At 57.0% G+C, this 57450-nt stretch carries 52 protein-coding genes and 1 riboswitch (1 of these 53 only partly in view); of the genes, 33 read left to right on the plus strand and 19 right to left on the minus strand.

Features of this window, described 5'->3' with window-relative positions; all coding sequences use genetic code 11:
- Positions 1-211: 211 nt before the first annotated feature.
- Entirely contained in the window at positions 212-421 is a 210-nt protein-coding gene (gene cspE / locus ABEA08_RS08105) for a transcription antiterminator/RNA stability regulator CspE (RefSeq protein WP_345334790.1), read from the minus strand.
- 485 nt (positions 422-906) lie between these two features.
- Between cspE and ABEA08_RS08110 the strand changes: the two genes are divergently transcribed.
- Positions 907-1776, plus strand: a complete 870-nt coding sequence (locus tag ABEA08_RS08110) for an amidohydrolase family protein (protein ID WP_345334791.1) — start codon at positions 907-909, stop codon at positions 1774-1776.
- Between the two features lie 90 nt (positions 1777-1866).
- The gene (locus ABEA08_RS08115) at positions 1867-2241 is read left to right on the plus strand and encodes a group II truncated hemoglobin (protein WP_345334792.1); all 375 of its coding nucleotides are present in this window, start codon (positions 1867-1869) and stop codon (positions 2239-2241) included.
- A gap of 5 nt (positions 2242-2246) precedes the next feature.
- Here the strand turns inward: ABEA08_RS08115 and ABEA08_RS08120 are convergent, their stop codons facing one another.
- Positions 2247-2933, minus strand: a complete 687-nt coding sequence (locus ABEA08_RS08120) for a Dph6-related ATP pyrophosphatase (protein ID WP_345334793.1) — start codon at positions 2931-2933, stop codon at positions 2247-2249.
- Positions 2934-3100: 167 nt separating this feature from the next.
- Between ABEA08_RS08120 and ABEA08_RS08125 the strand changes: the two genes are divergently transcribed.
- The gene (locus ABEA08_RS08125) at positions 3101-3640 is read left to right on the plus strand and encodes an isochorismatase family protein (RefSeq protein ID WP_345334794.1); all 540 of its coding nucleotides are present in this window, start codon (positions 3101-3103) and stop codon (positions 3638-3640) included.
- Entirely contained in the window at positions 3637-4131 is a 495-nt protein-coding gene (locus tag ABEA08_RS08130; RefSeq protein WP_345334795.1) for a GNAT family N-acetyltransferase, read from the plus strand. Before ABEA08_RS08125 ends, ABEA08_RS08130 begins: the two co-directional genes overlap by 4 nt.
- Before the next feature lie 30 nt (positions 4132-4161).
- Here ABEA08_RS08130 and ABEA08_RS08135 read toward each other — a convergent pair whose 3' ends face one another.
- Genes ABEA08_RS08135 through ABEA08_RS08145 form a run of 3 tightly spaced genes read right to left on the minus strand, consistent with a single transcriptional unit; the run spans position 4162 to position 6312 of the window.
- Positions 4162-4830, minus strand: coding sequence for a M15 family metallopeptidase (locus tag ABEA08_RS08135; RefSeq protein WP_345334796.1), 669 nt, complete (start codon positions 4828-4830; stop codon positions 4162-4164).
- The gene (gene dapE, locus ABEA08_RS08140) at positions 4824-5969 is read right to left on the minus strand and encodes a succinyl-diaminopimelate desuccinylase (RefSeq protein WP_345334797.1); all 1146 of its coding nucleotides are present in this window, start codon (positions 5967-5969) and stop codon (positions 4824-4826) included. The genes ABEA08_RS08135 and dapE overlap by 7 nt, the downstream gene beginning before the upstream one ends.
- Positions 5959-6312, minus strand: a complete 354-nt coding sequence (locus ABEA08_RS08145) for an ArsC family reductase (RefSeq protein WP_345334798.1) — start codon at positions 6310-6312, stop codon at positions 5959-5961. The genes dapE and ABEA08_RS08145 overlap by 11 nt, the downstream gene beginning before the upstream one ends.
- Before the next feature lie 230 nt (positions 6313-6542).
- Positions 6543-6716, plus strand: a riboswitch (FMN riboswitch).
- An 85-nt stretch (positions 6717-6801) separates the two neighbouring features.
- Between ABEA08_RS08145 and ABEA08_RS08150 the strand changes: the two genes are divergently transcribed.
- On the plus strand, positions 6802-7710 hold the full coding sequence (locus tag ABEA08_RS08150; RefSeq protein ID WP_345334799.1) for a DMT family transporter: 909 nt from the start codon (positions 6802-6804) through the stop codon (positions 7708-7710).
- A 6-nt stretch (positions 7711-7716) separates the two neighbouring features.
- Here ABEA08_RS08150 and crr read toward each other — a convergent pair whose 3' ends face one another.
- The 5 genes from crr to cysK all read right to left on the minus strand — a co-directional run bounded on the left by crr (position 7717) and on the right by cysK (position 12913).
- On the minus strand, positions 7717-8226 hold the full coding sequence (crr, locus tag ABEA08_RS08155; RefSeq protein WP_345334800.1) for a PTS glucose transporter subunit IIA: 510 nt from the start codon (positions 8224-8226) through the stop codon (positions 7717-7719).
- A gap of 20 nt (positions 8227-8246) precedes the next feature.
- Positions 8247-9941, minus strand: a complete 1695-nt coding sequence (locus ABEA08_RS08160; protein ID WP_345334801.1) for a phosphoenolpyruvate--protein phosphotransferase — start codon at positions 9939-9941, stop codon at positions 8247-8249.
- A gap of 32 nt (positions 9942-9973) precedes the next feature.
- Positions 9974-10231 carry an HPr family phosphocarrier protein gene (locus ABEA08_RS08165; RefSeq protein ID WP_345334802.1) on the minus strand — a complete coding sequence of 86 codons (258 nt, stop codon included), beginning with the start codon at positions 10229-10231 and terminating at the stop codon, positions 9974-9976.
- Positions 10232-10309: 78 nt separating this feature from the next.
- Positions 10310-11812: a methyl-accepting chemotaxis protein gene (locus ABEA08_RS08170; RefSeq protein WP_345334803.1), complete on the minus strand. Its 1503-nt coding sequence runs from the start codon at positions 11810-11812 to the stop codon at positions 10310-10312.
- A gap of 126 nt (positions 11813-11938) precedes the next feature.
- Entirely contained in the window at positions 11939-12913 is a 975-nt protein-coding gene (cysK, locus tag ABEA08_RS08175) for a cysteine synthase A (RefSeq protein ID WP_345334804.1), read from the minus strand.
- Positions 12914-13354: 441 nt separating this feature from the next.
- Between cysK and ABEA08_RS08180 the strand changes: the two genes are divergently transcribed.
- From ABEA08_RS08180 to ABEA08_RS08195, 4 genes are all read left to right on the plus strand, one after another.
- Positions 13355-14383 (plus strand): RDD family protein, encoded by a 1029-nt coding sequence (locus ABEA08_RS08180; RefSeq protein ID WP_345334805.1) that lies wholly within the window; start codon positions 13355-13357, stop codon positions 14381-14383.
- A gap of 383 nt (positions 14384-14766) precedes the next feature.
- A complete protein-coding gene (locus tag ABEA08_RS08185) occupies positions 14767-16485 on the plus strand; it encodes an acetolactate synthase 3 large subunit (RefSeq protein ID WP_345334806.1) in 1719 nt (572 codons plus the stop codon).
- Between the two features lies 1 nt (position 16486).
- Entirely contained in the window at positions 16487-16987 is a 501-nt protein-coding gene (gene ilvN / locus ABEA08_RS08190) for an acetolactate synthase small subunit (protein WP_345334807.1), read from the plus strand.
- 199 nt (positions 16988-17186) lie between these two features.
- Positions 17187-17609 (plus strand): VOC family protein, encoded by a 423-nt coding sequence (locus tag ABEA08_RS08195; RefSeq protein WP_345334808.1) that lies wholly within the window; start codon positions 17187-17189, stop codon positions 17607-17609.
- A gap of 205 nt (positions 17610-17814) precedes the next feature.
- On the opposite strand, the gene ABEA08_RS08200 is transcribed toward ABEA08_RS08195, so the two are convergent.
- Positions 17815-18381 carry a xanthine phosphoribosyltransferase gene (locus tag ABEA08_RS08200; RefSeq protein ID WP_345334809.1) on the minus strand — a complete coding sequence of 189 codons (567 nt, stop codon included), beginning with the start codon at positions 18379-18381 and terminating at the stop codon, positions 17815-17817.
- A 281-nt stretch (positions 18382-18662) separates the two neighbouring features.
- Here ABEA08_RS08200 and ABEA08_RS08205 point away from each other — a divergent pair, with 281 nt between their 5' ends.
- Positions 18663-18863: a cytoplasmic protein gene (locus ABEA08_RS08205; protein ID WP_345334810.1), complete on the plus strand. Its 201-nt coding sequence runs from the start codon at positions 18663-18665 to the stop codon at positions 18861-18863.
- Positions 18864-18895: 32 nt separating this feature from the next.
- Here ABEA08_RS08205 and ABEA08_RS08210 read toward each other — a convergent pair whose 3' ends face one another.
- A complete protein-coding gene (locus ABEA08_RS08210) occupies positions 18896-21220 on the minus strand; it encodes a carbohydrate binding family 9 domain-containing protein (protein ID WP_345334811.1) in 2325 nt (774 codons plus the stop codon).
- 107 nt (positions 21221-21327) lie between these two features.
- Complete coding sequence (cysZ, locus tag ABEA08_RS08215) at positions 21328-22092, minus strand: sulfate transporter CysZ (RefSeq protein WP_425557344.1); 765 nt, start codon at positions 22090-22092, stop codon at positions 21328-21330.
- Between the two features lie 144 nt (positions 22093-22236).
- Between cysZ and smc the strand changes: the two genes are divergently transcribed.
- From smc to ABEA08_RS08250, 7 genes are all read left to right on the plus strand, one after another.
- Complete coding sequence (gene smc / locus ABEA08_RS08220) at positions 22237-25695, plus strand: chromosome segregation protein SMC (protein ID WP_345334813.1); 3459 nt, start codon at positions 22237-22239, stop codon at positions 25693-25695.
- 28 nt (positions 25696-25723) lie between these two features.
- Entirely contained in the window at positions 25724-26800 is a 1077-nt protein-coding gene (gene zipA / locus ABEA08_RS08225) for a cell division protein ZipA (RefSeq protein ID WP_345334814.1), read from the plus strand.
- Between the two features lie 70 nt (positions 26801-26870).
- Complete coding sequence (gene ligA / locus ABEA08_RS08230; protein WP_345334815.1) at positions 26871-28904, plus strand: NAD-dependent DNA ligase LigA; 2034 nt, start codon at positions 26871-26873, stop codon at positions 28902-28904.
- Positions 28905-29070: 166 nt separating this feature from the next.
- Positions 29071-29907, plus strand: coding sequence for an NAD(P)H-binding protein (locus tag ABEA08_RS08235; RefSeq protein ID WP_345334816.1), 837 nt, complete (start codon positions 29071-29073; stop codon positions 29905-29907).
- A 537-nt stretch (positions 29908-30444) separates the two neighbouring features.
- Positions 30445-31125, plus strand: coding sequence for an SIMPL domain-containing protein (locus ABEA08_RS08240; protein ID WP_345334817.1), 681 nt, complete (start codon positions 30445-30447; stop codon positions 31123-31125).
- A 464-nt stretch (positions 31126-31589) separates the two neighbouring features.
- On the plus strand, positions 31590-31856 hold the full coding sequence (locus tag ABEA08_RS08245; protein ID WP_345334818.1) for a DUF4212 domain-containing protein: 267 nt from the start codon (positions 31590-31592) through the stop codon (positions 31854-31856).
- A 3-nt stretch (positions 31857-31859) separates the two neighbouring features.
- A complete protein-coding gene (locus ABEA08_RS08250) occupies positions 31860-33617 on the plus strand; it encodes a sodium:solute symporter family protein (protein ID WP_345334819.1) in 1758 nt (585 codons plus the stop codon).
- A gap of 54 nt (positions 33618-33671) precedes the next feature.
- On the opposite strand, the gene ABEA08_RS08255 is transcribed toward ABEA08_RS08250, so the two are convergent.
- Positions 33672-33902 carry a hypothetical protein gene (locus tag ABEA08_RS08255; protein WP_345334820.1) on the minus strand — a complete coding sequence of 77 codons (231 nt, stop codon included), beginning with the start codon at positions 33900-33902 and terminating at the stop codon, positions 33672-33674.
- Positions 33903-33949: 47 nt separating this feature from the next.
- Between ABEA08_RS08255 and ABEA08_RS08260 the strand changes: the two genes are divergently transcribed.
- From ABEA08_RS08260 to ABEA08_RS08270, 3 genes are read left to right on the plus strand one after another with little or no spacing between them, the layout of a single operon-like run.
- Complete coding sequence (locus tag ABEA08_RS08260) at positions 33950-35797, plus strand: DUF294 nucleotidyltransferase-like domain-containing protein (protein WP_345334821.1); 1848 nt, start codon at positions 33950-33952, stop codon at positions 35795-35797.
- Positions 35794-36462, plus strand: coding sequence for an exonuclease domain-containing protein (locus tag ABEA08_RS08265; RefSeq protein WP_345334822.1), 669 nt, complete (start codon positions 35794-35796; stop codon positions 36460-36462). Before ABEA08_RS08260 ends, ABEA08_RS08265 begins: the two co-directional genes overlap by 4 nt.
- 32 nt (positions 36463-36494) lie before the next feature.
- Complete coding sequence (locus tag ABEA08_RS08270) at positions 36495-36782, plus strand: DUF3081 family protein (protein ID WP_345334823.1); 288 nt, start codon at positions 36495-36497, stop codon at positions 36780-36782.
- Here the strand turns inward: ABEA08_RS08270 and ABEA08_RS08275 are convergent.
- On the minus strand, positions 36773-38710 hold the full coding sequence (locus ABEA08_RS08275) for a bifunctional diguanylate cyclase/phosphodiesterase (RefSeq protein WP_345334824.1): 1938 nt from the start codon (positions 38708-38710) through the stop codon (positions 36773-36775). The genes ABEA08_RS08270 and ABEA08_RS08275 overlap by 10 nt on opposite strands.
- A 672-nt stretch (positions 38711-39382) precedes the next feature.
- On the opposite strand from ABEA08_RS08275, the gene ABEA08_RS08280 reads away from it, so the two are divergent.
- Positions 39383-39934, plus strand: coding sequence for a DUF3332 family protein (locus ABEA08_RS08280; protein ID WP_345334825.1), 552 nt, complete (start codon positions 39383-39385; stop codon positions 39932-39934).
- Positions 39935-40124: 190 nt separating this feature from the next.
- Positions 40125-40370 carry a hypothetical protein gene (locus ABEA08_RS08285; protein ID WP_345334826.1) on the plus strand — a complete coding sequence of 82 codons (246 nt, stop codon included), beginning with the start codon at positions 40125-40127 and terminating at the stop codon, positions 40368-40370.
- 10 nt (positions 40371-40380) lie between these two features.
- On the opposite strand, the gene ABEA08_RS08290 is transcribed toward ABEA08_RS08285, so the two are convergent.
- Entirely contained in the window at positions 40381-41487 is a 1107-nt protein-coding gene (locus tag ABEA08_RS08290; RefSeq protein WP_345334827.1) for an endonuclease/exonuclease/phosphatase family protein, read from the minus strand.
- Positions 41488-42577: 1090 nt separating this feature from the next.
- Complete coding sequence (locus ABEA08_RS08295) at positions 42578-43069, minus strand: hypothetical protein (RefSeq protein WP_345334828.1); 492 nt, start codon at positions 43067-43069, stop codon at positions 42578-42580.
- A 915-nt stretch (positions 43070-43984) separates the two neighbouring features.
- On the opposite strand from ABEA08_RS08295, the gene ABEA08_RS08300 reads away from it, so the two are divergent.
- The 3 genes from ABEA08_RS08300 (at position 43985) to ABEA08_RS08310 (ending at position 46321) form a co-directional block, all read left to right on the plus strand.
- Positions 43985-44824, plus strand: coding sequence for a hypothetical protein (locus tag ABEA08_RS08300; protein ID WP_345334829.1), 840 nt, complete (start codon positions 43985-43987; stop codon positions 44822-44824).
- Positions 44715-45296: a mechanosensitive ion channel family protein gene (locus ABEA08_RS08305; protein WP_345334830.1), complete on the plus strand. Its 582-nt coding sequence runs from the start codon at positions 44715-44717 to the stop codon at positions 45294-45296. The genes ABEA08_RS08300 and ABEA08_RS08305 overlap by 110 nt, the downstream gene beginning before the upstream one ends.
- 167 nt (positions 45297-45463) lie before the next feature.
- Complete coding sequence (locus ABEA08_RS08310; protein ID WP_345334831.1) at positions 45464-46321, plus strand: universal stress protein; 858 nt, start codon at positions 45464-45466, stop codon at positions 46319-46321.
- Between the two features lie 29 nt (positions 46322-46350).
- Here the strand turns inward: ABEA08_RS08310 and ABEA08_RS08315 are convergent, their stop codons facing one another.
- Entirely contained in the window at positions 46351-47316 is a 966-nt protein-coding gene (locus ABEA08_RS08315) for a zinc transporter ZntB (RefSeq protein WP_345334832.1), read from the minus strand.
- Between the two features lie 269 nt (positions 47317-47585).
- Here ABEA08_RS08315 and ABEA08_RS08320 point away from each other — a divergent pair, with 269 nt between their 5' ends.
- The 8 genes from ABEA08_RS08320 (at position 47586) to add (ending at position 56340) form a co-directional block, all read left to right on the plus strand.
- Positions 47586-48956 carry a magnesium transporter gene (locus ABEA08_RS08320; protein ID WP_345334833.1) on the plus strand — a complete coding sequence of 457 codons (1371 nt, stop codon included), beginning with the start codon at positions 47586-47588 and terminating at the stop codon, positions 48954-48956.
- 42 nt (positions 48957-48998) lie between these two features.
- A complete protein-coding gene (locus ABEA08_RS08325) occupies positions 48999-49460 on the plus strand; it encodes an ATP-dependent zinc protease family protein (RefSeq protein ID WP_345334834.1) in 462 nt (153 codons plus the stop codon).
- Positions 49457-50362: a 30S ribosomal protein S6--L-glutamate ligase gene (gene rimK / locus ABEA08_RS08330; RefSeq protein ID WP_345334835.1), complete on the plus strand. Its 906-nt coding sequence runs from the start codon at positions 49457-49459 to the stop codon at positions 50360-50362. Before ABEA08_RS08325 ends, rimK begins: the two co-directional genes overlap by 4 nt.
- On the plus strand, positions 50349-51410 hold the full coding sequence (locus tag ABEA08_RS08335) for a succinylglutamate desuccinylase/aspartoacylase family protein (protein WP_345334836.1): 1062 nt from the start codon (positions 50349-50351) through the stop codon (positions 51408-51410). The genes rimK and ABEA08_RS08335 overlap by 14 nt, the downstream gene beginning before the upstream one ends.
- Positions 51411-51445: 35 nt before the next feature.
- Positions 51446-51982 (plus strand): mechanosensitive ion channel domain-containing protein, encoded by a 537-nt coding sequence (locus ABEA08_RS08340; RefSeq protein WP_345334837.1) that lies wholly within the window; start codon positions 51446-51448, stop codon positions 51980-51982.
- A 1139-nt stretch (positions 51983-53121) separates the two neighbouring features.
- Positions 53122-53322: a hypothetical protein gene (locus ABEA08_RS08345; RefSeq protein WP_345334838.1), complete on the plus strand. Its 201-nt coding sequence runs from the start codon at positions 53122-53124 to the stop codon at positions 53320-53322.
- Positions 53323-53445: 123 nt separating this feature from the next.
- Positions 53446-55209, plus strand: a complete 1764-nt coding sequence (locus ABEA08_RS08350) for an ABC transporter transmembrane domain-containing protein (protein WP_425557345.1) — start codon at positions 53446-53448, stop codon at positions 55207-55209.
- A 129-nt stretch (positions 55210-55338) separates the two neighbouring features.
- Positions 55339-56340 (plus strand): adenosine deaminase, encoded by a 1002-nt coding sequence (add, locus tag ABEA08_RS08355; protein ID WP_345334840.1) that lies wholly within the window; start codon positions 55339-55341, stop codon positions 56338-56340.
- Positions 56341-56430: 90 nt separating this feature from the next.
- Here the strand turns inward: add and ABEA08_RS08360 are convergent, their stop codons facing one another.
- Positions 56431-57450, minus strand: partial view of an efflux RND transporter permease subunit gene (locus tag ABEA08_RS08360; protein WP_345334841.1) — the end only. Its footprint extends 2031 nt past the window's final position; the window shows 1020 of its 3051 coding nt (coding positions 2032-3051); its start codon lies off the right edge, out of view; its stop codon occupies positions 56431-56433.

A 57450-nucleotide genomic window follows, 5' to 3' on the forward strand; every position in this document is an offset into this window, starting at 1 on the left:
GTTCTCATCCTCGAATCGCTGACTTTCTTGGCAAGTTGCTTGAAATCGCTGGAAGTATGCATCGTCGATGCTCGGGTCACTAATCAAAGCACTATTAGATCAAACTTTTAGTGCAATTGGTATTAGGTGTGGCGTTGGCGATGTAGTCGTGGAAAAACAGGTATAAAAAAAGCCAGCAGATGCTGGCTTTTTTTCGAAGATAAACTTCGAATTACAGAGCTGTTACGTTAGCAGCCTGTGGGCCTTTTTGGCCTTGCTCAGTTTCGAAAGAAACCTGCTGACCTTCAGACAGGGTCTTGAAACCGTCAGAAACGATAGCGCGGAAGTGTACGAATACATCAGCACCGCCGTTATCTGGAGTGATGAAACCGAAACCTTTCTCTTCGTTGAACCACTTAACGGTACCAGTAGACTTTGACATGAGTAAATCCTAATAAAAATAAGTAAAGCGAATACATTCTAACTGCGACCTGTCGTTGTGCAAGGAAAAACTTCATGACATTACCTAGTAAAGCAGATAGAGCAAAGAGTTCTAAAACGCATAAGATGTGTTTCGCACAAACGACATCGATCACAGAAGCCACAGCATACCAGAAACTTTCCTTAAGGGTAAAAATATTTGGTTTTTTTAATGATAATCGGCAGATAGACACTGAAATACCAAAGAAATCCGTACTGTCTGGACCTGTGTCGCATCATCATGCCAGTTGGAATGGCTGATTCCTGCTGGAAAAGTGGCTCAGACTTGTGTGGCGAGTCTGCCTCTGTCGCTCGCATGTAACCTCAGTCCGGTGGTGTCTTGTATCAGCTGGCCGGTTTTGGCTGTCTGAAAAGGCGCGTTATGTCATTGCTGTCGCTGATTGGTTCGGCGCAGGATCGGACGAATGTGCAGCGAGGAGGACGACAATGGTATTCCCCAAGGAGATAGGGGTGATCGATCTGATGATGCAGATCCCCGGTGCGGACAACAGTGGCTGGTACGAATTTATGAAGCCATTGCTGCTCGACAGTGAAAGCCGAGAGACGTTTAAGATGCCGGCTCAGTATATGTTTAAGGACATTCCGGACGCGGGCGAACAACCGGATTACATCGACTACACCTTGGCACTGATGGATCGCTTCAACATAGAGCGGGCGATGATCGGCATCGATGATGACAATGCGATCGCACAGCAAGCGCTGCGGCAGCACCCAGATCGCTTCTTCCCGTCCTACGAAGCCAACCCGAACAATGCGATGGCAGAGGTGCGCAAGATAGAGCGATTGCATCGAGAGTTTGGCTTGAAGGTGGTCACTGGCTTTCCTTCTGGTCTCTGCCCTCAGGTTCCGATCAACGATAAGAAGTGGTATCCGATCTACGCCAAGCTGGTGGAGTTGGGGTTGCCTTGTTGTGTCTGTGTCGGTGTGCCGGGGCCACGCTTGCCCATGGCGCCACAAAAGGTCGAGCTGTTGGATGAAGTCTGTTGGTTCTTCCCCGAGCTTAAGGTGGTGATGCGCCATGGGGCGGAGCCCTGGGACGAGCTGGCGTGCAAGTTGATGTTGAAATACCCCAACCTCCATTACTCAACCTCGGCGTTTTCTCCCAAGTATTATCCGCGCTCGGTGATCGACTTTGCCAATACGCGGGGGGCGGAACAGGTTCTGTACGCGGGCTATTTTCCGATGGGGATCTCGCTGGAGCGGATCTTTCGAGAGTTGCCCGAGGTGCCGCTGAAAGACGAGGTTTGGCCTAAATTCCTACGCGACAATGCGCGTCGGGTGTTTGCCTTGGATTGATTTATGCAGGCGGCTGTGACTGGGTTGGTTGAAAATGGGGTCGAGGCTGATATAAACGGGGCTCCGACAATGGCAAGGAGCGAGGCAGTTATGAACAGTCCTTATGAGGCGCTGGGAAGCGAGAGCGGTGTGCGGGCCCTGGTGGATCGATTTTATGATGTGATGGATGGGGATCCCAGTGTCGCGACGATCCGCGCCATGCACGGTGACAGCCTAGAGGGGATCCGCACCGGTTTGACCTTGTATCTGACCGAATGGCTGGGGGGACCAAAGGTGTTCTCCCAGCGTTCAGGGGGCATGTGCCTGACCGATGCCCACCGAGGTTTTGCGTTGAATGAGCAGGCTCGTGATGAATGGCTCTATTGTATGGAGCAGGCATTGGCCGACACAGCCCTAGGCACGGCTGAGCGCGACCAACTGAAAGCGGCGTTTTATCGGATAGCCGATTTTATGCGCAACATGTAGTCACCTTAGTCAGTACCTGCTGTATCACCGAGGAGATCAATAAAGCTGGCGTGCTCGGTGACAACCAGAGTGCCGCTTGTCACCGGGATGGGATGGCGGAACATGGGGCCATTCCAGGCAAAGGTATGAAACTCGCCATTTTCACCGCAGGGATCGATCCCGGCGGGCAGATCTGCCAATAACTGGTGATCAAACTCCCTGCCCAGCATTTGTTGATCCAACTTATCGTGTTGTAAGCAGACGATCCGAGCTTTCAGTCCCGCCGTGATCATGGTGTGGGCCAGATCTGGGGTGGCTCGCCCCCACAGAGGGAACAGAGGCTGGATCCCGCTGTCTTTTAACATGTCCACGCGATAGTCACGGACATCTTCGAGTAGCAGATCACCGAAGGCAAAGGCCTCCACGCCATCAGCGAGGGCTTGCTGCTGGAATTGGGTCATGCAGGCTTGATATTGCTCGTTGCTGCAGGGGAAAGGGAGTGGGATCCGATATAGGGGCAAACCTGCGCTGTGGGCTTGGGCGTCCAACAGAGACTCTCTAATGCCATGGATCGCCACGCGACCGGCTTCACGATTGATGGTGGTAAACAAGCCAACCAGCTCGATATTGGGGTCTTGTTGCAGTTGATGCAGCGCCCAGGCGCTGTCTTTACCGCTGCTCCAGGACAGTAGGGTGCGAACAGGATGTGACATGGCGGTGCTCGGGCTGGGGGATCAGGCCGCCTATAGTAGGGCCAAGGAGGAGGAATAACCAGCGGCGTTTTTTGGGGGGGACTTGCGCGTCGTTGTTGCGATCCCCATTGCAGCATTTCTTTTCATTCAATAGGATAGCGGTAATGACGCGGCGCAAGGAGCGAACCATGCTGGCCAGAGAACACAGTGCTTTGGTGTTGGTGGATGTACAGGGGAAATTGGCTCAAAGTATGGTCGATTCAGCGGGACTCATCGCGCGCCTGAGTGCTTTGATCGAGGGCATGAAGATATTGCAGGTGCCCATCTTTTGGGTAGAGCAGTACCCACAAGGGCTCGGGCCGACCCATCCGCAACTGCACGCCCTGTTGCAGCCTTTCCCTTGTTACCAAAAAATGAGCTTTGGGATCGGTGGTGTACCTGAGTTGATGAGCGCGATCGCCGACAGTGGGCGACATCAGTTGTTGATCTGCGGGATAGAAGCCCATGTTTGTGTCTATCAGTCGGCTCGGCAACTGCTCAGTGCCGGCTACGACGTCGAGGTGGTGGCGGACGGGGTTTCATCCCGAACGGAACAAAACCGGCAGATAGGACTGGCCAAGATGCAAAGCTTGGGGGCCAAGTTGACCTCGGTGGAGATGGCGCTGTTTGAGTTGGTGGCTAGCTGTGATGATCCCGCATTCAAACGGATCTTGGGGTTGGTGAAATGAGAATATCCGGTGTTAACGTGGTGGATCTGCCCGCCGTGCATGAGGTGATCCGGCAAGCGGTTATCCATGGTGTCCCTATCACCGATTGTCAGCGGCCAGAGCTGATGCAATGCCTCGACAGCAGTTTGAAGCAATGGCAGCGCTGGCCGGATCATGCGGTTCATCTGGCGGCGTGGCAGGACGATCACATCGTCGGGGTGATCCTGATCAAGCAGTATTGGAACCTGGCCAACCTGTTTGTGTTACCGGCTTATCAGGGCCAAGGCGTGGCAAAAGCCCTATTGCAACAGGCAATGATCCTGTGTGAGCCCCATGTCCCTCGGATCCGGCTGAACTCATCGGTCAATGCACAGGGGTTTTACCGCTCAATGGGCTTTGAACAGACCGGGGAGTGCTCGGGAGCGCCCGGTGGAGCCATTCCGTTTGAGTACTGGTTTGACGGGGTCCGTCGGACGGGGGCAGGCCAACACACGCAAGCCCTGATGAGTTGATCGGCGCACCGCGAGCGCTATTGGGTGCGGCTAGGGCTGGCTGATCCGAAAACAGTAGCGCTCAATCAGCCCGGGCAACTGCGACAGCACAGTATCTTTTAATGCCAGCGCGCTGCGCTTGAGCTGGCAGTCCAGTGCACTGCTGCTGTATTGGCGCAAAGCCGGTACGGCGATGGGGGCGTAGCTCAGGTGCCAGGGCTCGGGAGAGACGCCGCCAAGCGTTTGCTGGTAGGGACGAAAGAAGCCGTAGTCCGCCATGTTGGCGTCCAGCCACTGGGTCAGCGCATGGCAGGGTCCCCCCGGCTGGTACTCCCAGGGCTCCAGCTGCAGCTGTTGTTTGGAGATGGCCTGAGCATCAAACAGATCCAGATCGGTTCCCCAGTGGTGGCGCGACGCACCGGGCAGGGCGGACCAGGCTAAGATCGCATCGAGAATGTCGGCTTCGCTCATCGTCTGTACGTCGCAGCGCTCGCCGTGCGCATCGAGCAAGGTACGCTTGCCTTGAGCTTTACCATTGAAGATGGCCAGTTGGCGTTCGAATGAACGCCAGCCGGAGCACAAACCGATGTGGAAGCCTGCCTGTTGCGCGCCTTGGCAGAGGGCATCAAAGGCCCGTGCGGTACGACGCTCCAAGCGCTGGCCTTGGCAGTCGACCAAGTGCGAATCCTCCAAGCCCATCAATTGCTCAGGGGTTAACACAGCAGCTTCTCCATGATCCGCTCGTAGCAGAGGGCCAGTTGTTCCAAGTCGGCCACACGGACGCATTCGTTGATCTTATGAATGGTGGCGTTGCAGGGGCCCAGCTCGACCACCTGGGCGCCGGTGGGGGCGATAAAGCGGCCGTCGGAGGTGCCGCCAGAGGTTTGCGGATCGGTCTCTTGTCCGGTGATCTCCTTGATCGCACTGCAGGTGGCATCCAGCAGCAGGCCATGATCGGTCAGGAAGGGCTCGCCATTGAGCACCCAGCTTAAATCGTACTCCAGATCATGCCTATCGAGCACCTCCATCACCCGTACCTTAAGGGTATCCGCATGACTTTCGGTGCAAAAACGGAAGTTGAATTGCACACAAAGCTCACCAGGTACCACGTTGGGCGCGCCAGTGCCGGCGTGAATGTTGGCGATCTGGAAGCTGGTGGGCGGGAAGAAGGCGTTGCCGTGATCCCAGACGGTGCTGGCGAGCTCGGCCAGAGCGGGAGCGGCGGCATGGATCGGGTTGTGGGCTAGGTGCGGGTAGGCCACATGCCCTTGTACGCCTTTGACCGTCAACTGTCCGGTTAAGCTGCCCCGGCGACCATTTTTCACCACATCCCCCAGCCGCGTTGTGCTGGAGGGCTCACCGACGATGCACCAGTCGATCTTCTCGCCGCGCGCCTCAAGGGTTTCGATCACCTTGACGGTGCCGTTGATGAACGGCCCCTCTTCATCTGAGGTGATCAAAAAGGCGAGGTTGCCCTGGTGCGTCGGGTGTTTCTGCACGAATCGCTTGGTGGCCACCAGCGCGGCCGCCAAGGAGCCTTTCATATCGGCAGCACCCCGACCGTGCAGCATGCCGTCAATGATGGTGGGCTCGAACGGCGGTGTGTCCCACTGGCTGGGATCGCCGGTGGGCACCACATCGGTGTGGCCGGCGAAACAAAACAGCGGGCCCTGCTGGCCTTTGCGCGCCCACATGTTGGTGGTGTCGGCAAACACCATGGACTCGATATCAAACCCGAGTGGCGCAAGATACTCGGCCATCATCTGCTGACAGCCGGCGTCGTCGGGGGTGATCGAGGCACGGCTGATCAGCGCCATCGCCAGGGCAAGGACTTCGGAGTGGGGTTGCTCAGGCGCCATATTGGGTGATCCAGCGGTCGTAATCGGCGGCTTTAAAGCCGACCAAAATGTGGTTGGCGGATTCGAGCACCGGACGCTTGATCAGCGTCGGGTTGGCCAGGATCAACGCCTTGGCTTTGTCATTGTCCATCGTTTGCTTTTGCTCATCGGTCAGCGCTCGCCAGCTGGTGGAGCGGGTGTTGAGCAAAACTTGATGACCGACCAGTGACAACCAGTGCGCCACCTTTGCCTCATCCAGGCCGTCGATCCGGAAGTCATGGTATTGGTGCTTCCACTGCTGTTGTTCTAGGTATTTGCGCGCTTTACGGACGGTATCGCAGGTCTTGATGCCGTAGAGGATCATGTGGACAAACTCCGGTTGAAATCAAGCATATGGCCGGCATTGTGGCACTGGCTAAGGGTGCGGGCAAGCGCTCTATTGGGATCACACTCTGGCGCCCTCTGTGAAGCGGCCAGCATCCTCTTACTGTTGCTGGCTGAGAATGGGAGCGAACGTTCGTTGCCGGGCTTGTTGGTGGCCTGAGCCGGACGTACAATGGCGGCAGTTTCCAAGCCGTTGACGGCTTTGGAGTTGTCGATTCTCAGGGCAGGGTGAAAGTCCCTACCGGCGGTAGATTTTGTGGCCCGACTTGGTGTCCGCTGAATAAGCCCGCGAGCGCTCATCTTCGGATGAGGTCAGCAGATCTGGTGACGCTGCCTGCAGCCATTCCAGAGCCGACGGTGATAGTCCGGATGAAAGAGAACGCGGCACCGGCTCATGCAGTGGTGGCTTTTGCCTCGTTGCTCGGAGCGCTGCGATCTGTCCTGATCCCTGAAGTTGTTAGGAGTTTTCATGGATCAGTCTACCCATTCGCCATTGCGCGGTGCCTTCTGGATGCTACTGAGTGGGGTGGCATTTGCCATCATCAACAGCAGTAACCAATGGGTCGCTTTTGTGATGGGGTATGAGTTTGCCAATGTGGCCTTGTTTCAATACGCGATCGCAACGCTGATCTTGCTGCCCTGGCTGTGGCGGCAGGGGCTGGCAAGGAGTCTGCGCACGCAGCAACTGGGCTTGCACATCGTGCGGGTCGGGATCGCCGTAGCGGGGATCCAGTTCTGGTTGTGGGCATTGGCTTACCCGGTGCCGATCTGGCAGGCGATCGCCTTGCTGATGACGTCGCCCCTGTTTGTCACCATCGGTTCGGCGTTGTTCTTGCGGGAGCGGGTGGACGGCAAGCGCTGGGCTGCGACCTCGGTTGGCTTTATCGGGGCGATGATCATTCTGGCGCCTTGGAGTGAGGCATTTCATCTGTCGGCGTTGTTGCCGGTGATCGCGGCGGTGTTCTGGGCGATCTATTCCTTGATCACTAAGTCTCAGCTGCAGCGCGGCGAGAGCCCGAGCACCATTGTGTTCTATCTGTTTGCTTTGACCTTGCCGTTTAATGCGTTTATTGCGGCCCCGGTCTTTGCGCTGCCTCAGGCGTCGATGTGGCCGTTTTTGCTCTTGGTGGGGGTGCTGACGGGGATCGCGCAATTGGCCTTGACCAAGGCTTATCAGAGTGCGGAAGCCGCTTTTATTCAACCGTTTGATCTGGCGAAGCTGCCGCTGAATATCTTGGTGGGGTATTGGGTGATGGGATCGATCCCGCCTGGGCAGTTGTGGCTCGGCGCCAGCTTAATTGTCGGCGCCACCTTGTTTCTGACTCACAGTGAAAATCGTCAGGAGCGGCGCAAAGAGGCGGCACTGGCCGCCGGTTAACGGCGTTTACAGCTCGACGCGAAGGATGGGGGTGGTGCCTGCGACGACACTGCCCTCTTTTTTGTCCAAGGCACGGACATCTTCCATATTGGCGATGACCACTGGGGTTAAGGTGCTTTTGGCGTGTTCTTTGAGGTAGGCCAGATCAAACTCAAGGATTGGCTGGCCGGCTTTGACCTGTTGGCCCTCATCGACAAGGCGTTTAAATCCGGCGCCGCCCAGCTCGACGGTGTCGATGCCAAAATGGACAAACAGCTCTAGGCCCAGTGGCGATTCTAGGGAAAAGGCATGATTGGCGTCGAACAGACGACCTATGGTGCCGTCCAGAGGGGCGACGATCTGATCGCCTTCGGGTTCAATGGCGATGCCATCGCCGACGATCTTTTCGGAAAAGACCACATCCGGCACTTTTTCGATGGCGACCAACTGCCCGGAAACCGGTGCGAGGATATCGACGCCTTCCGACGGAACGTCCCGATCGGCGACTAAGCGACGTAATCTGCTGAGAAAACCCATTCAATGACCCTGTTTTTGCTTTATTTGTGGGTAGGAGATTGTTCAATGGTAGCTGAAGATCCCGCATTGACACAATCATTTAACAGGCTGTGCAGCTGATCGGTGCGAGAACAGGAGAGGGCTTGGGTTAATAACGATTGGCCGGGTGCCTCTTGGTACTGGCGAATGTGGTACTTGATGGGGCCAGAGCGGCTGGCGGGAATGCTGAGTTGGCGGATCCCCATGGCCAGCAGCAAGGGGATGGCTCTGGGATCGTTGGCCAGATCGCCGCAAAAGGAGAGCGGCAACTGGCAACGCGTGGCTTGTTGACAGATGTGGTTGATCAGGCGCAGCACAGGCACCGAGAGGGCGGGGTATTGCGGACTGACTCTGGGATTGAGTCGGTCGGCGGCGAGGCAGTATTGCGCCAGATCGTTGCTGCCGATACTGGCGAAGTCCAGATAGGGTGCCAGTAGATCCAGCCCCATCGCCGCTGCCGGGGTTTCAATCATGATCCCCACATCCAACGGAGGCCACAGCTCGAGCTCCTGTTTGACCTGCTCGAGCAGCTCGCGCAGTTGGATCAGCTCTTCGGTCAGGCTGATCATGGGGAGCAAGAGTTTGACGGGATAGTCACAGGCCAGTCGGACGACGGCGGCAAACTGCTGGCGCAGGCGCAAAGGTTGCTGCAGTCCGAGCCGGATCGCGCGTATACCCAGTGCGGGATTGGGTTCGTGCTGGGCCAATCCGGGCAGGTTTTTATCGGCGCCAAAGTCGAAGCTGCGGATCACCAGAGGTTTGCCTGCCAGTGTCTGGGCGATGGCTTGGTACAGCGTGAACTGACGCTCTTCACTGGGCCAACCGCCTTCGGCCATATAGAGAAACTCGCTTCTGAGCAGGCCGACGCCATCGAGGTGGTTTTGCGCCACTTGCTCGGCCTCCTCATCGCTGCTGATGTTGGCGCCCAGCCAAATGGCCAGTCCATCCGCGGTTTGAGCAGGCTCTGATCTGAGCGCGTTGAACGCGTGCTGGCGTTGCTGCCAATGTTGCAGTCCCTGTGCAAACAGGTGCTGATCATGCGGGGTGCTGGCTAGGATCAGTTGGCCCCGATCACCATCGAGCAGCGCCGGGCCGGGCGTTAATCGGCTGCAGGGATCCGTCATCACCAAGCCCGGTAGTCCGGCGCTGCGCAGCAAGATGGCGAGATGATCGGTGGCGGTGCCGTGCCCGAGGATCAGTGCAACCAGGTGGTGTTTCGGCAGTTGGATGAATTCCGCCGCAGTGAGATCCGGCACGAGCAGGATCGTTGGCTCGGTCAGGATCGAGGGCAATTGCAGTGACTCGCCACGACTGCGCCGGGCCAGGCGCTGACCGAGCTGGACGACGTCGTTGGCGCGCTTGGCCATTTGTGGGTCGTCCAAGTCAGAGAGGCTCCTGGCATGTTGGCCAAACAGTGCGGTGATGGCGTCGCTGAGCGAGGGCGTCTGTTGCAACTGCTGTAGCAACTCCTGTAGCAGTTCAGGATCCGCCAGCAGCAGATGATCGGCTTGCAATAACTGATGCTGGCTGGGGGTCAGCCCGTCATGGCTCAACAACTGCGCTAGGGCATTAGACTCTTGCTTGAGCAGCTGTTCTGGCGATAACGCTGGGCTCGCAACCGTTTGAAATTGACAGGGGAGGAGTTGGCCCATTGCCATGCCCGGACTGATGGGGGTTGCACTGAAGACTTTTGACATTCCGTGTCGCTCCGTTATCGAGGGATAAAGGCTCAGCTGAGCTCGGTCAACAGTTGGGCTAGGGTCGTCACGGCTTGTTCGGCTTGTTCGCCTTCGGCACAGATGGCCAGCTCTGTTCCCAGTCGCAGGTTGAGGGTTTGCAAACGGAACAAACTTTTTGCGCTGGCTTGGCGGCCATGACTGACAATGGTGATGTCGCAGGGGAATTGCTGGGCGGCTTTAACCAGCACGGCGGCCGGGCGGGTGTGCAGGCCGTGGGGGCAGGTGATGGTGACAAGGCGTTGATACATGACCCAGATTGTTCGGTAACGGGGCTGTGGCTGGCAGCATACTGTTACCGAACATGGGGGTCAATCGACTCCTGCCGGTTAAACCTTAAACTGGCCTACGAGTTGATCGAGCTCTGTGCCTAACTGTTCAAGCTGACGGGCGGCTGACAAGTTACTTTCATCGGCCTTGACGCTGGCTTCGGTCAGCTCTGCGATGGATTGCGCGTTCTGGCTGATCTCATTGCTGACCTGGCTTTGCTCTTCGGTGGCGGTGGCGATCTGCGCGCCGCGTTGCTCGATGGCGTTGATCGCGGTCACGATGCTGTCCAGGGCCTGATTGGCGTGGCTGGATTGTTGCTCCAATTGTTGGAACTGGTCGAGCGAACTGGCGGCGGCATCGGTGACTTGTGACACGCCACCATGAATGTTGGAGACAATGGCTTGGATCTCATCGGTCGACGATTGGGTGCGGGTTGCCAGTGCGCGCACCTCATCGGCCACGACGGCAAAGCCGCGGCCATGTTCGCCGGCGCGGGCGGCCTCGATGGCGGCATTGAGTGCCAGCAGGTTGGTTTGATCGGCGATGTTGCGGATCACTTCCAGAATGTTGCCCACCTCTGCACTGTGGCGCGTCAGTTCATCGGCGGTTCGTGCGGTTTGGTGCAGATCGCGCGAGAAGGTCTGCACCAGTTCGTGGGTGCCTTTGACCGCGGCGCGGCAAGTTTGTACCTGGCTGTCGGCCGCACCGGCGTCGCTGGCGGCGGCTTGGGTTGACTGGGCCACCTCATGGGTGCTGGCCAGCATTTGATCCATCGCGCTGGCGACCGATTGGGTTTCTGCGTGCATGCGCTGGCCGATCTGCTGCGTTTGCTGAGCGGTGACGCTTAGGCGCGCCGCACTTTGATTGATGTCGTGGCTCATGGGTTGAATGTGACCCACCATGTTGGCCAACTTTTCGGTAAAGCGATTAAAGCTGCGGCTGAATAGGGCGATCTCGTCATTGCCCTGATCGTCGAGGCGGCGCTTGAGATCGCCGTCGCCATCGGCGATCTCCGCCAAGGCGGCATTGGCTTGGCGGATCGGTTGGGTGATGGAGAAATTCAGTAACATAAACAGGGCGGCAAGCGGCACCGACAAGACCACCAAGTAGAGGGCATAAGTCTTCCAGATCTCGACCATCTGCGCATCGACCGGTGCTTTGGCACTGAACAGAACTAGGGTGTGGCTCTCCAGAGCGCGGCTGCTGAGCCAGCCGTTAACGTCGGCGATCGTTTGTGGCGCTTGGGCGTGCAGGGCTCGGGCACGCTGCTCAATGTTGGCGGTGCTGCCGGAGGTTCGGATGATCTGGCCTTGGGGATCGAGCAGCAGCAGCGCCTGATCAGGATTGGACAATTGATGCCAGTCGACGCCCTGCCATTGTCCATTTGCTAAGGTGGCGCTGAGCCAGTTGAGGCTGTTGCTGTGCTGGCGCTGCTCGCTGCGCTCCAGTTGTGAACGCTGCTCTGACAGAGCCAAGTAGGTGTATACCGAGGTGCCCAGCGCGGCCAATGCCAAAAGAAGTAGCAGTCGATGGAAGATGGTCAGGCGGCGAAGTGAGGTCATGATCTCAACCTAGAAAGAATTAGCGATCTTCAGTTTGCCTGTTTGTTGGAGAGCTGTCACGAAGCGGATGTTGTAAAAAAGGCAGCGAAAAGCTGCCTTTTCTCAATTAGTTGAACAAGATCCAGGTTATTGAACGTTTTCCTGCTCGGTGAATACGCCTTGAAATAAAACGCTCGAGAGATAACGCTCCGCTGCGGAGGGGAGTACGACAACGATGGTCTTGTCTTTGAGCTCTGGTCGTTGCGCGATCAATTTATTGACGGCAACCACGGCGGCGCCTGAGCTGATCCCAGCTAGGATCCCCTCTTCGTCCATCAGGCGACGGGCCATGTCGACGGACGCCTCGTTGCTGACGGTGATCGCTTGATCAACCATCTCAAGATCCAGATTGCCGGGAATAAAACCGGCGCCGATCCCTTGGATCTTGTGAGGGCCTGGGGTTAACTCTTCACCCGCCAATGCTTGTGAGATCACCGGTGAATCTTCCGGCTCTACCGCAACGGTGTGGATCGCCTTGCCTTGGGTCAATTTGATGTAGCGGCTGGTGCCAGTCAGGGTGCCACCAGTGCCGACGCCGGCAACGAAGACATCGATCTTGCCATCGGTATCGTCCCAGACTTCGGGCCCGGTGGTTTGTTCGTGGATCTCGACGTTCGCCGGGTTTTCAAATTGCTGCAGCAATACATAGTTGTCCGGGTTGCTGTCGCGGATCTCTTCGGCCTTGGCCACCGCGCCTTTCATCCCTTTGGCGCCTTCGGTCAGCACCAGGTTTGCGCCCAGTGCCTTGAGCAGCTTGCGGCGCTCCAGGCTCATGGTATTGGGCATGGTCAGGGTCAGCTTGTAACCCCGAGAGGCCGCCACGAAGGCTAGGGCAATGCCAGTATTGCCTGACGTTGGCTCGATGATCTCTTTGCCTTCACCGAGCAGTCCTTTTTTCTCGGCGTCCCAGATCATGTTGGCGCCCAAGCGACATTTCACACTGAAGGAGGGATTACGCGCCTCGATCTTTGCCAGTACCTGAGTGCCTTCGGTCACCCGGTTCAGCCGAACGAGCGGTGTGTTACCGATTGAAAGGGAGTTGTCTTGGTAGATCTTTGCCATGGTGTTCATCCTGAGCTGGAAAAGGTTTGCGATCGCGGTTGATCTTATACCCATAGCTTATCCATTGAATTACTGCGAGGAAGTGACGTTTCGTCATGCCTTATTCCTAAACGTAATTACTGCAAATTATTTGGGAATAAAACGAAAGGGCAGCGCGCAGCTTGCCCTGCTGCTTGTGGTGAATGGCGTTGGGGATCTGTGCCGGGTAAGCCGGCCAATGCGGCGCTCCACGCTTGCGTGCTGCACGACGATGGGATCGCGTCCGAGCCGCGGGGTCGTCGCTCTGGATCGTTTTCTCCTGGTGTCTTGGCGAGCGCTGGCTTGTCTTGGTGCGGGAGGCAGGACAAGCGGCTACGCGCGTGCTGGGGCGCTGGGCGGCGGTCTGGTTGAGTTTTGATCTTGAACTGGTAATTTGACAGCTGAGCTGACAAGGAGTGTGCTGTGGCTGTTCAAACGGATCCGCGGGATATCGTAACCCCCGACGCTTTTGAGTTGGATAAGCGTTTACTGAATCGACCTTTGGCTTCACCTTGGCGCCGGGCGGTCGCGCTGTTGATCGATCTGCTGGTGGTCGCCATGGTAACGGGATCCGGTGGGCTCGTGTTTGTGCTCTTGGTGCTGTTGACTTGGCGCATACGCAGGCGCCAGTGGCGCGCGGGGACGTGGGCCATGTACTTATTGTATTTTCTGTTGGCCGCGTCGCTGATCCCACCGTTGTATAAGGCGTGGCAAGGGCGCACGGCGGCGGTGGAGGGCGATCCACAAGCGCTGAGCCTTACCTTATCGGATGTCGGCAGCAGCACCTGGGCATTGATCCAGCTGGAGCTGTGTGCTGACTTGGCCTGTATGGCCCCCCACTTCCCTGCGCTGGCGGGATTGTCTGAGCCGTTGAGTCTGACTGAGCGGCGCGATTTGGCGGATGAGTTGCTGGATAACCTCGCGGGCGAGGAGCGGGTTGCGGCGCAAGCGCAGCTTGCCCAAGTGTTGGCGCTGGACGACGAGCCGGCGGGAGCGCCTGTGGTTGTGGATCCGAGCGCGGCGTTCGAGGCGGCGCTGGCGCAAGAAAAGCGTCGTAGTGAGAGGTTGAAGGCGGAGCTGTCTCGGGTGAAAGAACAAGAGCACAGTCCGCTAACCTGGCTCAAAGGCACTCTGAAAGATCTGGGTCTGGGCTTTGGTCTGGCCGCGTTCTATTTCACCTGTTTTGTGGCGTGGTTTGATGGCCAGACGGTCGGCAAAAAGTTGTTGCGCTGCCGGGTGCGGCAATTGGATGGCACGCCTCTGTCTTTGTGGGATGCATTTGGCCGTTATGGCGGCTACAGCGCCGGCTTGGCGACCGGATTGTTGGGGTTTGCCCAAATATTGTGGGATCCAAACCGGCAGGCGATCCACGATAAGATCTCGGCAACCGTGGTGGAGGATGTCCGGGCGAGGGCGCGACTGAAAGCGCGTCAGCGGCGACGGCAGCGATGATCGGCCATGACGTTGCGCAGTCGCCTTTGTGCCGGGGTGTGCGCTCAGTGAGGGGGTTTGCTGTTCGAGTACATGAATAAATTTGGTGTTTTTTTGCCATATTTATCGCTCCATGAACGCGAGAAATGATGAGCTTTCACTCTGACAATTCAGTGATTTGGTGCGGGATCCTGGCCAAAGGTGAAAAGGGCGTTTTTATTCATATTTATTGCTCTGATGTTATAACTAAATTGTTGCTACAGATCCGGGCTGTTTCAGGTTAGTGTTTGGCTAGAGATCGCGGCGGGCGAGCATTCGCCTGCGGCAGAGTGGTGGCGTGACTGCCCTGATCTCGACAGTGATTAGGCTACGAATAAGCCCTAACCCTATAACCTGGAGGCGACATGGAAATGTTATCCGGCGCGGAGATGGTCGTCCGCTCGATGATCGATCAAGGCGTGAAACACATCTTCGGCTACCCCGGTGGCTCAGTTCTCGATATCTACGATGCCCTGCATGAAAAAAGTACCATAGAGCATGTGCTGGTGCGCCACGAACAGGCGGCGGTGCATATGGCCGACGGCTATGCCCGCGCCACCGGTGAGGTCGGTGTGGTGTTGGTAACGTCCGGACCCGGTGCAACCAATGCGGTGACCGGTATTGCGACGGCGTATATGGATTCGGTGCCCATGGTGGTGCTGTCTGGGCAGGTAATGTCCGATCTGATCGGCAATGATGCGTTTCAGGAGTGCGATATGGTCGGGATCTCTCGGCCAGTGGTGAAACACAGCTTCCTGGTCAAGAAGGCCGAAGATATTCCGGCGATCATCAAAAAGGCGTTTTATTTGGCCGCCAGTGGTCGGCCTGGGCCCGTGGTGGTGGATCTGCCCAAGGACATGCTGAACCCGGCGAACTGTTATCCTTACGAATACCCCGAATCGATCAGCATGCGCTCCTACAACCCAACCTTGCAAGGGCACAAGGGGCAGATCAAGCGGGGGTTACAGGCGCTTTTGGCGGCTAAGCGGCCGGTGTTGTACGTTGGCGGCGGTGCAGTGATCGCTGAATGTGATGGCCAGATCCGTCAGCTCGCAGAGCAGCTTAATATCCCGGTGATCTCGACCCTGATGGGCTTGGGCGCCTTTCCCGGCACCCACGAGCAAGCACTGGGCATGTTGGGGATGCATGGCACGTACGAAGCCAATATGGCGATGCACCATGCGGATCTGATCTTCGGGATCGGGGTGCGGTTTGATGATCGCACCACCAACAATGTCGAAAAATATTGCCCCGATGCGACCATCTTGCATATCGATATCGATCCCTCTTCCATCTCTAAGACGGTGAACGTTGATATCCCTATTGTGGGCTCTGCTGATCAGGTTCTGAACAGCATGGTCGCCATGCTGGCGGATCACCTCGCGGAGCGAGAGAACAGCCAATTAGCGCCTTGGTGGGATGATATCGCGACTTGGCGGGCGCGCCAGTGCCTGAGCTACGACAGCACAGGCCCGCGGATCAAGCCGCAACAGGTGATAGAGACCTTGCACAAGCTGACGGATGGTGACGCCTATGTGGCGTCGGACGTGGGCCAACATCAGATGTTTGCCGCGTTGTACTACGCCTTCGATAAGCCGCGTCGTTGGATCAACTCTGGCGGTCTCGGCACCATGGGATTTGGCTTACCGGCGGCCATGGGGGTGAAGTTTGCGTTGCCGGACGCAGAGGTGGTGTGTGTCACCGGCGATGGCAGTATCCAGATGAACATCCAGGAGCTGTCGACGGCGCTGCAGTACGATATTCCGGTTAAGATCATCAACCTAAACAACCGCTTTCTTGGCATGGTTAAGCAGTGGCAGGACATGATCTATCAAGGGCGGCATTCCCACTCCTATATGGACTCGGTGCCGGATTTTGCGGCGATCGCCGAGGCTTATGGCCATGTCGGTGTGCGCATTGATGATCCCGCCCAGCTGGAGTCTCAATTGGCCGATGCGCTGGCGCTGAAGGATCGTTTGGTGTTTGTCGACATCAGTGTCGATGAGACCGAGCACGTCTATCCGATGTTGATCCGCGGTGGCGCGATGAATGAGATGTGGCTGAGCAAAACGGAGCGAACCTGATATGCCGAGAAGTATTGTATCTGTCCTGCTGGAAAACGAGCCGGGTGCCCTGTCCCGGGTGGTGGGTTTGTTTTCACAGCGAGGCTATAACATTGAATCCCTCACCGTTGCACCGACCGACGACGCAACCTTGTCACGACTGAATATCACCAGTCATGTGGTGGATGATGCCAGCAGAGAGCAGATAGAGAAGCAGCTGCATAAGCTGGTCGATATCCTCAAGGTGAGTAACGTGTCCAGTGCCGATCATATCGAGCGCGAGTTGATGCTGCTGAAGGTGAAGATCAGCGGTTCGGGCCGGGATGAGGTCAAACGGATGTCCGATATCTTCCGTGGTCAGGTTGTGGACGTGACGGCGAATCTGTTTACCGTGCAACTGGTCGGTAACTCGGCCAAACTCGACGGTTTCCTCACGGCCATGGCGGATGTGGCGGAGATCATCGAAGTCGCTCGCAGCGGCGTGGTGGGGATCGCGCGGGGTGATCGGGTACTGCGCCCCTAATCTGCCGTCCGAGTGACAGACTCTTTTCAATGCCCGTTGGTGATGCCAACGGGCATTGTTGGATCTGGAGGTGCACGTTGCGACGACGGTGCTCATCGACCAGCATCAAACGGCGGGAAGATCACGCATTCGCGTGTCGTGCCGGCCAAGATCCGTTAGCTTTACGGATGAGGATCGGTATAACACGGAGGCGAGCGCAATGATCCGACTCGAGCACGTCAATTTGGTGGTGAGAGACATCGACGCCATGGTGCGGTTCTATCAGGCGGCTTTGCCCCATTGGCGGATCCGCGGAGCGGGGGAAGATCAGTGGCAGGGCAAACCCCGCCGCTGGTTGCATCTGGGCGATGACTACAACTACCTGACCTTCAACGATAACGGAGAGGGCACGAACCGTGATCTGGCCGGGCACTCGGTGGGCTTGGCGCACTTTGCCTATGTGGTGGATGATCTGGCGTCGGTGATCGCACGGCTACAGGCGGGGGGGTACGCCATCGCCAAACCGGGCGCGGAAGACCGCTACCGCCAAAACGTGTATTTTGTCGATCCCGCGGGATTTGAGGTCGAATTTGTGCAGTACTGCAGCGATCTGCCCGAGCAGCGCAATCGCTATTCTGATTGAATGACAGCATGCGCGATGGACCGCGATGTCCACTGCTGAGGGAAATAGAGCCGTACTTTGCTGATCGCAAAGGCGCGGGCACTGGCATGGCAGGATGATCTGCTACGCCACGCGCTGGGACGGTGTGCTTTGAGTGTTGGGCGCAAGTGTGGCTGTAACGAAAAAACCGAAGCGAGAGGCTTCGGTTTTTTTCATGAACGCTGGTTTAGACAAATTCGATGCCATGTTCAAGCGACTTGAGCCGGGCCAGTGACAGGATCTCAAAGCCCTGCTGCTCGGCTAAGGCGCGGCCTTGTTGAAAGCTCTTCTCGATGACAATGCCCAAGCCAACTAACTCTGCGCCCGCTTGCTGGCAGACGCTGTTCATGCCAAGGATCGCCTGACCGTAGGCCAGAAAGTCATCGACGAACAGCAGGCGTTCGCCGCGGCTGATGTGGTTCTTGTCGCAACTGAGTGTGTATTCGGTATTTTTGGTAAAGCTTTTGACGCTCTCGGTATAGAGCGCGCCATTGTCGAGCGTGCTCTTGGCTTTCTTGCATACCACCAGCGGCAGATCCAGCGCCAGCGCCGTGAGGATCCCGATGGCGATCCCGCCGCTTTCAATGGTGATCACCTTATCGAGCTGATGATCTCGGTAGTGATCGGCAATGGCGTTGGCACACCAATTGAGCAGCTGTGGGTCGATCTGTTTGGTCAGGAAGGCGCTGGCATCGAGCGCGGCCGCACTTTTTACGACGCCGTCGTTTAGGATCCGTTGTTGCAATGGGTTCATCATATTCTCATTGTCGGCAGGGTGCAGAAACCGTGAGGGGATGATGTGCTGCAACGGCAGTGGGAAGTGTAGTGTCCAGGTTATGGCCCGGACGTAGAGACAGCTGGCCCCATCGCCAACCTATACAGCTTCAACCTCTCAGTATTGCCGGCGCATTCTAATGAGCCTGCGCGGATTTGCAATTACTCAGGTCGTAATTTGTTGATTCGGCACCGCCAATCCAAGCTTGATGGTGGTACAGTGCTGTTTTTACAGTGATACCAAGACAAACAGGGAGTGATATGGCTCTGAATCTTACCACGCCGCCCCCGGCGGATCTGTCGCTGGGCTCGGTGGGCGTCAAAGTCGCGCAGTTGTCAAAGCAACAACAGCAGGTTGAAGGGGCGATCGCCCTGCAGTTGATCCAAGCCGCGTTGCCGGAAGCGCTGCCCGTGCCAGCGCCGACCGAGCGCGCAGGGCAACACATTAATCTGCGGGTGTAGCGTCGCAGCCTAGGGCTGTGACACTGTGCTGATCAGAGCAGCCAAGCGTAGCTGAATTTGGCAAAGAGCGTTCGGCTGTCGCTACTGAGATCGCGAAATTCATCGTCGCTGAACTGGCCTTCACCATAGCCCAGGTAGAATACGGTTTGCGGATTGACCTTGTAGCCATAGAGCAGCTCGGCCGACAGTCGCTCTGAGTGCCTGTCGACGCGGTTGTAGCGATACAGCGCGGGATCGCGCTCTAACTGGGTATAGATGGCGGTCATGCGGATAAAGGCTCGGACGGTAAACTGCCAATGGAGCCGGAGATCGCTCAGATCGGCGGCGAAGAGCTGGCCGCCCGGCACGTCTAGGGTGCGATGAATATGGCTGGCGTTGAGGCTGATGGAGGCGTGCGGCTTCCAATTGACCCAGCCGTTGATCTGAAAGACCTCACCGAGTTGGTTGTTGGCGTAGTCGATATCGTCACCAATGCGGATATTGGCGCCAAACTTAAGGGGTTTCACTGGCCTTAATTCGCCATACAGGCCGAGCCAAGTTTCGTCGAACATGGGGGCATTGTCTTTGAGAGCCAAGTTACTGGCATCCTGACGGCGACCGGCGATCTCACGGAGTCCGCCATACAATTCCACAAACAGCTCGTTACGACCGGCGACGAAGCCGGAGAATTCGATCTCCTCCTCCAGCTTTTCGCCGGCGATGTTTTCACTGCGATCGACATCGCCCCCCAGTTGGATCTTGTGGAAGAAGTGATCCTGCGGATACCAGATGTAGCCGCCACCGATCGCCCCCTTGGCAAAGTCGACCTGATCGATAAAGCCCAGATCGGCCCGAAATGCCTCGTCGATGCGCTCGTAGTTGGCGTAGCCAAACAGATGGCGGGAGTTGTGGTACAGCGCCACCCGCAGCAGATCGCCTTTGAGGGTTTCGCCGACTGGCAGGCGCAATACCTGCTCGTTGTAGTCACAGTCGCCAAAACTGCATTCGACCTTGTCGGGTTGATCGCACGGCGTGTCGCCGCCACAAAACTGATCGCGAAGAAAATCGGGATAACGAGTTTCCGAGCGAACATACAATGCCTTGATCTTGTTTTGAGCTGTGATCTCCCATTGGCCATCGAGTCCCACTACGCTGTTTTGGTAATCTTTACTGCTACGGAAGCTGGCGATGGAGCCCAGGCTCCAGCTCGCCGTGCTGTCATACAGGTAGCGTGCGGCAAAGTTGTCACTGCTTTGGCCCAGCTCGGCGATGCTGGAGGAGAGGTTGCCGGGCACGAGGAAATTGGTTTTTTCATCCTTGGTTTGCAGTAAGCCAAACAGGTGTTTGCCCCGCTGGCCGGTGATCTTGGTGCCGTATTCTGGCGACGCCAGATTACGGGTGTTGATCAGATTGCGTAGGGTTTCGAAGTAGTCGGCATTGTCGAGATAGAACGGCCGCTTTTCCGGATAATACAGGGCGAAGGTGGTGTTGACGTCCAACTGGCCGGAGTCGGCCTCAACCTGAGAAAAGTCTGGATTGATGGTGGCGTTGAGCAGCGTGTCTGGGGTGATGGCCCAGCGCAGATCCAACGCCGGCTCGACGCTGTCATCACGGCGCCATTCATCGTCTGGGGTCGGGCGACTCTCGTGGCGCGACAGCGCCAACGAGGGGGTGAGCTGGAGTTGTTGTCCCGGTTTGGCGCCGGCCAATCCGGTCGCTAAGCCCATCTGGCAGAGACGGCAGGATTGGTTGCGACTGACGGGCGTGGCGGACAAGCGATACTGATTCTCGCGCGGGTAGAAGCGGACTAACTCAATGCCCCAGCGCTGCTCATCGAGTCGGTCGTTGAAGCTGAACAGGCGCAACGGCAGGGCGATCTCGACCTGATACCCGCTCGCGGTGATCTGGCCGGCGCTTTGCCAGATCCCATCCCACGCTTCGCTTTCCCGCCCGGTCAACTCGTTTTCAATGCTGTCGAGCTGGACGCCATAAGGGTTGACGAAAAACTGATAAGCCAGCCGGGCTTGATCCCAGGTGTCCAGTTTGATGCCAACCAGATCATCGCCCCAGATCTTGTCTCTGTCCGTCAGCTGTGCCCGGATCCGGCTTGGATCGGGATCCTCGGCAATAAAGGCCACATACAGTGTCTCGGCGTTGGCGATCACCTTGGCGGTGGTGCGCACCGGTGCTGGGGTGTTCTCGCCCGGATCGTTTTGCAGCGTCAGATCGACCACGGTGGCATGTTGCCATAGCGGATCGGACAGATCGCCGTCGATCTGGGTCTGCAACTGGGTGTCGGCGATAACGATGTGGTGGCGCTCGGCCAGGGCCACACTACTGAGCAGTAGGCAGAGCAGCCCAACCAAAGGGTTTAACATCCTGTATAACCACGGTTTGTGTGAGATGTCGCTATTGTGCCAGCGCTAGCCGTGGCGGGGAATGGCCAATGTTGCCAAAGTGTTAATCTTTATTTCTAAGACGGACTCTATTCCATCCCGTAGCGACCATGCACGGCTTTGTATTGATCGACCCAGAGGGCGGTGGCTCCGCAGATCGCCACCGGCATTAGGATCAGGTTAACGAGTGGGATCATCGCCATCAGTGCGGCACTGGCACCGAAGGTAAAGCTGCGCCAGCGCTGCATGGCGATGGCATTGCGCATCCGTGAAAACGGCACTTTATGGTTATCGAACGGGTAATCCAGGTATTGGATGGCCATCATCCAAGCGGTAAAGCCGAACCAGATCACGGCGCCCAGACCCGGCACAAACAATAAGATCAGCAGGAACACCAGGGCTCGGGGCAGGTAATACCACAGCTTGGTCCACTCGCGCCCGATCAGCCGGGGGGTGTCCTTGACCAGATCCAGTAATCCGCCGGTATCCAACGGTTTGCCCGTCAGCTTTTTCTCAACCTGCTCTGCGAGCAGGCCGTTAAAGGGCGCGGCGATGAAGTTCATGATGGCGCTGAAAGCGAACGAGGCACTGACTAACACGGTGATCACCGCTAGGGGCCACAACAGAAAGTCCAACCAGCTCAGAAAATCCGGCAACCAGGCCATCAGTTGACTGATCCAGCCCTGCAGGCGTTGAAACAGATAGTAGAAGGCCAGAGAGAACAGCAGCAGGTTAATACTCAGTGGCAGCATGACAAAGCGGCGCAGGCCGGGTTGACGTATCAACTCGAATCCTTTGACAAAGTATTCAACGCCGCTGGCGCCTTGAGGCAATATCCGTTGTTCCATAGTCAATCGTTCTTTTTCCCATCGATGAGTCCATTGTGTTGTGATCCGCTCCACTGGGTCAACATTCTGGTCATTTCAGGCTGTTACAAAACATTGTGGCCGGTGGTACAGTGGCGGTCAGTATCACTAGACGAGACGCGATCGCGCCCCATGCGGCTGAAACTCATTAAGCTGGCCGGCTTTAAATCCTTTGTCGATCCCACCAAGGTTCCCTTTCCTGATCAAATGACCGCCATTGTCGGGCCAAACGGCTGCGGCAAATCCAATGTGATCGACGCGGTGCGCTGGGTGCTGGGTGAAAGCAGCGCCAAGAACCTGCGCGGCGATGCCATGACGGATGTGATCTTTAATGGCTCCAGTGGCCGTAAGGCGTCGTCGGTGGCCAGCGTCGAGCTGGTGTTTGATAACAGCGAAGGCCGTCTGCAGGGGCAGTACAACAGCTACGCCGAGATCTCGGTTAAGCGCCAGGTCAACAGCGACGCGCAATCCAGTTATTTCCTCAACGGCGCTAAATGCCGCCGCCGTGATATTACCGATCTCTTTATGGGCACCGGCCTGGGCCCCCGCAGCTATGCGATCATCGAGCAGGGCACGGTGTCTCGCTTGATCGAATCCAAGCCGCAAGAGCTGCGCGTTTTTATCGAAGAGGCGGCAGGGATCTCCCGTTACAAAGAACGGCGACGGGAAACGGAAAATCGGATCCGCCATACACGGGAAAATCTGGAGCGGCTGGAGGATGTCCGCATCGAGCTGGGCAGCCAGATCGAGCGATTGCGCCGTCAAGCCGATGCCGCCCGGCGTTACCGTGAGCTGAAGATCACCGAGCGGACCTTGCAAGGCGAGTTGCTGGCGCTGAAGTGGCGCGAGCTGTCGGCCAAGATGGCCGATCTCGAGGGAAAGATCGCCGAGCTTGAGTTGCAGCGAACCCAGCAGGAAAGTGCGTTTGCCGGTGATGATGCGGCGCTGATCCAACTTGAACAACAAAAAGCCGACATCAGTGCCGAGTTGGAACGTTGTCAGCAGCAGTTGTTTCAAAGCAGCGGGGCAGTGACCCGACTGGAGCAGCAGATCTTGCATGCCCGTCAGCGCGCGCAGCAGTTGGAGGAGGAGATCCGCCGAACCCGCGAACAGCTCAGTGGCAGCGAAGCTCAGCTGCAGATGCTGGCCGAGGAGCAGCAAGCGCTGGCCGATTCGCTGGCGATGCTCGAGCCGGAATGCGAGACCTTGGCGATGCAGCAGGAGGAGCTTGAGTGTCAGCTGGAGGTGCAAGAAGCCCGGGTCGAGCAAACGCAAACCAGCCGCGAGCAGCGTCGGGAGAGCCGCGAACAGGCTGAGCGGGCCCGGCAGGTCGGTCTGGCCGAATTAGCCGGGTTGGGCCGCGAACGGCAGCAGCTGGCCAGTCAGCAACAGCGCCTGAGTGCGCAATTGACGCAATGGCAGCCGGAAGCTCAGGCGGACAGGTTGGCCGAATTGACCGAACAGCATGAGCTGGCGCAGCTGGAGAGTGAGGAGGCGCAGGAGGCGGCAGAGCGTGCTACGGCGTCGTGGGAGCAATCCGAACAGGCCCGCGATACGCTGCGCGCGACGTTGAATGAACAACAACAGCAGCTCAGTCGGACCCAGGGGCGAGAGCAGTCACTAACCACCTTGATCGATGCGCGTCAGCTGACGTTGCCTGCGCCTTTCGACGCCTTGCCTCGGGCCTGGCAGCAGCTCACCATTGAGCCTGAGTGGGCCTCGGCGGTCGAGCAGGTGCTGGGCCATCGCATTCAGGGCGTGATCGGCGCCGAGCACGCCGATCTGCCGCCGGGCTTGACCCGCTTTCGTCCAGAGCCGGCCCAGCCAGAGGCGGGAGCGCGCGATTGGCCGCGTTTGCTGGATCGAGTCCAATCGCCTTTTAACCTTTCGCCCTGGTTGTCGCAGATCTATTGTGCCGATTCGAACGCGCAGGCGCAGCAGTGGTTGGCGCAATGCCGGGCGGAAGAGTCCGTGGTGCTGGCTGACGGTCGTTGGCTGGGGATCGGCTTTGAGGTGAGTCCGGGAGCGGCGGACGAGAAGCCATTGACGGCGCTGATCGGCGAGCTCGAAGCGACCGAGCTTGAATTGGAGCGGTTAAGGGGCAGCGTCGCGTCGAGCCAACAACAGATGGCGCAGGCGCAGCAACAGATCGCGACGGATAAGGAGCTGGCTCGAACGGCGCAGAGCCAGGCCAATCGGGCTCGGGAGCAGGCACTGAAACTGCGTGGCGAAGTGCAGCGCCTGAGTGAGCGCTTGGTGCAGCAGGCACAGCAACGCGAGCTGCTGACGCAGCAGCAAGAGGAGCTGACGTTGCGCCTGGAGGAGCTAGAGCAGCGCGGTTTTGCGCTGGAAGAGCAGCTTGAGCAGCAGGAGATCCAAGCCGACAAGGCGAGTGACGCTCTGGCGCTGTTGGATTCGCAGTTGGCTGATCAGCGACAAGATCTGAAACAGCAGCAAGCGCAGAAGGCCCAATTGGGCCAGCAGTTGCAGCAGTTGCAGTTGCAGCGCCAAAGCCAGCAGGCACGCTTACAGGGCATGGACGAGCGCCGCGAACAGGCGCGCCTGGCGGCCAGTCAGTGGCAAGAGCGGATCGAGCAGGCACGCGAAGAGCAGGTGGCGTTAGCTGAGCCGCTGGTCGAGTTTGAGTTGGAGCTGGACAGCCAATTGGAGGCCCGAACCGAGCAGGAGTCCGCGCAAGCCCGATTGCGGGATGCGCTGGCGCAGATCCAACAGCAGCTTTCGGGATTGACCGACAACCAACGCGGTCAGCAGCAGCGGATCCAGGCTCTGATCGACCACATCAATCGCCATCAGCTGGAGCATGAGGGCTTGCGGGTGCAGGCGCAGGGTCAACTCGATCTGTTGGCGGAAGCTGAAACCCCGCTCAAGGGCATTTTGGAGAACCTGAGCGCCGAGGCGGCGGTGGCGCAATGGAGCGCCGATCTGGAGCGGGTGAAGGAGCGGATCCGGCGTTTGGGTGCGATCAATATGGCGGCCATTGAGGAGTATGATCAGCAGACCGAGCGCAAGCGTTATCTGGATGAGCAGGATGCGGATCTCAATCAGGCGCTTGAGGTGCTGGAAGCGGCGATCCGTAAGATCGATCGGGAGACCCGTAGCCGCTTCAAAGACACCTTTGATAAGGTGAATGCCGATCTGTCGATGTTATTTCCCAAGGTGTTTGGCGGGGGCAGCGCCTACCTGGCGTTGACCGGTGATGATATGTTGGAGGCGGGCGTGACCATCATGGCTCGTCCTCCCGGTAAGAAAAACAGCACGATCCACCTTCTCTCTGGTGGTGAAAAGGCGCTGACGGCTTTATCATTGGTGTTCGCCATTTTCCGACTGAATCCAGCGCCATTTTGTATGTTGGATGAAGTAGATGCACCGTTGGATGATGCCAACGTTGGCCGGTTCTGCCGGCTGGTTAAAGAGATGTCAGAAACGGTACAGTTTGTGTACATCAGTCACAACAAGGTCAGTATGGAGATGGCAGATCGCCTCACCGGTGTGACCATGCATGAGCCGGGCGTGTCTCGGATCGTTGCTGTCGATATAGAAGAGGCCGCTGCTATGGCCACCGTCGGATAGTTAGGGGTACCACACCACTATGGATGACATGCGTATTGTATTTATTGTCGTAGGCCTTTTGGCCATTGTCGGTTTATGTGTTCATGGCTTTTGGTCGCTGCGGCGCAATACGCCGGCCCGAAACCGTCGCACTAAGGTGACCCGCAATAAGCCGCGGATGGCAAAGATAGACACCAGCGATGTCGCACTCGATGAAGGGGTGATCGGACCGGCTCGTACCATTGAGCCGGTACCCACAGCTGGCGTTGAGCGGTCTCAGCCGACCCCCTTGGTGACGCCGCCTGCGGCGCCGGTCCAGCCAAGCCTGTTGGATGAGGACCTGCCCGTTGCGCCAGCCTCCAGTAAGCCCAGGGCGGTGCGCTCGCGCGCGTCTCGGCAGGAACCGACGCTGGGCAGTGAGCAGATCGAGCTGGGACTTGATCCATCCGAGCCGCTAGAGTTTGAGGTGCGGGAGCAGCCCACGGCTGAACCACATCCACAACCACAACCACAACCACAACGACAGCCACAGGCAAGCGAGTCTGCTCTCGGCGCCCGTGTTGATGAGGCGGCGCCAAGGGTTGAGATCGAACCTTGGCGTGAGCCCGAGCTGGGTGGAAAGTCGTTGATCGCAGAGGCGCCTTTGCATGACGTGCCCCATACCGAGGCGCTGGCACAGAACCAGGCGCCGGAGCCGGTCGATCATCAGCCGGTTGATGTGTTGGTGCTGCATGTGGTGGGGCGCAACGGACCTATCTTAGGTGAAGAGTTGTTGCCAAGCCTGACCACCATGGGGTTCAAGTTCGGTGAGATGGATATCTTCCATCGTCATCAGCATACGGCGGGCACAGGGCCTGTGCTGTTCTCCTTGGCCAGCATGGTCAAACCGGGCACCTTCGATCTGGATCGGATGGAGCAGTTTCGTACCGAAGGCTTGGCCCTGTTCATGACATTGCCGACCCACACCGACGCGCGGGTGGGATTCTCCATCATGTTGGGCAGTGCGCAGGGACTGGCGGATCTGCACGATGCGGAGATCCTCGATGAGCAGCGCGCTCCTTGGACTGACGCAGCCGAAGCGAACTATTTAGCGCGGATCAAAGCGGCCGAAACCGAGCCAGCCTGATCCCATTACTATCAGAGAGGCCGCCAAGGGCGGCCTTTTTTCGGTCATCATGGCCTGATTGGATATCGATATGAGCAACACAGTACAGCAACGCATTGATCAACTCTGCGATGAATTGAATCTCCATAATCACCAATATTATGTATTGGACAACCCAACCATTCCGGACGCGGAGTACGATCGACTCTTGCGGGAGTTGCAGCAACTGGAAGCCGACAATCCCCAGTGGCTGCGAGCAGACTCGCCCAGCCAGCGTGTGGGCGGCAAAGCGTTAGCGCAATTCAACTCCGTTGCCCACTTAAAGCCGATGCTGTCGTTGGACAATGCCATGAATGAGGCCGAATTTTCGGCTTTTCATCAGCGGCTGGCTGAGCGTTTGGGGACGACGGAGATAGCCTACTGCGCCGAGCCGAAGCTGGATGGTATTGCGGTCAGCCTGCTGTATCGAGATGGCGTGCTTGAGCGCGCGGCGACGCGAGGCGATGGCATGACCGGTGAGGAGATCACGACGAACGTCAAAACCATCGGTTCGGTGCCGTTGCGATTGCAGGGGGACGACTTTCCGGGCCTGATCGAGGTGCGGGGGGAGGCCTTTATGCCAACCGCAGGCTTTGAGGCGATGAACGCCAAGGCCCATGCTGCGGGCGACAAGACCTTCGTCAATCCGCGTAATGCCGCGGCAGGGAGCTTGCGTCAATTGGACAGCAAGATCACCGCGTCCCGTCCTTTGGCATTTTATGCCTATGCCATGGGCGTGGTGGAGCAAGAGCGCGCAGCATTGTCCGATAGCCATCATGGCCAGCTGCAGCAATTGAAAGGCTGGGGACTGCCGGTGTCGCCTTTGGTTGAGCAGGCCAGTGGCGAACAGGGCGGCCTGACCTATTTCCGCCGCGTCGGTGAAGCCCGCGCCAGTTTGCCGTATGAGATCGACGGGGTGGTTATCAAGGTCGATAGTCTGGCGCAGCAGACGCAGTTGGGTTTTGTCGCCCGGGCACCGCGCTGGGCCATCGCCTGTAAGTTCCCGGCTCAGGAAGAGCTGACGGTGCTCAATGGGGTGGATTTTCAGGTGGGGCGAACCGGTGCTGTGACGCCAGTGGCCCGGCTTGAGCCGGTCTTCGTGGGCGGAGTCACAGTGTCCAACGCCACCTTGCACAATGCCGATGAGATCGCGCGTCTGGGTGTGATGATCGGCGATACCGTGGTTATCCGCCGCGCGGGGGACGTGATCCCACAGATCGTCTCTGTGGTTGAAGAGCGACGTTTGGCGGACGCCCAGCCGATCGAGATCCCACAAACCTGCCCAGTGTGCGACTCCAAGGTTGAGCGCTTTGAAGGGGAGGCGGTCGCTCGCTGCTCCGGTGGCCTGTTCTGTGAAGCCCAGCGTAAAGAGGCGATCAAACATTTTGCCTCGCGTAAGGCGTTGGACGTCGATGGCCTAGGCGATAAGTTGGTGGAGATGCTGGTCGATAAAGAGCTCATTCGGACTCCGGCGGATCTGTTTAGCTTGTCGGCCTCGGCGCTGACCATGTTGCCTCGGATGGGGATGAAATCGGCGCAAAATCTGGTGAATGCTTTGGATAGCGCACGCACCACGACTTTGCCACGATTCCTCTACAGCTTGGGGATCCGCGAGGTGGGTGAGGCAACGGCGGCCAATCTGGCGCGTCACTTTAAGACCTTGGATGCACTGCAGCAGGCTTCGCTTGAGTCTTTGATGGAGGTGGATGAGGTCGGCGAGGTGGTGGCCAAGCACGTCTACTACTTCTTCCGTCAGCCTCATAATGTCGAGGTGCTCACCGCTTTGATCGATCCGCTTGGGGCGAACGTGCATTGGCCGGCGATCGAGGAGGTCGCCGCCGATCAGCAACCGCTGAAGGGGCAGACTTGGGTCTTGACCGGCACCATGAGCCAGATGGGCCGCTCTGACGCCAAGGCCGCGCTGGAGCGCTTGGGGGCCAAGGTCTCTGGTAGCGTGTCAAAAAATACCACGACCTTAGTGGCCGGCGAGAAGGCGGGCTCTAAGCTGACCAAGGCGACCGATCTGGGCGTTGACGTCTTGGATGAGCAGGGCTTATTGGATCTGCTGGCGCGTCATAACGCGTGATCTCATCGCTGCGAAAAGGCCCGGTACACGTCAGTGTGCCGGGCCTTTTTGTTCGCTGAGGGCTGCTCTTCCCTTGGGTTATGGCAGCAGCCTGCCGCAAGGGCTAGCGGCGGGCTGGCACCTTGGTTACAGTGGCAGAAATGACGAGCGCAAACAGGGATAGGATATGCAAACAGTGGCGATCGCCGGTTGTGGCTGGCTGGGGTTGGCATTAGCCCAACGTCTGCAACTGCAAGGCTGGGCGGTGCGGGGGTGCAGTCGCAAGGCTGAGATTCTGACGCAGTTGGCACAAGGGGGGATCCCCTCGACCTATCTTGATCTGGGCGAGCAGTTGAGTTGTGCCAAACCATCGGTCTTGTTTGATGCTCAGACGCTGATCATCAATATCCCGCCGGGGCGGCACCATCAGGAAAGCAGCTATGCCCAGCGGATCGGCCTGTTGGCTCGGGCGGCGCAGCAGGCGGGGATCGCTCAGGCGGTGTTTATCAGTTCGACGGCGGTGTACCAGGACGATCCCGCCGCCAGTTGGTGTGACGAGCAAGCTGCGCTGAGTCGTGAGAGCCGGGCCGAGATGATGTTGGCGGCTGAGGCGTGTGTGAAGCACCACTTTGAGCATTGGAGCATCCTGCGCTGCGCCGGGTTGGTTGGTGGTGAGCGCCATCCAGGGCGATTTTTAGCGGGGCGCAGCGGCTTGGCCGGGGCAAACTGCCCGGTTAACCTGGTTCACAGAGAGGATGTGATCGGGGCTATTCAGTGCGTTATTGAGCGCGGCTGCTGGGGGGCGATCTACAATGTCGCTGCGCCCATCCATCCGCCCAAGGGGGAGTACTATCCGGCTGCGGCTAGGGCATTGGGGTTGGCGGCGCCAAGCTTTAGCTCGGTACTTGGCGTTGGCAAGCGGATCAGCAGTGCGAAGCTGATGGATGAGCTTGGGTTTGTTTTCCGCTATCCGGATCCGCTGATCATGCCGCCGCTGTGTGAGCACGATGTGTCTGGTGGCTAAACCTTGGGACGTTATTGAGTCGATGCGCTTGGGGCGCGATACAGAATGCCCGTTTAAGCCATTGGCGATACAGCAAGATCGCGTGTTGGCGCTGTTTTGACGGCCCCCAGGGGCCATCGATAGGGCAGAGATCCTCTGCCTGCGGCCAATGAGCGCGAGCGTGTCGTGTCTCGGAGGATGCGTGATGGCGGCGATCGGTTGAAGAACCAGAGCTTGAGGATAATCATCAAGCCTGAGTGATCTCGCTCGGTTGGGGGTCGGTTTGGGGTGGGCGTTGCCGCAATCTGACGAAGTTTGAAGGATGAAGCCAACGGCTCCTGCCAGCCACCGTTGTCGGCGTCGTAAGGCCCCTATGGCAACGGTTTGTCAACGGTTTGGCGATGAGACGAGCGCAGCCGAGCGCGGTATTCCCCTTTGTTGCCACGGTTGCCACAGCACAGTTTGCGCCATTGCGGGCCTGCCCTGTTCCTTAGTTGCGAGGCATTGTCCCGTTGGTGGGCTAATATTTCAGTAAGTTGTTTTAACGGTAGGTGTTTTATGAATGGAATCAGCAAACACAGGAGCGTAGGGAAATGCCTGCTGATCCTGCTCGTCGGGTTGTACGGCGCATCAGCTTGGGCGGGGTTTATCCAGGTTCAAGGGGAAGCACGTCGACTGGTGCAGCCAGAGCAGGCAAGACTGTCGGTATCGGTCACTAAGTTAGCAGAGCAGCCCGAACAAGCGATGTCTCAGGTCGATGACGTGATCAACAAGGTGCTACGCCGTTTGGAAGGGGCACAGATCCCTCCTCAGCAGATCAGCGCCGGCCACATTAGTCTCGGTCCGCAATATCGCTATGATGATGGCCAACGGCATCTATTGGGGTTTCAAGCCAGTCGTGATCTGTCCATCCTGGTGCGGGTCGCCGAGGTGGGCCATTGGCTGGGGCGCTTGGCCGAAGCCGGGGTTACCGAGATCGCCGCGCCACAATACCTGACACTGGACGATCAAGCCTTGCGGGATGAGTTGTATGGCCTGGCGTTGGCGGATGCCTTAACTCGGGCCGAGGCGTTGTTGCCAGAGGGTCAAACGCTTGGCCCCGTAATGGAGATCAGCGAGTTGGGTGGTGGGGGCGCGCCGCGCGCGGCGATGCGAGAATCATTGGATGCGGGGGGCCGGTACGTGAGCGGGCCGGTTACAGAGCAAGTGCGGTTGACGGTGAAAGTGGCATTAAACTGATGTGGCGCTCGCACGGCGGAGAGCTAGGCATATGTCGGCTTGGCAAATGAACGGCCAACACTTATCAGCGCCATGCGTATCGCCACCGAACAGCTTCACTGCGCGGTTTCTTGTTTTGCATTGGCGTACCGCCGGTAAGATTGCAGTAACGGGTTACGTCGAGCCGTTGCTGCTATATCTCAGTACTTTTTGCACGGCGTGATGTAGCGCTAAGCATCAGTATTATTGGATATTTCCTTCTTCTTTCAGTCAAGCTTAGCGTGGGTGCGACCAAAGTCTAACGTGGTTATATTGCGCCCCCACAGGCTGTGTTCACTAAATATATTGCATTCAAAAACAATACCTTATCCGGTTTCCTTTGACGTGCATCAAAGTCGCTTTTGACTAAGGTCGAGCATCCAGCGTTTTGTTCCCTTGCTAGGTTAGCTAAGACAATTTCAAAGCAAGAAAACGGGGAGCGGTTTATGGCTTTTGAAAGTAATGAACAGGCAAAAGCATATTGGCGGGAAAACATTCGCCTGATGTTGAGTCTGCTGGCAGTGTGGTTTGTCGTGTCATATGGATTTGGCATTTTGCTGGTGGACGTCCTGAATGCAGTGCACCTGGGTGGGTTTAAACTGGGTTTTTGGTTTGCTCAACAGGGGGCTATCTATGTCTTTGTTGCACTTATCTTTGTCTACGTATTCAAGATGAATGCATTAGATAAAAAATATAACGTACACGAGGAGTAGATGATGGATCTGCAAACCATGACATATCTGGTAGTGGGCCTGACCTTTGCCCTCTACATAGGTATTGCGATCTGGGCCAAAGCCGGATCAACCCAAGAGTTTTATGTTGCCGGTGGCGGCGTCCACCCCGTCGCGAATGGCATGGCGACAGCGGCGGATTGGATGTCAGCCGCCTCCTTCCTGTCGATGGCGGGCCTTATCGCCTTTATGGGCTATGACGGTGCGGTCTATCTGATGGGCTGGACCGGTGGCTATGTGCTGCTGGCTCTGTGCCTGGCCCCATACCTGCGTAAGTTTGGCAAGTTTACCGTGCCGGACTTTATTGGTGATCGTTACTATTCCCAGACGGCCCGAACCGTGGCGGTGATCTGTGCGATCTTCGTGTGCTTTACTTATGTTGCAGGCCAGATGCGTGGCGTGGGCGTGGTTTTCTCCCGTTTCCTTGAAGTGGATATCACCACCGGCGTGATCATCGGCATGGGGATCGTGTTCTTCTACGCAGTGCTGGGCGGCATGAAGGGGATCACCTACACCCAGGTGGCGCAATTTATTGTGTTGATCACCGCTTATCTGGTGCCCGCTGTCTTTATCTCCATCATGTTGACCGGCCATACCTTCCCACAACTCGGCTTTGGCGCAGAATTGACAGGCAGTCCCGGGGTGACTGTTCTGGATAAACTCGATGGGCTGACGACGGAGCTCGGATTCAGTCAGTATACCGACGGCTCTAAGTCGACCATTGATGTGTTCTTTATTACGGCGGCCTTGATGGTGGGGACTGCGGGTCTGCCTCATGTGATCGTTCGTTTCTTCACTGTGCCTAAGGTTTCCGATGCGCGGATCTCCGCCGGTTGGGCGCTGGCGTTTATTGCGCTGCTCTACACCACCGCACCGGCTGTGGCGTCATTTGCCCGTCTGAACATGATCGATACCATCAATGGTTCAGATGGTCAGGGGACCCTATATGCCGAGCGACCAGATTGGATCAAAAACTGGGAGCAAACCGGCTTGATCTCCTTCTCTGGCGCAACGGAAAGCCAGGAAGCCTCCGGCGCTGCTGGGGCGGCGATGGCTGAGCAAGGCGTGATGTTCTACTCCGGTGATGAGCGTAACAACATGAAGGTTGACCGTGACATCATGGTGTTGGCAAACCCTGAGATCGCCAATCTGCCCAACTGGGTGATCGCCTTGGTGGCGGCAGGGGGGATCGCGGCAGCGCTCTCAACCTCTGCGGGCTTGCTGCTGGTGATCTCGACCTCGGTGTCGCACGATCTATTGAAGCGAAACTTGATGCCGGATATTACCGATAGACAGGAGTTGACCTACGCTCGTGTTGCCGCGGCGGTGGCCATCTGTGTGGCGGGCTATCTAGGGATCAATCCGCCGGGCTTTGTGGCACAGGTGGTGGCGTTCGCCTTTGGCCTAGCAGCGTCGTCCTTCTTCCCGGCCATTATCATGGGGATCTTCTCTAAGAAGATGAACAAAGAGGGCGCGATCGCAGGCATGATCGTCGGGATCACCTTCACCGCGGGCTACATCTTGGCGTACAAAGGGGTGTTCTTTGAGCCATTGATCGCCAACAAGCCGGAGAACTGGTTGTTTGGGATCTCGCCTGAAGGGATCGGTACCCTAGGTATGGTCTTGAACTTTGCTGTGGCCTTCGCGGTGAGCAAGGTGACGGCGGAGACACCACAAGAGGTGCAGGAGCTGGTCGAGAGCATTCGTTTCCCTAAGGGATCGGGTGAAGCCACTCACCATTAAGTATGGTTGAGGGGTGAAAGTAGAAAGGGCAGCTCGTGAGGGCTGCCCTTTGTTCTATGCGCCGTACAGGGTCAGGTTGATGATCCTGATCAATATCCCGATAAATAACAGTAAGATGCCGCTGCGATAACAGCGGAATTCGGTGATATTTAGATCACGTAATTGCCCGACCCATATCTGCCACAGTGCCTGCCATTGTTGGGTGCGGCGTAGATACAGGGTGAGTGTTGCGAGCACCAAGATCAGACCGGTGAGCATGAAGCCAGTTTGGATAAGTGTTAGCACGATTCCCTCCGTTTTTATGCAGTGTATCAAGGATCTGAGAGGCATACATGAGCAGTTCGGAACTGGCACCCATTGTGGATTTTCTGGCGACGCTGCATCCGTTTGATCGGCTGTCATCGCAACAACTCGAGCAGGTCGGCAGGGGGATAGAGATCGCCTATTTTGCCCACCACCAGGGTCATGTACCGGTCGATTATTGCGAGCCTAAACTCTACGTGGTGCGCAATGGGGCGTTTGAGGTACAAAATGATGAGGGGGATCTGCTCGACCGATTGGGCGAGGGCGATTATTTCGGTTATCCCTCGTTGTTGACTGGGGAGAAGATCAGCAACCGGATCCGGGTGCTAGAAGATGGCCTGGTTTACATCCTGTCCGATACCGTGTTTCGTCAGTTGCGCAGCGACTGTCGGGAATTTGATCGCTTTTTTAATCGCAAACATGCGGAGCGACTGCGTCATGGCGCACGATTTTTGGCCCGAGACCATCAAAGCACGGCGCGGGTAAAAAGTGTGATGGCCAGTCCGGCCGCCAGTATTGGCCCCGAGCTGACCGTGCAGGCGGCGGCGAAGCAGATGCAAGCTAAGAGGATCAGCTGTTTGCTGGTGGTTCAGGAGGGCCAGTTGGTGGGGATCTTGACCGATCGGGATCTGCGCAACCGGATCTTGGCTGAGGGTAAGGGTTGCGACACCCGGATCGCCCAGGTGATGACCACGCCGCCGTTATCGGTCAATCCGGCGACCTTGGTGTTTGAAGCGATGTTGATCATGAGTCGGCATAATATTCATCATCTGCCGGTGGTCGATAAAGGCGAGCCGGTTGGCGTGGTGACCAGTACTGACATGATCCGGATGCAGCGCAATGATCCGCTGCATTTGATCGGTGAGATGGAGCGACAGAGCGATCGCGCTGAGCTGGTGAAGTTGGCGGGGCAGTTTCCTGTGCTGATGCAGAGCTTGATCCAGGCCGATGCCCGAGCGGAGGAGATCGGGCGGGTGCTGACGTTGTTGACCGATACGCTGACGCGACGCCTGTTGATCATCGCACAAGAGAAGTTCGGCGCGGCCCCGATCCCCTGGTGTTGGTTGGCGTTCGGCTCTCAGGCACGGATGGATCAAGCGGGCAAGTCGGATCAAGATAATGGCTTGCTGTTGGCGCGCGAGCCTGACGCGGCACAGATGGCCTATTTTCAGGATCTGAGCCGGTTTGTTTGTGACGGCCTCAATGACGCCGGTTATGTCTATTGTCCGGGCAATATTATGGCGATGAATCCGAAGTGGTGTTTGTCCAAAGAGCGCTGGTTGGCGCAGTTCAAGCGCTGGACCCAAGAGCCCGAGCCGATCGCGGTGATGCATGCCAGCATCTTTTTTGATCTGCGTCCGGTCGCCGGCAATGTCACTCTAGGCCAGCACCTACAGCAACAAGTGTTGAAATTGTGCCAAGGCAATCAGATATTTTTAGCCATGATGGCCGCCAATGGTGGCAGTCAGTCGCCGCCGTTGGGATTCTTTCGTCAATTGGTGCTTGAACGCGATGGGGAGCAGCGCAAAGCACTGAACTTAAAACATAAGGGGGTGGCGCTGATCAACGACATTGCTCGCCTTTATGCCTTGTCTTGCGGCAGCTCAGAGGTCAGTACGCCGAAACGGATCCAGGCGGCGATGCTGGCAGGGCTACTGACCCGGAAGGATGCCTTAAACTTGGCGGATGCCTTGGAGTTTATAGCCCATCTGCGGCTGCAGAATCAGGGGCGGCAGGTGCAGGAGGGCGAAGCGCCGAGCAATTGGCTGGCGACGGCGAAGATCTCCGGCTTGATGCGGCATCAGCTCAAGGATGCGTTCGCGGTGGTCGCGCGGGCTCAGGATGGCATGAAGCTTAAATATGGACGTACGTTATGATCTCGGCGCTGAGGTTCCGCTGGGCTCAGCTGCGTAATCGTTCAACGGAGCTGGCGCCCTATTACCGTGCGGGTCGGGCCGATCTGGCGCGGGATTACCGCCAGGCCAGGATGCTGGCATTGGATCTGGAATTGACCGGTCTGGATCCGCAGCAGGATCAGATCCTGTCGATCGGCTGCGTGCCAATTGAACAGGGTCGATTGCAGTTAAGCCAGGCACATGATCAAGTGGTGCTGATCAACGGCGAGGTCGGTGACAGTTGTACCATCCACGGGATCCGAGATCGGGATATGGCCGCGGGGATCCCCCTGGCTCAGGCCCTCAGTGACTTGATCCCGATGCTGGCAGGCCGCGTACTGATCTGCCATAACGCAAGACTGGATCTGGCCTTTTTACAGCAGGGTCTTCGTCGCTGCTTCGGGCAGGGGTTGCCGCTGATGGCGGTGGATACCCTGTCGTTGGAGCTAAAGCGTTTTGCTCAGCGTGACGAGACGCCAAAGGCGGACGCGCTGCAATTGGGCCGTTGCCGGGCGCGTTACGAGTTGCCCAATTATCCAGGCCACCATGCGCTGGTGGATGCGATCGCCTGCGGTGAGCTGCTGTTAGCGCAGGCTTCTGCGATGAGTGGACGACATACTTTGTCGCTGGGCCGCCTGCTTCGCTAGGGCAACATCGGGGGTTCTGCTCGGGAGCGTATATGAAAGATGAGATCGATATTCGACAAGCGCTCCGGGTTTTTGATCGGATCCGCCAATATGGCCAGCCATGCTCTGACGGTTACCGTTGGCAAGGGGTTATTGCTGCTAGCGGCTATGATGGATACCAGATCAGTCTCAGTGACGGCACGGTCACCCTGTGGTTGATGTTTCATAGCAGCCATCAATTTGAAAGCGGTAACCGGCTTGAACGAGAGCAGTTGCTGCAACGTCTGGCGCAGCTCGATGCCATTGATCGCGTTGGGCCGGACACGCCCCGCTACAGTTGATGAGCCTCTTCCCACGAGTGCGACACGAAGCCTTGGATCCCATTGACGTACAATTCGTTAAATCGGCGCAGTTGCTCAGAGTTTTCGATCCGCGTCGCGATGATCTGTAACTTCAGGTTGCGTGCCGTGCGGCACAAGGAGACGAGGAGATCTTGCTGTTGGGCGTCGTCGAGTCGCTGACTGTACAGGTGATCCAATTTGACGTAAGCGGGAGCGGGTAACTCGGTGAGGTAGTTGATGTCGTAGATATGACGGCCAAAGCCGTCGATCCCAAACTGAAAGCCGGCGGTCGTGATCAACTCACAGGCGAGCATCGCCTCTTCCCGCTGCTGGAAAAAGGCCGATTCAGGGATCTCGAGTAGCAACTTTTTGCCCAGCGGTTGCTGTTGATTGAGTGTGCGCTTAAGCCAACGGATGAAGCCCATATCGGTCAGGCTATAAGGGGAAATATTGATGGCGAGAGGCTGAGATCTTGGCTTGGACAAGCGCTCAAACGCACGGGTTAACACATAGCGGTCAAACATGGCCGTTTTGCCCATGGCTTCTAAGGCGGGCAAAAATTTGGACGCGCTGCAATACTCCCCAGGCAACTCGATGGCACTAAACAGCTCATAATGGAGCAAGGTTCCGTCCAAGGTTAACGCCGGTTGTTGGCGAAAGCTGATGCATTCCTGTGCGATCGCTGTCTCAACCATCTCAAACCACTGGTGCCGGCCGCGGGCGATACCGAGTTGATTATGTCGCTGCACTAATGGCTGACCGTCACCACTTTTGCTGGCGTCGATCAGCATGCCATCAAGCAGAGCCAGCATTTCGGAAGGCTCGTGTGGCGTCTCACTGTAGAGTCCAACCATTTGAGCCCGGGCGGGCGCGATCTCCAACGGTGTCGGTGTGATCTGGTCCAGACTCTGCTGGATGCGATGACTCAGGCTCTCTAGCTCGTCTTCAATCACCTCAGTGATCAACAAGGCAAATTCGGTATTGCTCAGCCGCACTAAACTGAGCAACGACGGGTTTGCCACGAGCAGGGAGAGCGTTTGCTGCAGTTGTTGTGACGCATTGCGGTAGTCCGTTTCACTGCGCCGGTCCAGTATGATCGCCAGCGACGGGACGGACAGCAAACAGAGCAAGCCGCTTGAGCCATCCTTGATCCAACGTTCCATCTGCGCCTGCAATAACAATCGATTTCCGACTCCAGATAGGGGATCGGTGTAGATCCGTTGCTGCAACCGCTTGGCTTCCTCCGCTTGCTCGTCAAATAATTTGTTAAAGTGCTTACCCACGATCTGAAAGGCGCGCTGTAACCGAGCAAACTCGATGGTGCTGGCGTTGACCTCAATCAGCGGCAAATGGCGGTAATTGGCGATAGCCTCGCTTTGGCTGCAGATCACCTTGAGCGGTTTCATTAGATAATGGAGCCAAACGGATAAGAGGGCGCAGGTAAGCAAAGTGATAATGAGTGAAGTGACAAGCAATTCTAGGATGTTTGTCCAAAGGCGGTCGGAAGCCTGAGCGGTGCTGCCGAGCAATTCAAGCCGTGCCAGTGGTTGCCATTGCGACTGGATAAGCACTGAATGTTGCGGCTGGCTAAACAGAGGTAACGAGGAAAACCAATCAGGAGCGTTCTGATGGACCGAGATGCTTGAACGCTGCCAGATAACGCTGCTGTTTGGGTGCGTCAGCGTGATCCCTTGCAGCTCTTCGTTGGCCAGGTACTCAGATAACAGCGTGTCGAGGGCAAACCGGTCATCGGCAGTGAGCAAGGGTTTGAGCGCTATGGCCAAGGACGCCAGGCTCTCTTTGAGTTGCTGCTCCTGTTGATCAGCAATGAATTCGCGCTGATCTGCCATGTACACGGTGATCAGCGAGAGGGTCATCAAGGTTAGGCTGCCGATGAAGACGAAGGCCAACTGGCGAAAGAGCGTCACTGATATCCCCCGGAAGCATTAGAAAAAATGTGTATTTATGGGGCTGTACCACACCAGAGCTTGAGCTCCTCGGCGATGACCAATCCATGGATAAAGGCGGTGTTACTGCTGCGTCCTTTTCGTAACCATTTCATCCTATGGTCCCGATTCTGTTCAGCCTCATAGCTGGCACCCACGAATGGACGTAATGAAGATCAGCGTCGGTTTGTCGTGACCTCACAGCGTCGGTCGACCTATACCACGCAGTTATCACTCAAAAGTGTAGAGCAATAATGGCCAAGTGGTTGTTTTGCTCTTACATAGTCTCGGGCCGTCCAACGGGCAACCCTGCTGCTGGGCCCGCGAATGGGCGATGTGGTCTGAAAGGGCAACTGCCCCGACCCAAGCGTCGTCATTGTCGCGATGGACTGACCAAGCGATTGAAGCTCGGCAAACTGAGGCCGTGTATTGGTGCTAGGAGCATTGCCCCGGGTCTCAACCGGAACGGATGGGGTGAGCATGGGCGAGGTTAGACAGTATGGCGGTTGCGTGACGGGGTGAGTGCTCCTGGGCTGATGCTAGGGTGACACAGGGGAAAGTTTCGCCGCGACATGGACGGTCTTGACGGAAAAGTGGTGCAATGACTCCAATTCAGTATAATCCGCAGCCATTTCATGTTTAAAGAGTGTTGTCATGAGAAAAAGCGTTTTGGCTGTTTGCGTTGCGGCCCTATGTACCTCTTCATTGTCTGGCTGCATGGGACAAATGGCATTGAGCTCAGCGGTGAGTGAAGTGAACTTGACGGTGGTGGATAATCGTTATGGTCGTGCGGGTTTGTTCGCCTTAATGAGCCCGATCTATGGGATCGCATCTATTGGTGATCTGTTCATTGTGAATTCGATCGAGTTCTGGACGGGTACCAACCCGGTGTCCGGACGCTCTCCCGCGATCGTGGATATGCCGGTAGAAACCATCTTTCGAGTTAACCCACATCTGGATCCCAGCCTGACGGAGTCGCCTAATCTGACCTTGCCGAACCTGCAAACCCAAGTCGAACCGGTGCGGCACATCGAGATGCACTACCTGAGCGAGTATGAGGCACAAATGCGGGTGGAGTTTAGCGACGGGAGCGAGCAGATCCTGCTTGGTCGCAAGCAGGCCGAACAGGTTATCTTTATCCTCGATGGTGTGGAGGTGACTCGTGCCTCAACGGAGCAATTGGCCGTTTTCGCCGCGCGAGGATAAACCAAGAACCATATAGGAAGTGTTATCTACCAAGCGATTTAGCAGCTAATGGAAGCTGTGGTAGTGGTCTTAGATCCATAGGGAGCGGTTTACTCGTTAGTTCTAAAAGACGTGTAATGGATTAAATATTCGACAGTTGTCGAGTAGAGTCTAGGCTTTAGAATGGGCCTAGCAAAAGGAGTGCTGACTGATGAAGACGAAGGATCGTCATCCCATTACCGTCTATCTGGATCGAGAGCAGTTTCAGCAATTGGAGCGCTTGACCGCGCAATCTGGTTTCCTGTCATTGGAAGATTATGTGGCGGGGTTGTTGAGCAGTAAGCTGAAAGACAGCGCGATATCGACGTCATCGGAACGATTAACCTTGGAGCTGACCGAAGTGATCGACGCTGCGTGCACGCAAGACACGAGCGCCAAACATCAGTCACACACTTAGTGCGCTCCACTTAATCTGTTAAGGCCAGTTCTAGCCACACCAATCGATGATCGGATGAGGCGCCTCTGTGGGCGATTAAGCGATGCAGCGGCGAGTGCTTGTGTGGCCAGAATACCCCGCCATCCAGGATCTCAAATCCCCGCTTCGACGGCAGGACATAATCGACGCGTGCGCGCCACTGTGCGGTATGGGTCGCAGCGTAAGGGTTGTCCGGCGAATGAGCGGCGCCTCCTTGGCTGGTTGGAACGAAATCGCCGTTGACCGCGGGATGTTGCAATAACTGCTGTATGGCGCCAGGGCGGCTGCTGCCTTCATCGGGCGAGGCGTTGTAATCGCCAAGAATGACGAAGCGTCGACCCTCTGGCAGCCCTCCTTGCTTACCTTGATCGTCAATGAGGTAGGGGGCACCGTCGTCGCTGATGTGATCGGCCCAAAGACGGATCTCATCAAAGTTGCGAGCGCCATTCCGGCCCTCGGGCCCATCAAAGACCGGTGGGGTCGGATGGGCGGCGAGTACATGGACAAGGTTATTTTCAATCAGTATTGGTACATCCCAATGGGATTTCGATGACAAGCGTAGGCCTTGCCAGGTAGTCGCATCGTAGAAGTCAGAGCCGTCCACATTGAGGATGGATTGCGCGTTTGGCATGGTGTGCCACTTTAAGTTCTGAAAGTTTCTGATCTTGTCATAATCAATGGGAAAACGAGAAAGCAGTACCATGCCGTATTGGCCGGGGTAATGGCCAAAGCCCCAAGCATCGCCGGCGGTACCGCTGGCAATCCCATCCCCATCGATATCGAATGGACTTGCGATGCCGGTATTGACTGGCGCTACAAAATAGAAAGGATAATCGACCGGCTGGGCTCCCCGTTGACCGACCTGCAAATAGTGACGGATGAACGCCTCTACGCCTTGGTTTGGATCAGGAATGTAGTCAAATTCATTAAGCAGAATGATGTCTGGCCGAGTGCGCTGGATGATCTCGGCAATATTTTTTATCTGGCGGTGCTCACCGTTTGCCAAGCGTTGTTTGAGGGCGTTGGATTGGCGGGGATCAGTGCGGGTTTTGCGGTAATTATCCGCCTCCATACTGACATTAAAAGTGGCGATCTTCACGGTGCTTTCCTGTTGTCCCTATCAATGGCATATCGAGTCCGATCTGTGCGGGTAAGCCCTTTAATCGGTCGCGCTCAATGGGCGAGCGTCGCAACACGATGAGATGGCGCCTCATCATATGCGGTTCATGACTTATTGGCTCTATTTATCGTTTGAAGCGATATGAAGCAAGCGTTCTGCTAGGCGCAGTATCTTCTTGTGCTAGAGCGAGTGACGCCGTCAGACAAGGCGTTCAAGTGTGGCACAGATACAGATCACTGCCGTGGGGCGCGCTAGCAAGCGCAGCCAATGGAACGTTCATGAGCCACCGCATGCACTGGGCCTACCTTGTTACACGTAATTTAATGATTTAATTAATTATTTTTGGTGTCATAAAAGGTTACCAAAGATCTCCAAAAGAAGGGCTGTATTCGAACGGACTGTGCAGGGCACCAAGGCGGTGGACCGTGGCTTGATAAAAGCTCGTTGCGGGCTCGTGGGAAGGGTTGGAGTGACAGGCCGGATCGGCGCCAGGAGCAGTTCCTAGGTTCTAGGATCACTGCGCTGCTAAGTTCTAGGAAGAGCAAAAGCGAAAGGTTAGTGGGCCGCCAAAACCGGATCCTTTGTTCAATAACCGATGTGGCCGTAGGTCGGGTTAGCGAGCGCTCTTTTCGCGTAACCCGACATAGCGAATGAGAAACAACCACTGAGCTAAAGAGGCAATACGAGCACCCTTGGAACGGCAAGGCGATTACGTTGTCGAGTGACTGCAAGGGTGCCAAAGCGGCCGTTCGTTGAAACGGCGAACATTCCGTCTGATAGTGTCTCTATTTCACCCAGAGAACTGTGCCAGTGTGCGCCTTATCTATTGATTTGTATGGACCTTGCTAATCCCAGATACTTGGTAAGATCGTTTATCTGCTTCTGCATGCCGCTGTTCAAAAATATCATGTCTGCGTTGCCAAGCTGATTCGCTTCGCACGCCCCTTTATGGTCATACGATCCCTTGAACTTTAATCTTGAGTGCAAGGGCAAAATGCAGGAGCTAAAGCTTTGGATCAATAGGTGGCAATACAAACTATGAGCGGCTATTGGCTACTTTTTAGCAAAGTCAGTACTGAAACAAGATCTCTCGTTTACGGTCAAACTGCCGAGATGTTGAGCCGAGTTCCGATGGATGCTTGCCTGGCGTAAGTAGTTTCTTCCAAAACTCACCATCAAAACTGCCGTTTAAGTGCAAATAACGGCAGATGTGTACTAAGTCCATCCGCCCCCAACCAAAACCCGTGATCCGAAAGCGGAACTCGTTCTCAAGTTCATAATATGTCGGTACGGCATTATCGAGCCAGCACTGCTCAAGGTATTGATATATCTCATTCACCTTACTCTCAGATACAATAAACTGCTTTGTGTAGTGCTGATGGGGCATGGGCGCAACCGAATCATCACTGTCCTGCATCAGTGGATAGACGCTCTTTTCCCATGCGTAGAGGTAAGCATCGGTGTATTCGTTATGATGAACTCCTAGGCTCAATACTTGTAGACGCTGCTGGGTGAACATCGCATCCATGATCTGTTTCGTTGCTTCGTGGTTCATCATCATTCCTCACTATCCTTGCTGGCTCGTTTACCTACGCGAGCCGCTACAATTTCACCAAAGAGTCCATCGACATTGACCGATGTCGGTCCTAATCGAACCACACATCACACTCACTCAACGCTGTCAGATCCCGACCCAAACGCCGCATCTCTTTTTTATGGCACGGAAGTGGGTTTCCAGTGCGCTTTATTGGGGATCCAGACATTCCAATCACCGTGGCTTCCCGTTCATGTCGAAACAGCCGAAACTGCACTCCATCGATGGTCCGCTATAGCGGGTTGCCGTGTGGATCTTGCTTTCATTCTAGTTCGTTCAACTTGTCACGCTTCGGTGCGGTACGAACGGATGCGAGAAGCGCTAAAGCGCTGTGCCACTGATCAATCGCACTGCGTCACGTCCTGTTTCGCGCCTTAAGCACCGCGATCTAGATGAGCCTGACACACTTCAGTTCGACACCCACACGGCGCCATGCCGATATTATCGAGGCGTCGCATTGGTCTAAATAACTGTTCCAAATTGTGCTACACCCCGGCTGCTGTGCTAGTTGCTGGGTGCCGAGGGGCGCGGCGCTCTTAGGAACTAGGATCTAGGCCCTGGTTCCTAAGAGCCGGAGCAAAGCCCGTGGTGTTTGGGCTTACGAGAAAGTGGAGCATATTTAGGATCAGCTATTTAGCGTATCGGATCATGGCAAACGCTTCCCGACACCACATGACCTCGCTGGCTCGGCCCTTGCTCAGCCTTTGACGAGAGTTGACTAAGGTTACCTAACTCTCGCCACACCTGATCCAGCCTTGGCCCGGACGACAGATCGGCCATAGCTGGACTAGGATCCAGTTTAATCAGGACAAATCATCAAACCGGACTGCAGGCTTAAACAAGTACCTGTGAGACCGACGGGCTTTTGGAGCTTGGCCAACTATGACATGGGATCATCTTTACCCACTTATCGAGCAAGCCAACGCAGCGGTCATTGAAGCGGACACCTACATACAGATCGCGATCATTCTGTCGAGTTATGTCCTTGCCTACTTTATCGCTCGTCGCATCCGCAAACTGGCCCCAGCGTTGGATCCCAAAGTCCAAGCTGGCCCGGCGCTGCACTGGCGACGTTTCTGGGTCAAGTTAAGCGGATTGCTCTTCCCGGTCATCGCTATCTTCTTGTTGCGCCTCTCCCTGGAACTCACTGAGACGACCGTTGCGCAGGGCTGGCTCGTGCACACCGCATTGACGGTGGCGGTGCTGATCTTCGTCAACTCCTTGATCCAGAACTTCATCAACAGCTGGGTGGCCGCGAGGATCTTCCGCTGGATCGGCCTGCCCATTTTGTTTCTGCACTTGATCGATTGGCTCGATGGACTGATCGCTATCTTGGATAGCATCTCCATCGGTCTGGGAAACGTCGAGATCTCCGTGTACGGCATCGCTCGGATCCTGATCTTTGGCTCATTGTTGTTCTGGTTGGGCCGGATCAGCAGCAAGACCGGCCGGCAGCTCATCGCTCACCGCCAGGAATTGGATGCACGCACTCGCGAGCTGGCTTCAAAGCTGCTGGAGATCACCATCTTCTTCGTGATCTCTCTGTTGCTGCTGAAAATACTCGGCGTCAATCTGACCGCTTTGGCGGTTTTTGGCGGTTTTTGGCGGTGCCTTGGGGGTCGGGATAGGCCTTGGGCTTCAGGCGATTGCCTCCAACTTTATCTCCGGGATCATCATCCTGATCGATCGCTCCGTCGCCATCGGGGATTATGTCGAACTTGATGACGGCTCAATGGGGGTAGTTCGGGAGCTCAGCATGAGGGCAACCACTCTGGAGACTTATGATGGCAAAGACATCGTCGTCCCCAACGACAAGTTCATTACCGGGGCCTTTATCAACTGGACCCACAAGGACAAACGGCAGCGTTACCGTGTCGACTTTTCGGTCGCCTACCATACCGATGTGCGTAAGCTGGTCGAGATCATCAAGACCGTAGTCACCGCTCATCCGCAGGTGCTCAGCGGCGAAGATGTCGCACAGGAAGAGCGCCCGGATTGTGAAATAGACAGTTTCGGTGACTCTGGGATCAACATGTTTGTCGAGTTCTGGATGGTGGGGATCGACGATGGCAAAAATCGAGTGGGTGGTGATCTCATGTTGATGATCTTGGAGGCGCTGCAGGAAAATGGCTTTGAGATCCCCTTCCCGCAACGGGAGGTTCGACTTCTCAATGAAAGTAAGCCGCACTCTTGAAGGGAGTGGCGCAATATTCACATTGTTGCGAGAGATTCAATGAGTCCTGAGTCGTCAGACCGGCATGGCTCAATTTAAAAGTATCAATTTACAAGTCTATACTGATATTTTGAGACGCTTTACTGCGCTTGTCTCTCGTCGAGTGATTGCCTTCCAGGAATTTCCAAATGTACCAAGCAACCCTTTTTATTTACGCGTTTAAAGGAAACCCGGATCGCATCCGCGCCAAGCTCGCCGCATTGACCAATCAGGTGCTTGCACGCTGCGAGATCGTCGTTTACGCCGAATCCCCGCCACTCCAGCGATTCTATTTTTTCGAAGACGCCAAGTTAAGCGCTGTGGCTGAAGAGTATCGCAACAGTGTGAAAGAGTGGGCGGCGTCTATCACCGCGCCACTGCTGTCTGAGAATGCCCTGATCTCGGTAGATTTTGCATGGAGCAAAAGCGCGTTTCAGCAGAAGGCCGCTGCCGCCAAGTCGTCCGAGCTGCTACTGTTTTTCTGCTCCAACAATTCGCTGCCCCCATTGCTGCGCAACCTCATCGAGGACAGTCACTGCCCTGTGCTCGTACTGGGGGATAAAAACTGGCACAACCCTGTTTCCATCTTGGCCGGGATCGATCCCTTCCATCGAGGTGACCGAAGCGGCAACATTGACACTGAAGTTGTACGCACGGCTCTGGCCTTTAAGCGCAAGCTCAATGGGGATTTTTCGGTCGTACACAGTTGCTTTACGCCCCCCTTCTTAGTCAAATACCGTACCATCATCCAGGCGACCCATCGGCAAGTCGTCGAAGACTTTATGGCAGAGCAGCATTGGCGCAACATCGATGCGCATATGTTGTACGGAGATCCCTCTGACACCATCCCAAACTATTGCCAAACCCATCAAATCGACCTTTTGGTGATTGGGCTCGGCTCCCGAGGCTACTTCAATCGGCAAGTTATCGGCAGCACCTGCGACAAACTGATGGACACTTTTCAATATGATTTATTGATCATTCCTTCACCTCAAAATGAGACTTGAGTGCGCAGAGCCCAATGAACGCTTCGGATCTAAAGCCATCTATTTCTTTTAAACAGCCACCACTGAAAGCCAACCAATACCACCATTAACCCGCAGAAGATCCAGAAGGCGAGAGGGTATTCCTGTCCGGGGATCCCGGCAATATTGACCCCAAGCAGCCCGGTCAGAAAACCCAACGGCAGAAAGATGGCGGCCACCAGCGACAAGACGTACATCCTGGAATTCATCCGCTCGCTTAACCGGTTATTCAGCTCCTCCTGGGCCACCACCGCACGCTCGCGCACCGAGTCCAACCCTTCAATGTAACGCATCTGATTTTCCGCCACCTCGCGCAATGCCTGACGGTGCTCCTGAGTCAACCAGTCGGCCTTGATCAACTGCAACTGATGCAGCGCTTCTTTTTGCGGTGAAAGATGGCGCCGCAACGCGATGACACTGCGCCGAACCTCCGCTATCTGGCTGCGCATGCCCAGATCATCGTGCAGCAACATCTGCTCCTCAATGGCATCGATCTGCTCTTCCGTATCTTCGATCGTGCCCTGCATCCGCGTCATCAACTGACCGGTTAACAGCACCAGGAACTCACCGACGTTCGTTGGCCCTTCGTTCCGTTGCCAATGTTCGGCGACATCCATCACCGACAACAACGCCCGCCGACAGGTGCTGATAATGGTGTGGCCATCGGTCCATAACCGCATTCCCACCATATCTTCCGGCTCGGAGCCCGGACTGAGATTGACCCCCCGCAGATTCAGCAGTACCCCATCGGTTAACTGGGTCACCCTGGGGCGACTGGCTTCGGACAGCAGCGCTTCGCTGGCAACCGGCTCCAACCCACTGTGCTGCTCAATCCACTCACGGGCTTCGTTGGCGGTGTAATCAAAATGCAGCCATAGGCATTGATCGTCACTGCGCCCATCCATACCTAACACCACATCGTCTACCTCGGTGACGCCCTGGCCATCAAAGCAGCGGCCGATGATCAATCCCTGCATAGCGTGTTACCCGTCCCTTTCCCGCTTCTTAAGGCCGCGTTGCATCGAAAGAGGCAACGCGGCGGCCCTTTGTGCTCAACATACCTCCAACACACCCTCGCGATAAAGAGCGGCACCGGAGCGAGCTCAAAGCAATGCGCTGCCCCGGCACACAGAGCAGCTCAACACTCCCACACAAAAACGTTGTACCAATAACGTTTTGAGCGTATTACTTTAACAACCTTGCCACACCCAGACGGCAGCGTATCGGCACCCCAACGGAGTAGCGCTTGACCGATTTACCCCAAGACACTGACAACACCCGCGAAGAGATCAGCCAACTCGTCGAACGACTGAATCTGGCAACGGGACCCCAACAGGGCCCCCTGTTCGAGCACGCCATAGAGCAGATCGAACCGGGTGAGATCGCCCTATTGCTGGAATCCCTGCCAATTGACGAGCGTCTAGAGCGCTGGGAGCAAGTCACCCCAGAGGCGCAGGTTGATGTGTTGGTCGCGATGCGGGCCCAAGCGCGGGCCGCGATTTTGCGCACGCTGCCCGAGCCGGTCCTAACCCAACTGCTGGGGCGGGTGAATGCGGAGTCCTTGATCGAACTGGTCGACGATCTGCCCGAGAGCCTGGTGGACGACGCCGTTTCACGCATGTCGCAAAACCAGCGGCACTGGTTCGAGCAGGCCAGTCGCTACAGCGACGATCAGATCGGCCGGTATCTCAACCATGATCTGGTCTTGCTACCGCCCAAGATCCGGGCAGAAAACGCATTGCGGGCGCTACAACGCGCCACCGAGCCGTTCAGTGATCATGCCTATATGGTCGACGGCCAAGGCCGTTATCTGGGCATGGTTTCGATGAAACAGCTCATCGCTCTGCCGCCGTCCCAGCGACTGGGCGACACCACAGGATCTGAGATCGCGCCACTGCAAACCGCCAGCAATCTGGTCGACGCCACCGAAGCGGTCGAACACTCGGGCCTAGCCGCCCTGCCCGTGGTCGATGAAGAGGGTCATTTACAAGGGCGAATTACCTTGCAACTGGCGCTGGAATTAACCCGGGAAGCCTATGAGTCACGCCTGATGGCCACCGTGGGTCTGGATGAGGAAACGGATCTCTTCTCCCCGGTCTTGCAAAGCAGCCAGCGCCGAGCGGTATGGCTGGGGATCAACCTGTTAACCGCGCTGCTGGCCTCCTGGGTGATCGGCCAGTTTGAAGCCACCCTGGTGCAAGTGGTCGCGTTGGCCGTACTGATGCCCATCGTCGCCTCCATGGGCGGTATTGCCGGCAGCCAAACCCTGACCCTGGTGATCCGAGGTCTGGCCATGGGCCAACTGTCACAGGGTAACCTGCGCGCCTTGCTGGCAAAGGAGTTGGGCGTCGGCCTGCTCAACGGCCTGCTGTGGGCCGGGGTGATTGGGGCCGTCGCTGGCCTCTGGTTTAGCGATCTGGCCACGGGCCTGGTGATGGCGGTGGCCATCGCCATCAATATCACCGTCGCCGCCCTGGCGGGAGTGGCCATCCCGGTGATCTTAGATAGACGCAAGATGGATCCGGCACTCTCCGGCTCGGTGGTACTGACAACCGTCACGGATGTGGTCGGCTTTTTTACGTTTTTGGGGCTGGGCAGCCTGGTGCTGGTTTCGTGACCCGTCAGGCGCTAAGCAAACAGCGAAATAAGGAAAACAATAATGGATACCCCCCAAGGCCAATCCAAGCAAACTAAGCAAACTGCAGGCTGGCGCGAGTGGGCCGCCCTGCCCGAGCTTGGCGTCAGTCGGATCAAAGCGAAACTCGATACCGGCGCCCGCACCTCGTGTCTGCATGCCTTCTATACCCGAACGTATGAACATAATGGCGAGCCTTGGCTGGAGTTTCATCTTCACCCGAATCAGGGCGATGAAGAAACCGTGCTGATCTGCCAGGCCCCAATCGTCGATCAACGCAATGTGACCGACTCCGGCGGCCACGTCGAAAACCGGCCGGTGATCCTCACCCCCATGCAACTGGGCGGCGACCTTTGGCCTATTGAGATGACCATTACCAATCGAGACACCATGAAATTCCGCATGTTGATCGGCCGCACTGCCATGCGTGGCCGACTGCTGATCGACTCCGATTCCTCCTACCTACTTGGAGAGCCCCAACCATGAAGATCGGCATTCTGTCCCGCAACCGCTCGCTCTATTCCACCCAGCGGCTGATCGAAGCGTGCGAGCAGCGCGGCCATCAGGCCGTGGTGATCGACGCCCTGCGCTGCTACATGAACATCAACTCCGAAAACCCCAGCATCCACTCCAAGGGGGAAAGCCTGGAGGGGTTTGACGCCATCATTCCCCGGATCGGCGCCTCAGTGACCTTCTTTGGCTGTGCCGTGTTGCGCCAGTTCGAGATGATGGGGGTGTTCCCAGTCAATGAATCGGTGGCCATCACCCGCTCCCGGGACAAACTGCGCTCACTGCAGTTACTGTCACGGCGCAAGATCGGCATGCCCATCACCGGCTTTGCCAGCAAGCCCGATGACATCAAGGATCTGCTCGACATGGTCGGCGGCGCCCCGGTCGTGGTTAAACTGCTCGAGGGCACTCAGGGGATCGGCGTGGTACTAGCGGAAACCCGCAAGGCCGCGGAGAGTGTGATCGAAGCCTTTCTCGGCCTCAAGGCCAACATCATGGTGCAGGAGTTCATCAAGGAAGCCGATGGCGCCGACATACGCTGCTTTGTGATCGGCGACAAGGTGATTGCCGCGATGAAACGTCAGGGGGCCGAAGGGGAGTTTCGCTCCAATCTGCACCGCGGTGGCAACGCCTCACTGATCCGCATCACCCCGGAAGAGCGCCGCACCGCGGTGGAAGCCGCCAAGGCGATGGGGTTGCGGGTTGCCGGGGTGGATCTGCTGCGTTCCAACCGTGGGCCGCTGGTGATGGAAGTGAACTCTTCGCCCGGCCTGGAGGGGATCGAAGCGGCCACAGGTAAAGACGTCGCCGGCATGATCATCGAGTACATCGAGAAGAACGCAAAACCAGAGAGGACACGCACCCGTGGCAAGGGCTAAAAGCAATCAGGGATTTGAATTTGCGGGACAGTGTGTCGCGCCGGGACAGCGCCAAACCCTTGAACTGGACGTGGCCCAGTTGTACACCCACACCCCCTTAACCATTCCGGTCGAAGTGGTCAATGGCCGGCTACAGGGGCCGGTGCTGCTGCTCAGCGCCGCCATCCATGGCGATGAACTCAATGGCGTTGAAGTGGTGCGCCAGATCCTCGCCATGGTGGATCCCAGCAAGCTCAAAGGCACACTGGTGGCGGTGCCCGTGGTGAATGTGTTCGGCTTTATTCAAAAAAGTCGCTATTTGCCTGATCGGCGAGATCTTAATCGCTGCTTTCCCGGTTCGAACAAGGGCTCCATCGCCGCCCGATTAGCCCATCAGTTCTTTTCTCAGGTAGTGGTGCGCTGCAGCCATGTGATCGATCTGCACACCGCCGCGGTACACCGCACCAATCTGCCGCAGCTTCGGGTCAATCTGGACCAACCGGCCAGCCGGGCCATGGCGGAAGCCTTTGGCGCCCCCGTGGTGATCAACGCCTCAACCCGGGACGGCTCACTGCGCGCCGTAGCACAGGCTGAGGGGATCCCGGTACTGACCTTTGAAGGCGGCGAAGCGCTGCGCTTTGACAACAGTGCCATCAGCCTGGCAGTCAAAGGCACCATCAAGGTGATGCGCAGCCTCGGCATGTTGCCGCGACGACGGCAAGCCGAAGTCCCCATGGTGGTGGCAGGCTCCTCCTCCTGGGTTCGGGCCGAGCAAGGCGGGATCGTCCGCAGCCAGGTCGCCCTCGGTGCCAAGGTCAAACGGGGCGCCGTATTAGCCAAGATCTCCTCGCCCCTGGGCCACAGCGAATTCAGCTTAGTCGCCCCCAAAGAGGGGATCGTCATAGGCCAAAACACCTTGCCGGTGGTTAATGAGGGCGATGCGCTTTACCACCTGGCCTACTTCGAAAAACAACAGGCCAAGGAAGCCCTGGCTCAGATAGATTCCCTGTTCGACGATGCCCTGATGGATGGCGTCATTCAGGACGTGGATGAACCCGGCCTGGCCTAAACAGAACAACCGGAAAACAACATTTTGAGGGACTCATGATGCAATGGATCTTTGCCGCCGTACTCATCCTGGCGTATGCCTTTACCAGCCGACTGGTACAGCTGGGGATCGAAAATTATGGCCAGGCCCGCGGCGTTGCCGCCTACCGGGTGCGCTACCTGATCCGAACCACCCGCATGCTGCTTTCCTTGGGTTTTGTCCTGGCGTTGTTTGTGGTGCTGGGGATCGAATACCAACAGTTTGCGGTGGTGGCCTCCTCCATCTTCGCCGTGGTCGGCGTCGCGCTGTTCGCCCAGTGGTCGATCCTCAGTAACATCACCGCCAGCTTCGTGATCTTCTTTGCCTTTCCCTACCGGGTCGGCGACTACGTCAAGATCGTGGACAAGGACGACGATATCTCCGGTGAGATCGAGGAGATCGCCCTGTTTCACGTGATCATGCGCCAGGGCGACCGGTTGATCACCTACCCCAACTCGCTGATCCTGCAAAAATCGGTCATCAAATTACCCCGACCGTCCGAGACGAAGAGCGTGCAGGAACCCATGGCATCGAGCTCAGAGGGTGCCGAATAGATCCGACGGTTCTTTTGCTGTGTAAGTGGATAGGGACGTTGACCCGCTTAAGTTGGCACATGAGTAAAGCATGCCGAGGTGTGAGATCAGCATGCCTTAAACGGCTACTCGTGCCCTGAGCCATTAGCCTAAAACCCGGCGTGCTCCAGAGCCATAAATTAGCTTTTGCTAACAGGCTGGAATGGGGCGAGCGCTGCCTGTGATGGCCAGTCTCATCCGGGGCTATAACAGCAACAGGCGAATTTTGGGGCTAGCTACTGAACAAGGCCATTACACAGCCAGCGTGATGTATTCCACGCCTCGGCTGTCTCGATATTTCTCGGTCATCCGTGGGTCTTTGTGGCCCAGCAGGGTTTGGCTGTCGATCCCTTGCTTATGGTAGAAGCAGGCGGAGAGGGATCGCAGCTTGTGGAAGCTTGGTGGTGTACCTTTTCACACCTCAGGCCGCTTTTGTTGCGGGCCAGTTGGAAGGAGCTGCTGATGGTGTTTTGGTGAACGACGGCGCCCGGTGGCGCATTGATTGAATTGCGGGAGTGGTGGATAAGGTGGCGGGATAAAACCCGATCACGGCATTGGCTGATCACGTCCCCAAAAGACATTCCCAGCACGTCAAGGTGCAGTGCCAATGGCAGCGCCAAGCGGGTACCGGTTTTTGCTTGCTCAAACTTGAGAAAGTACCCCTCGACATTGGCAAACTGCAGCGCATGAATATCTGAGACCCGTTGGACTGTTACGAGAGCCAGGTGCATCGCATTGCCGCACCAAGGCTTTCGCTTAGCGGCTTCGGCTAGAATCACCTTAGCGTCGTCTCAGGTTCGGCGCGACCGCTCTACTTTCACCCAATCACCTACACCCTGTCTGGACCGTTTGGTGTCTTTGGCGATCAATTCGGGATCTACGATGAGCTGATCTACATCTCAACCGGCACGGACGATGACAGTGTCCGTTATGATGGCATGAGCTACGAGCAATTTATAACCGCAGTTACAGCCGCGGGTCTTGGCTAGTATGCTGGCGGATTTGCGCCGAAAGGGGCTGGAGATCAACCATGGGTTTCGCTGTTGGATTTCCGCTTTACGCAAGCGCTGCCCCGCTTTGCGAAAGCGCATTGTTTTGTCGCATTTTTGGACGTGAAAAATGTGCTAGATCTGTTGAATGACGATTGGGGCTTGGTTCGTACTCAGGCGTATAACGACAAAGAGTTGGTAAAGTTTGATTACGATGCCGACGCGGATCAGTATGTCTATTCCGGTGTGAATACCGACCGAAATAACTGGGATACGTACAATATACAAGCGTCAACTTGGCAGGTGAAATTGGGCATTCGCTACAACTTCTAGAGGTTGAGTTGAACCTGAGTGTTGGGGCGATCTTCGGATCGCCTTTTTTGATCCTCGGCCTTGACCGATGACCCGCTTGCATTGCGTTTGGGCTTCACGCACTGTGGCGACTCAGAACAGAGAATGGGAGTACACGTGAAGGATCGGCAGTCAACGGCGGTGACCGTTTGGTTATGGGGCTATTCGAAACCGTATCGCTGGCGGGTTGGGGGGGCATTGCTGGCCTTGCTGATCGCCTCGGGCGCTTGGTTGGTGCTGGGGCAGGGCGTGCGCTTTCTGATCGACGACGGCTTTCTGTCTGGCAATGCCGCCGCGTTGAACCGGATGATGTTGGTCGTGTTGGCGATCAATCTGGTCGGCAGCGTGGCGGTGTTTGTACGCTTTTACTTGATGAGCTGGCTGGGGGAGCGCGTCTGTGCCGATATTCGCCGCAGTGTGTACGAGCACTTGCTTCGCTTGTCGCCCAACTTCTTTGAAACGGCACGTACCGGTGAGGTGATCTCGCGCTTCACCGCTGACACCACGGTATTACAAACTGTGGTGGGGATGAGTTTGTCGATGGCGCTGCGCTCAGGGCTGACCTTGATCGGCGGCGTGGTGATGATGGCGGTGACCAGTTGGTCGTTGACCCTGGCGGTGTTAGTGGCGGTGCCTGTGGTGTTGGGTCCGATCTTCTTTTTCGGGCGCAAGGTGCGTCGACTCGCCAAGGCGAGCCAGGATCGGGTGGCAGATCTGGGCGCCACCATTGATGAAACCCTGCATGAGATCCAGACGGTGCAATCCTACGGCCATGAAGCGATCGATCGGCGGCGGTTTGCTGAGCAGATCGAGGCGGTGATGGACACTGCAAGTCAGCGGATCAGCTATCGTTCAGGCCTGATCGCCGCCGTGATGATCCTGTCGGTGACGGCCATTACTCTGGTGAGTTGGGTCGGCGCGCAAGATGTGCTGGCGGGGGGGATCAGTGCCGGTCAGCTGACCGCCTTTATGTTTTACGCTGTGCTGGTGGCGGGGGCGGTGGCGACCATCAGTGAGGTGATCGGCGAGATCCAAAAGGCGGCGGGGGCCAGTGAGCGCCTGCGGGAGTTGATGGCGCAGACACCCGAGCTCACCAAGCCGACCACGCCGACGCCATTGTCACAGCCGGTTCGGGGTCAGGTTCAGTTTCAGCGGTTGAGTTTTGCGTACCCGAGCGCGCCGGAAAGAACCGTTTTATCTCAGTTTGAGCTCACCATTGCACCGGGCGAGCGGGTCGCCTTTGTCGGCCCCAGCGGCGCGGGAAAATCGACCCTGTTCCAGTTATTAAAGCTGTTCTATCGACCTCGCTCCGGACAGATCTGTCTCGATGGCGTGGACGCATGGCAGTGCGATCCCCAGCAGTGGCGCGCGCAATTTGCCCTCGTACCGCAGGAGCCGGTGATCTTCGCCACTTCGGTGCTGGAGAATGTCCGCTATGGTCGACCCGAGGCGACGTTGGCGGAGGTAGAGCGCGCGTGTCAGGCGGCGCGAGCGGAGGAGTTTATCGCTGAGTTGCCGCAGGGGTATGACAGCTATCTGGGCGAGCGTGGTGTGCGCCTGTCGGGTGGACAGAAGCAACGCATCGCGATCGCCCGCGCCATCTTGGCGGATCGGCCCGTCTTGTTGTTGGATGAAGCCACCTCGGCGCTGGACGCGGTAAATGAGATCAAGGTGAAAGAGGCGTTGGAGACCTTGATGGCGGGGCGCACCACCTTGATCATTGCGCACCGGTTGGCGACGGTGGCCAACGCGGATCGCTTGGTGGTCATGGAGCGGGGGCAGATCCGGGCGGTGGGTCAGCACGAGACTCTAATGGTGCAAGATCCCTTGTATCGAGAGCTGGCTCAATTGCAGCTGATGGCCGGTTGAGATCCGGCTAGGCTTAACGCCATCAGGAAGTAACCCTTAAGCTCGCTTGCCATTGGCGAAAGGTGTCCCATCTTGCGTGCTGAGCCGTGAGCGAAGATCCACAGAGCATGGATCAAACAGGAGTGCACGATGATCGATCCTCACTACCCTTTGGTGGATCTTCACCGCCACCTAGACGGCAACATTCGCCCACAAACCATCTGGGCACTGGCACAGCAGCATGGCTTGGCCCTACCTGCCGATGACTTGGCCGGTCTGATCCCCCATATTCAGATCACGGATAACGCGCCGGATCTGATGAGCTTTCTCGCCAAGGTGGACTTTGGCGTCACTATGCTGAAGGACTATGACGCGGTCCATCGGGTGGCGTATGAAAATATCGAGGATCTCAAGCGGGCTGGGATAGATTATGCCGAGTTACGCTTCTCGCCCCACTTCATGGCACGCAGCCATGGTTTAGCGATGGAAGGGGTGATCGAAGCCGTTGCCGACGCGGTACGCAGTGGCTGTCGAGCGCTGGGCGTCAAGGCGCAGTTGATCGGGATCCTCAGTCGAACCTTTGGGCCAGATCATTGCCATGCCGAGCTGCAGGCGTGTTTGAGTCATCGAGACAAGCTGGTGGCGATCGATCTGGCCGGCGACGAACTGGGGCAACCGGGCGCTCTGTTTGACGATCACTTCCTTATCGCACGGGATGCGGGCTTTCATATCACCGCGCACGCGGGCGAGGCGGGCGGAGCAGAGAATGTCTGGCACGCCATTAAAACCCTAGGAGCAGAGCGGATCGGTCATGGCGTCAAGGCGAAGGATGATCCCGCCTTGCTGGCGTATATGGCCAAGCATAGGATCGCGTTTGAAACCTGTTTGACCTCCAATGTTCAGACCACCACAGTGGCCGATATCGCGCAACATCCGGCCAAGCAGTTCCTCGCTGCCGGGGTGCCGGTGACGCTCAATACCGACGATCCCGCGGTGGAAGGGATCGAGCTACGCCACGAGTATGAGGTGATGGCTGAGCAGGCGGGTCTGACGCAGGAGGAATGTCGCCGCATTCAACGGCATGGGGTGGCGAGCGCCTTTCTGTCTGAGTCGGAGCGACAGGCATTGATCGCGGCGAAAGCGGCAGGCTAGCCGCGAAGACGAAGGGCGTTGGTGACGCCGTTCGTCGGGGCGACGGAAAAGCAGCCGCCACCATTTAGGTGCCGGCGGCTTTTTTCGGGTTTATTCCGCGGTCGGCGGGGTGATCCGGTAGAAGGTGGCAAACAGCACCGGCACCACGATCAGCGTCAGCAGGGTGGCAAAACCCAGACCAAACATGATGGTCACCGCCATGGAGGCGAAGAAGGCGTCCGCCATCAGCGGGATCATCCCCAATATCGTGGTCAGCGCCGCCATGGAGACGGGACGGACCCGGCTGATGGCACTGTCGACCACGGCCTGATAGGCGGCTTTGCCGGAGTCCAGCTCGTTATTGATCTGATCCATCAGCACAATGCCGTTCTTCAATACCATGCCCGACAAACTCAGCAGGCCCAGCAGTGCGGTAAAGCTGAACGGGTTGTTGGTGGCCAGCAGACCGATGGTGACGCCAATCACTGCCAACGGCACGGTTAACCAGATCACCAAGGGCTTGCGCAGCGAGTTGAACAGGAACACGGTAATGATGAACATGATCAGGTACCCCATTGGCAGGGAGCTGAACAGCATCTGCTCGGCGTCTGCCTGGGCTTCATATTCCCCGCCCCAGCTGAGCTCATAGCCCGGTGGCAGCTCGATGGCCTCAACCTTAGGTTGAATGCGGGTAAACAGATCCGCCGCGGTGCCGTCGCCCAGAATGTCGTGATCCGCCATCACCGTCAGGGTGCGCTTGCGATCCCGGCGCTGAATGAGCGAGTCCTGCCACTCCATGTCGATGCGGCTGATCACCTGCTGGATCGGCACATAGGATTGCAGCACCGGGCTCCAGATCCGCAGGTTATCCAACGACTCCAGATCGCCCCGCTCATCAACCGGCAAGCGGGCAACAATGGGCAGCATACGGGTGCCATCGCGGTACAAGCCGACCTGTGAGCCGGTGTTGGCACTGAGCAGGGTGGTGGCGATGGATTCGTTGGTGATCCCTAAACGTCGGGCCTGGGACTCGTTGATCACCGGCACCAGCACCTTGGTCCGCTCACGCCAGTTATGGCGAATGTTCCGCGCGCCAGGATCCTGCGCCAGGGTGTGCTGCACCTCATCAGC

This window comes from Ferrimonas pelagia (assembly GCF_039543565.1).
Taxonomy (GTDB): domain Bacteria; phylum Pseudomonadota; class Gammaproteobacteria; order Enterobacterales; family Shewanellaceae; genus Ferrimonas; species Ferrimonas pelagia.

What these genes read in the sequence shown, in the direction of transcription:
- ABEA08_RS08120 (WP_345334793.1), bottom strand. Translation starts at nt 2,933, where the DNA reads ATGTCACATCCTGTTCGCACCCTACTGTCCTGGAGCAGCGGTAAAGAC.
- ABEA08_RS08250 (WP_345334819.1), top strand. Translation starts at nt 31,860, where the DNA reads ATGGATCTGCAAACCATGACATATCTGGTAGTGGGCCTGACCTTTGCC.
- ligA (WP_345334815.1), top strand. Translation starts at nt 26,871, where the DNA reads ATGAGCAACACAGTACAGCAACGCATTGATCAACTCTGCGATGAATTG.
- ABEA08_RS08280 (WP_345334825.1), top strand. Translation starts at nt 39,383, where the DNA reads ATGAGAAAAAGCGTTTTGGCTGTTTGCGTTGCGGCCCTATGTACCTCT.
- ABEA08_RS08110 (WP_345334791.1), top strand. Translation starts at nt 907, where the DNA reads ATGGTATTCCCCAAGGAGATAGGGGTGATCGATCTGATGATGCAGATC.
- zipA (WP_345334814.1), top strand. Translation starts at nt 25,724, where the DNA reads ATGCGTATTGTATTTATTGTCGTAGGCCTTTTGGCCATTGTCGGTTTA.
- ABEA08_RS08260 (WP_345334821.1), top strand. Translation starts at nt 33,950, where the DNA reads ATGAGCAGTTCGGAACTGGCACCCATTGTGGATTTTCTGGCGACGCTG.
- smc (WP_345334813.1), top strand. Translation starts at nt 22,237, where the DNA reads ATGCGGCTGAAACTCATTAAGCTGGCCGGCTTTAAATCCTTTGTCGAT.
- rimK (WP_345334835.1), top strand. Translation starts at nt 49,457, where the DNA reads ATGAAGATCGGCATTCTGTCCCGCAACCGCTCGCTCTATTCCACCCAG.
- cspE (WP_345334790.1), bottom strand. Translation starts at nt 421, where the DNA reads ATGTCAAAGTCTACTGGTACCGTTAAGTGGTTCAACGAAGAGAAAGGT.
- ABEA08_RS08315 (WP_345334832.1), bottom strand. Translation starts at nt 47,316, where the DNA reads ATGCAGGGATTGATCATCGGCCGCTGCTTTGATGGCCAGGGCGTCACC.
- ABEA08_RS08115 (WP_345334792.1), top strand. Translation starts at nt 1,867, where the DNA reads ATGAACAGTCCTTATGAGGCGCTGGGAAGCGAGAGCGGTGTGCGGGCC.
- ABEA08_RS08150 (WP_345334799.1), top strand. Translation starts at nt 6,802, where the DNA reads ATGGATCAGTCTACCCATTCGCCATTGCGCGGTGCCTTCTGGATGCTA.
- ABEA08_RS08200 (WP_345334809.1), bottom strand. Translation starts at nt 18,381, where the DNA reads ATGAACCCATTGCAACAACGGATCCTAAACGACGGCGTCGTAAAAAGT.
- ABEA08_RS08300 (WP_345334829.1), top strand. Translation starts at nt 43,985, where the DNA reads ATGACATGGGATCATCTTTACCCACTTATCGAGCAAGCCAACGCAGCG.
- ABEA08_RS08285 (WP_345334826.1), top strand. Translation starts at nt 40,125, where the DNA reads ATGAAGACGAAGGATCGTCATCCCATTACCGTCTATCTGGATCGAGAG.
- ABEA08_RS08340 (WP_345334837.1), top strand. Translation starts at nt 51,446, where the DNA reads ATGATGCAATGGATCTTTGCCGCCGTACTCATCCTGGCGTATGCCTTT.
- dapE (WP_345334797.1), bottom strand. Translation starts at nt 5,969, where the DNA reads ATGGCGCCTGAGCAACCCCACTCCGAAGTCCTTGCCCTGGCGATGGCG.
- ABEA08_RS08310 (WP_345334831.1), top strand. Translation starts at nt 45,464, where the DNA reads ATGTACCAAGCAACCCTTTTTATTTACGCGTTTAAAGGAAACCCGGAT.
- ABEA08_RS08210 (WP_345334811.1), bottom strand. Translation starts at nt 21,220, where the DNA reads ATGTTAAACCCTTTGGTTGGGCTGCTCTGCCTACTGCTCAGTAGTGTG.
- crr (WP_345334800.1), bottom strand. Translation starts at nt 8,226, where the DNA reads ATGGGTTTTCTCAGCAGATTACGTCGCTTAGTCGCCGATCGGGACGTT.
- ABEA08_RS08205 (WP_345334810.1), top strand. Translation starts at nt 18,663, where the DNA reads ATGGCTCTGAATCTTACCACGCCGCCCCCGGCGGATCTGTCGCTGGGC.
- ABEA08_RS08125 (WP_345334794.1), top strand. Translation starts at nt 3,101, where the DNA reads ATGCTGGCCAGAGAACACAGTGCTTTGGTGTTGGTGGATGTACAGGGG.
- add (WP_345334840.1), top strand. Translation starts at nt 55,339, where the DNA reads ATGATCGATCCTCACTACCCTTTGGTGGATCTTCACCGCCACCTAGAC.
- ABEA08_RS08235 (WP_345334816.1), top strand. Translation starts at nt 29,071, where the DNA reads ATGCAAACAGTGGCGATCGCCGGTTGTGGCTGGCTGGGGTTGGCATTA.
- ABEA08_RS08165 (WP_345334802.1), bottom strand. Translation starts at nt 10,231, where the DNA reads ATGTATCAACGCCTTGTCACCATCACCTGCCCCCACGGCCTGCACACC.
- ilvN (WP_345334807.1), top strand. Translation starts at nt 16,487, where the DNA reads ATGCCGAGAAGTATTGTATCTGTCCTGCTGGAAAACGAGCCGGGTGCC.
- ABEA08_RS08270 (WP_345334823.1), top strand. Translation starts at nt 36,495, where the DNA reads ATGAAAGATGAGATCGATATTCGACAAGCGCTCCGGGTTTTTGATCGG.
- ABEA08_RS08325 (WP_345334834.1), top strand. Translation starts at nt 48,999, where the DNA reads ATGGATACCCCCCAAGGCCAATCCAAGCAAACTAAGCAAACTGCAGGC.
- ABEA08_RS08185 (WP_345334806.1), top strand. Translation starts at nt 14,767, where the DNA reads ATGGAAATGTTATCCGGCGCGGAGATGGTCGTCCGCTCGATGATCGAT.
- ABEA08_RS08130 (WP_345334795.1), top strand. Translation starts at nt 3,637, where the DNA reads ATGAGAATATCCGGTGTTAACGTGGTGGATCTGCCCGCCGTGCATGAG.
- ABEA08_RS08240 (WP_345334817.1), top strand. Translation starts at nt 30,445, where the DNA reads ATGAATGGAATCAGCAAACACAGGAGCGTAGGGAAATGCCTGCTGATC.
- ABEA08_RS08245 (WP_345334818.1), top strand. Translation starts at nt 31,590, where the DNA reads ATGGCTTTTGAAAGTAATGAACAGGCAAAAGCATATTGGCGGGAAAAC.
- ABEA08_RS08350 (WP_425557345.1), top strand. Translation starts at nt 53,446, where the DNA reads ATGGGAGTACACGTGAAGGATCGGCAGTCAACGGCGGTGACCGTTTGG.
- ABEA08_RS08265 (WP_345334822.1), top strand. Translation starts at nt 35,794, where the DNA reads ATGATCTCGGCGCTGAGGTTCCGCTGGGCTCAGCTGCGTAATCGTTCA.
- ABEA08_RS08145 (WP_345334798.1), bottom strand. Translation starts at nt 6,312, where the DNA reads ATGATCCTCTACGGCATCAAGACCTGCGATACCGTCCGTAAAGCGCGC.
- cysK (WP_345334804.1), bottom strand. Translation starts at nt 12,913, where the DNA reads ATGGCAAAGATCTACCAAGACAACTCCCTTTCAATCGGTAACACACCG.
- ABEA08_RS08160 (WP_345334801.1), bottom strand. Translation starts at nt 9,941, where the DNA reads ATGTCAAAAGTCTTCAGTGCAACCCCCATCAGTCCGGGCATGGCAATG.
- ABEA08_RS08170 (WP_345334803.1), bottom strand. Translation starts at nt 11,812, where the DNA reads ATGACCTCACTTCGCCGCCTGACCATCTTCCATCGACTGCTACTTCTT.
- ABEA08_RS08295 (WP_345334828.1), bottom strand. Translation starts at nt 43,069, where the DNA reads ATGATGATGAACCACGAAGCAACGAAACAGATCATGGATGCGATGTTC.
- ABEA08_RS08195 (WP_345334808.1), top strand. Translation starts at nt 17,187, where the DNA reads ATGATCCGACTCGAGCACGTCAATTTGGTGGTGAGAGACATCGACGCC.